Here is a 56296-nt window from a genome sequence, read left to right on the forward strand (position 1 = left end):
TGATGGGCAAGAACGGTGTCGACGGGGTCTATGACTCCGACCCCAACAAGAACCCCGACGCGGTCAAGTTCGACGCTCTCGAATACGGCGAGGTCATCACGCGTGACCTCAAGGTCGCCGACATGACCGCGATCACCCTGTGCCGGGACAACAAGCTGCCGATTCTCGTCTTCGAGCTTCTGACGGCGGGCAATATCGCTCGCGCGGTCAAGGGTGAGAAGATCGGCACGCTCGTGAGCGACCAGGGCACCCGGAGCTGACTGTCTCAACTCCGGGACCGTTCCGTACCGTCCGGTGCTGATGGTTACGGGGATGGACAAAGCCCTGCCGGTCGGACACCGTGCAGGAAAGAGACGGACTTAGCCGGCCGCCCCGTGCATGCCGGGCCACTCAAGACACGCAGGAGCAAGTGGTGATCGAAGAGACCCTCCTCGAGGCCGAGGAGAAGATGGAGAAGGCCGTCCTGGTCGCCAAGGACGACTTCGCCGCGATCCGCACCGGGCGTGCGCACCCGGCGATGTTCAACAAGATCGTGGCCGACTACTACGGCGCCCTCACGCCCATCAACCAGCTGGCGTCGTTCTCGGTGCCGGAGCCGCGTATGGCCGTGGTGACCCCGTTCGACAAGAGCGCGCTGCGCAACATCGAGCAGGCGATCCGCGACTCGGACCTGGGCGTCAACCCGAGCAACGACGGCAACATCATCCGGGTGGTGTTCCCCGAGCTCACCGAGGAGCGCCGCCGCGAGTTCATCAAGGTCGCCAAGAGCAAGGCCGAGGACTCGAAGGTCTCCATCCGCGCGGTGCGCCGCAAGGCCATGGACGCCATCCACAAGGCGGTCAAGGACGGCGAGGTCGGCGAGGACGAGGGCCGTCGCGCCGAGAAGGAGCTCGACGACACCACCTCGAAGTACGTCGCTCAGGTGGACGAGCTGCTCAAGCACAAGGAAGCCGAGCTGCTCGAGGTCTGATGAACGACTCTTCCTGGGGGGCTCCGCCGCAGGCCGGCTATTGGGGACCGCCCGAGATGGGCCCTGTCCAGGGGCGCCCGGAGGCGGGTCCTGCCTACGATGAGCCGGAAGTCCAGCAGACCCGGCCCATGCCTGTCGTACCGGATGTCACTGATGTGCAGACGGCAGCCGGCGCGGACCAGGACCAGTACGGAACGGGGGCCACTCGCCTGAGCGGCCCCCTGTTCCGCGACGAGATGCCACAGGAGCCCATGCCCAGCGCCGCCCCCTCGCCCTCGGGCGAGCCTTCCGAGCCGCCGCGGCACGCGGCGCCGCAGGCCGGGGACCAGGGTGCGCAGCAGGGGTGGCAGGGTGCGCAGCAAGGACATCAGGGCGCGCAGCACAACGGTGCTCCGCGGCCGCCGGCCGAACCTCCCGTTCCGGCCGCTCCCGCGGCTCCGGCCGCTCCGCAGAAGAAGCGGGCCGGCCGGGATCTGCGGGCGGCCATAGGAGTCGGAGTCGGGCTCGGCGCGGTGATCATCGCGTCGCTCTTCGTCGTCAAGGCCGTGTTCGTCGGTGTCATAGCGGTCGCCGTCGTGGTCGGTCTGTGGGAGCTCACGGCGCGGCTGCAGGAGCGCAAGCAGATCAAGGCGCCGCTGGTGCCGCTCGCGGTCGGTGGCGCCGCCATGGTCGTCGCCGGATACGTGCGCGGGGCCGAGGGCGCCTGGGTCGCGATGGCCCTGACCGCGCTCGCGGTCCTGGTCTGGCGGATGACCGAGCCGCCCGAGGGCTACCTCAAGGACGTCACGGCCGGTGTGTTCGCGGCGTTCTACGTGCCGTTCCTGGCGACCTTCGTCGCGCTGATGCTCACGGCGGACGACGGTGCGCAGCGCGTGCTGACGTTCCTGCTCCTGACGGTGGTCAGCGACACGGGGGCGTACGCGGTCGGCTGGCGCTTCGGCAAGACGAAGCTCGCGCCGCGCATCAGCCCCGGCAAGACCCGTGAGGGTCTGCTCGGTGCGGTCTCGTTCGCGATGGTCGCGGGTGCGCTGTGCATGCAGTTCCTGATCGACGACGGGACCTGGTGGCAGGGGCTGCTGCTCGGTCTCGCGGTCGCGGCGAGTGCGACGCTCGGTGACCTCGGCGAGTCGATGATCAAGCGTGATCTCGGTATCAAGGACATGGGCACGCTGCTGCCCGGCCACGGCGGGATCATGGACCGCCTGGACTCCCTGCTGCCGACGGCTCCGGTGGTCTGGCTGCTGTTCGTGGTGTTCGTGGGGTCCGGCTGACCTGCGGTTCTTTTGATACGGAGAAGGGCTCGCCTGATGTCAGGCGGGCCCTTCTCCGTATGATCGCGGGCATGGCGCACCCACATCTGCCGACCACCGAGTCCGCCGTCGCGGCGATCCGGGAGATCGCGCGGGAGTACGCCCGCGAGATGACCGTCGAGGACGCCATCGGCGCGGACCAGACGTCGCGGCGCACGGCGGCCGGGGTGTTCGCCGTCCTGGACGCGGACGGATCGCTGCCGCACGAGGCCTTTGTGGAGCTGAGCGGATCACCGCAGGTCAGCGTGCGGCTCTTCCCTGAGGACGACGCCAGGATCGTCGTCGACGGCGTGGACTTCGACGACGTCCCCCGCGATTCCGTGCCGCCCTTTCTGCGCTCCGTCTACGGCTCGCTCGCGTACGTGAAGGGCAAGTTCTTCCCGCCGGGGGAGTGGCTGGTCGTACCGCTGCCCGGCGACGAGACGTACCGGGAAATGATCCACGTGGCGCTGACGCCTTGGCTGGTGCGCAGCGTGCGGACGTAGCGGCCCTGTTTGGCTGCGCGGATCGGCGGCCGTGTCGGGTTACGGGGCCTCTGGCCGGGGGTCAGACCCGCCGCATCCGGTAGACCCAGGTCCGGTACGGCATGTCGATGGTGTCGCGGTCGGCGAGGGCTGGGTCGGTGGCGGCCAGCTCGGTGATTTCCTGGTCGAGGCGGGCCTGCTCGGCGGCGTCGGCTGTCAGGTAGGAGGAGCGGGACCGCACCAGGTCGGTCAGGCGGTCCGTCGGGACGGTCACGGTGTGCTCGGTCATGCCCCGTTCGGGGTCGGTGAACCACGGCGTCACGGGCCCGTACGGCCAGGCGCTCTCCATGCCGTATCCCTCGCTGCCGACGATGCCGGACAGTGCGGCCACCCGCGGGGTCCGGTCGTCGCGGATGTTCCACATCGCGGCGAGGACGCCGTCCGCGCGCAGCACCGGTGCATCTGCGGCAGGGCGTCCTGATCGCGGTACGGGGTAGGCGGGGCGTATCGAGTCGTAGAGCCGGGCGGCGAAGGACAGCGCGGGGCTGGACATGCTCGTGTACGTACTCGGATCAGGCCGGCGATACCGCGGCGGAGGCGGCGCGGGCCGATGGCTGCGGGGCGCACACTCCGTCCGGTTCCACTACCGATCGTGGCAGGCCCTCATGGTGGGAAGCGGACGAAACCGTCGGACTGGTCCAGGTGGAACGGTGAGCCCGGCCGTGTGGGATGCCAGCCCTGGGCGAGGGCCGATGTGATGGCGGCGCTGACATCGCTGGGCAGTACGGGGGAGCTCGGCGCCCCGAACCAGTTGTTTGCGTGCGGCTGGCTCGTCGTGACGACGAGCGTCGTGCCGGGGGTGGCCTCGTCCTGCACCGCGTATGTACACGGAGTACCGCAAAGTGCCTGGTCGTAGGTCGGACGACGGCGCAGGCGCCAGCGGTAGGCCGTGCCGTCGACGACGAGGCGTCGCGAACCCTTGCGGCCGATGGCCATGATGAGCTCCCTCCCATCCCCCGGACCGGCCACGATGCTAGCTGGTCAGAGCATGGGAGAGCCGAGAGTCTCGGGCCGTCCGAGGTCGTCGGAGGTCGTCCGAGGCCGTCGAGGCCGAGCGGCAGCGGGCCCCCGGCGATCTGTCGTCTCGTCGGCCTGCTGCCGCGTCCGCAGGGCCGGATGTGCAAGGGCTTCCATGAGGTGTCGGTTGCGGGGGCCCCAAGGGGAGACGCGATTTTTGAGCGTGTTCAAATATGGGCGTGCGGTCGAAGGGCCGGACGTCCAGCCCTTGGGGGAGAGGTCTGTGAACATGCGCGCTGGGACCGTGGTGCACAAGAGGACGGGCGTGGGGTGGGTCGTTGTCGTCCTGGCAGCGACCGTGATGCTGCTCTCGGGGTGTCTGGGCTCGATCGACCCCGACGAGGTGCCCGGCGTGTACCGCAACGACAAGATGGGCAGCGAGCTGCGGCTCGAGTCCGACGGGACGTTCGCCGCCGACAACGTCACAACAGATGAGCAGCCCGCCGACTTCCATGGCACGTGGGAACACGTCGACAATGGGGCGATCGGAGACTTCATCTACCTGACGATCGAGGACGACGGACTCGGACTGCTCGCCGGTATCCAGCTCTACCCAAGCGGATCGGACACCGTGGAGTTCCGTCCTGATCCGGACGGACCGCCGACCCCGGAGCTCACCAAAGTGGCGGCACTGTAGAGACTGACGCCGGCGGCAGGCCGTGCCGTCGACGACGATCCGGCGTGAGCCCTTGCGGGCCGGTGCCATGGCGCGCCGGCCCTGCGATCGGGCGCGATCCTCGCTGATCAGAGGGTGGAGGAGCTGAGGATCTCGGGCCGTCCGAGGCCGTCCGGCGGTGGCCGCCAGGACCGGCAGGGGCAGGGGTGCAAGGCGACGACCGCAGGTCACCCCCTTTTGTCTGCGACACTGGTACCGCCATGCCAAAGCCCGGAGAACTCACTTTCGTCGCCCCCCGCGGAGCCAAGAAGCCGCCGCGGCACCTTGCCGATCTCACGCCCGCGGAGCGTAAGGAAGCTGTTGCTGCGATCGGTGAGAAGCCGTTTCGTGCCAAGCAGCTTTCGCAGCACTACTTCGCGCGGTACGCCCATGACCCCGCCGAGTGGACCGACATCCCGGCCGCCGCGCGCGGGAAGCTCCAGGAAGCGCTGCTTCCCGAGCTGATGACCGTCGTGCGGCATCTGTCGACCGACCAGGACACCACGCGCAAGACCCTGTGGCGGATGCACGACGGGACGCTCGTCGAGTCCGTTCTGATGCGGTATCCCGACCGCGTGACGATGTGTATCTCGTCGCAGGCCGGGTGCGGGATGAACTGTCCGTTCTGCGCGACCGGACAGGCCGGGCTCGACCGGAATCTGTCGACCGCCGAGATCGTGCACCAGATCGTCGACGGGATGCGTGCGCTCAGGGACGGAGAAGTGCCGGGCGGTCCCGCGCGGCTTTCCAACATCGTGTTCATGGGCATGGGCGAGCCGCTCGCCAACTACAACCGGGTCGTCGGTGCGATCCGGCGCCTGACCGACCCGGAGCCGGACGGGCTCGGGCTCAGCCAGCGCGGGATCACCGTGTCCACGGTGGGTCTCGTGCCCGCGATGCTGCGGTTCGCCGACGAGGGCTTCAAGTGCCGGCTCGCCGTCTCGCTGCACGCTCCCGACGACGAGCTCCGCGACACCCTCGTACCGGTCAATACGCGGTGGAAGGTGCGGGAGGTGCTCGACGCGGCGTGGGAGTACGCCGAGAAGTCGGGGCGCCGTATCTCCATCGAGTACGCGCTGATCCGGGACATCAACGACCAGGCGTGGCGCGGCGACCGGCTCGGCCGGCTGCTCAAGGGCAAGCGGGTCCATGTGAACCTGATTCCGCTGAACCCGACGCCCGGTTCGAAGTGGACCGCCTCGCGGCCCGAGGACGAGAAGGCCTTCGTCGAGGCGATCGCCGCCCATGGTGTACCGGTCACCGTCCGGGACACCCGTGGCCAGGAGATCGACGGCGCCTGCGGCCAGCTGGCGGCCACCGAGCGCTGACCCGGCCGGCCGCCGGGCCCGTACGGTCGCAAGGGTCGTACGCGCGTACGACCCGCCGGCGGCCACCAGGTAGCCTGGCTGAAAACATCTGCATATTCCGACAGGGGAGCGCCACAGCGCTGAGAGTGCGGACGCCAGGCTCCATGGAGCGAAGGCCGCCGCAGACCCTCTGAACCTTGCCCGGGTCATTCCGGGTAGGAAGTTCGGTCACCACTCGAGCTGTTGCGCCCTGCCCGGAATTCGATCATCGAATTCCGGGCAGGGCCGCGTCTCTTCCTGGTCACTTCCAGGAGGAATCAGTGAGCACCACCAGAAGCATCACGACCACCGCCGTGGCCACCGGCCTCGGGATGGTCGCCCTCGCCGCCTGCGGCAGCGGTTCCGACGGCTCCGGATCGGACACCGGCGGCGGCTCCAAGACCGTCACCCTCGTCAGCCATGACTCCTTCAACGCCTCCAAGGACGTGCTCGCCGCGTTCGAGAAGGAGAGCGGCTACAAGGTCCAGGTCCTGAAGAGCGGCGACGCGGGATCGGCCGTCAACAAGGCCGTGCTCTCCAAGGGCAACCCGCAGGGTGATGTGTTCTTCGGTGTCGACAACACCCTGCTTTCCAGGGCGCTCGACAACGGCATCTTCACCTCGTACGAGGCCAAGGGCCTTGACCGGGTGCCCGCCGGGCTGCAGCTCGACAAGGACGAGCACCGCGTGACGCCCGTCGACACGGGCGAGATATGCGTCAACTACGACAAGGCGTACTTCGCCGAGAAGAAGCTGGCGCCGCCGCAGTCCTTCGACGATCTGATCAAGCCCGAGTACAAGAATCTCCTGGTCACCGAGAACGCCGCGACCTCCTCGCCCGGCCTCGGCTTCCTGCTCGGCACGGCCGCGCAGTACGGCGACGACGGCTGGCAGGACTACTGGTCCAAGCTGAAGGACAACGGCGTCAAGGTCGTGGACAGCTGGGAGCAGGCGTACAACGAGGAGTTCTCCGGCTCGGCCGGCGGCAAGAAGGCCAAGGCCGACCGGCCGCTCGTGGTCTCGTACGCCTCCAGCCCGCCGGTCGAGGTGCTCTATGCCAAGCCGCAGCCGAAGGAGGCGCCGACCGGGGTGTCGACCGGGACCTGCTTCCAGCAGACCGAGTTCGCCGGACTCCTGAAGGGTGCGAAGAACGAGAAGGGCGGCAAGGCCCTCATCGACTTCCTGATCTCGAAGAAGTTCCAGGAGGACATGCCGCTGCAGATGTTCGTCAACCCGGTGGTCGAGGACGCCGCACTGCCCGAGCTGTTCACGCAGCACGGTGCGAAGGTCGACGACCCGAAGACCATGGACCCCAAGAAGATCGCGGACAACCGTGAGGACTGGGTCAAGGCGTGGCAGTCGTCGGTTCTGAAGTAAGGCCCCGCGTAAGGGACCTGAAGGGGAGCGCGATCCGGTTCGGTCTGATGGCCGTGCCGGTCGCGTTCTTCGCGCTGTTCTTCGCCTACCCGGTCGCCGCGATCGTCGGCCGGGGGCTCAAGACCGACGGGACCTGGCAGTTCGGCCGGTTCGGCGAAGTGCTGACCGATCCGGGGATCCAGCACGTCCTGTGGTTCACCACCTGGCAGGCGCTCGCCTCGACCGCGCTCACCCTCCTGATCGCGCTGCCGGGCGCGTATGTCTTCGCACGCTTCGACTTCCCCGGGAAGCAGGTGCTGCGGGCCGTCGTCACCGTGCCGTTCGTGCTGCCCACCGTCGTGGCCGGGTCGGCCTTCCTTGCGCTGCTCGGGCGTGGCGGGCTGCTCGACGAGGCCTGGGGCGTACGGCTCGACACCACGGTGTGGGCGATTCTGCTCGCGCATGTCTTCTTCAACTACGCCGTGGTCGTACGGACCGTCGGCGGCCTGTGGTCGCAGCTCGACCCGCGCCAGGAGGAGGCCGCCCGGATGCTGGGCGCCTCGCGGTTCGCCGCCTGGCGCACGGTGACGCTGCCGGCGCTCGGGCCCGCGGTGGCGGCGGCCGCGCTGATGGTGTTCCTGTTCACCTTCAGCTCGTTCGGGGTGGTCCTGATCCTCGGCGGGCCCGCCTTCTCGACCCTGGAGGTCGAGATCTACCGGCAGACCGCGCAGCTGCTCGCCCTGGACACGGCCGCGGTCCTGACCATGGTGCAGTTCGTGGCGGTCTGCGGGATCCTCGCCGTGCACGCCTGGACCGTGCGGCGCCGTGAGGCCACGCTCAGGCTGGTCGATCCGGCGCGCACCTCCCGCAAGCCGCGGGGAGCAGGTCAATGGGCGCTGCTCGCCGGGGTGTTGGGCACGGTCGCGCTCCTTATCGTGCTGCCGCTCGGGGTGCTCGTGCAGCGCTCCTTCGCCACCGCCGAGGGCTTCGGTCTCGGCTACTTCCGTGCGCTGACCTCAGCGGAGGGCGGGGCCTTCCTCGTACCGCCGATCGACGCCGTGTGGAACTCCCTTGAGTACGCCCTCGTCGCCACCGCCATCGCCGTGGTGATCGGCGGGCTCGCGGCCGTGGCGCTCACCCGGCGAGCGGGTCGTTTCGTACGGGGCTTCGACGCGCTGCTCATGCTGCCGCTCGGGGTCTCGGCGGTGACGGTCGGCTTCGGGTTCCTGATCACCCTGGACAAGCCTCCCCTTGACCTGCGGGCGTCCTGGATCCTCGTGCCGCTGGCGCAGGCGCTGGTCGGGGTGCCTTTCGTCGTACGGACGATGCTGCCCGTCCTGCGGGCGGTGGACGGGCGCCTTCGCGAGGCCGCGGCGGTGCTCGGGGCCTCGCCGTGGCGGGTCTGGCGCGAGGTCGATCTGCCCATGGTGCGCAGGGCGCTCCTGATCGCGGCCGGGTTCGCCTTCGCCGTATCGCTCGGTGAGTTCGGGGCGACCGTGTTCATCGCGCGGCCCGACAATCCGACGCTGCCGGTGGCCGTGGCCACGCTGCTCGGGCGGGCCGGTGAGCTCAACTACGGGCAGGCGATGGCCCTTTCGACCCTTCTGATGCTGGTGTGCGCCGTCTCGCTGCTGCTTCTCGAGCGGATCCGTACGGACAGGACCGGGGAGTTCTGATGACCCTGCACGATGAGTCCCTGCTTGGTTTGGAACAGGCCTCCGTGCGCTTCGACGGGCACGCCGCCCTCGATGCCGTGGACCTGGAGGTCGCCGAGCACGAGATCGTCTGTGTGCTCGGGCCCAGCGGCAGCGGCAAGTCCACGCTGCTGCGGGTGGTGGCCGGGCTGCAGGGCCTCGACTCGGGGCGTGTGCTGCTCGGCGGGCGCGACCAGCGCGGGGTGCCCGCGCACAAGCGGGGTGTGGGCCTGATGTTCCAGGACCACCAGCTGTTCCCGCAGCGGGACGTGGGCGGGAACGTGGCCTTCGGGCTGCGCATGCACGGCGCGTCCAAGGCCGAACAGGCCGCCCGCGTGGCCGAGTTGCTCGAACTCGTCGGGCTGCCCGGCGCGGCGCGGCGCGCGGTCGGCTTGCTGTCCGGTGGCGAACAGCAGCGCGTGGCGCTGGCCCGCGCGCTGGCGCCCCGGCCGCGCCTGCTGATGCTGGACGAGCCGCTGGGGCAGCTCGACCGCTCGCTCAGGGAGCGGCTCGTGGTGGAACTCCGCGAGCTGTTCGGCGAGTTGGGCACGACCGTGCTCGCCGTCACCCACGACCAGGGCGAGGCCTTCGCGCTCGCCGACCGGGTCGTGGTGATGCGCGACGGGCGGATCGCGCAGTCCGGGGCGCCGCTCGATGTGTGGCAGCGGCCCGCGGATGCCTTCGTGGCGCGCTTCCTCGGCTTCGACAACGTGGTCGAGGCCACGGTCTCCGGCGAGGCCGCCGACACGGTATGGGGCAAGGTCCCGGTGCCCGCCGGTACACCGTCCGGGCCCTGTGAACTGCTCGTCCGGCCTGCGGGTGTACGTCTGGTCCCGGCTGCGGAAGCCCAGTTGACCTGTACTGTTGCCGCGCGCACCTTCCGTGGCACGCATGTGGCGCTGCATCTCAAGCCCGCGGACGCGCCCCGGCTCGAAGCGGCCTGTGCGCTGCGGGACGCGCCCGAGCCGGGGAGCGAGGTCGGGGTGGCCTTCGAGGCCGGGGAGATCGTGGTGCTGGGCTGACGCGCTGCGGGCTGACGCGCTGTGGGTTGACGCGCTGCGGGCTGACGCGCGAGGGGCGGTCGCCGTCTTCGGTGGGCTGCCGAAGGCGGGGCAACCTTTCCCGGCCCCGGCGGCAACCACAGGGCGGACCGTGCCGCCCGGCACGGGGGCCCCCACATCTCACGGAGTGCAAGCGCGTATGAGTGACCACCGCAGCAAGGCCCGGCACCGCAGGCGCAGAACCGTACTCGCGGCAGGTGCCCCCCTCGCGGTCGCCGCCGCGGGCGCCCTCGCCTACGGCGGCGGGCTCTTCGGCCTGGACAGCGCCGACAAGGCGTCCGCCGCCTCCGCCGCGCCGGCCTGGGCCGACGACGCCGCCGACGGCTTCGCGTCCGTCAACTCGAAGGGGCAGAACGGTACTTACGGCGGCCGCGGCGGCAAGATCGTCACGGTGCGGACCCTCGCCGACCTCGAGAAGTACGCGACCGCGGCCGAGCCGTATGTCATCGTCGTCGCCGCGGCGATCAAGATGGACCCGGTGGGCAAGGAGATCAAGGTCGCCTCCGACAAGACGATCGTGGGCGCGGGCACCTCCGGCCACATCGTCGGCGGCGGCTTCTTCCTCGGCCAGGGCGTGCACAACGTCATCATCAGGAACCTGACGATCCGCGACTCCTACCAGGGCGTCTGGAACGACAAGGACCACGACTTCGACGCGATCCAGATGGACGGCGCCCACCACGTGTGGATCGACCACAACGATCTGCGGCACATGGCCGACGGTCTGATCGACGTCCGCAAGGACTCCACGAACATCACCGTCTCGTGGAACAAGCTCGGCAACAACAACAAGACGTTCGGCATCGGCTGGACCGAGAACGTCGTCACCGACATCACGATCCACCACAACTGGATCCGCGAGACCGAGCAGCGCAACCCTTCGACGGACAACGCCGCGCACGCGCACCTGTACAACAACTACCTGCAGGACGACCCCGGCACCACCATCACGTCCTCGTACGGGAACTACTCGCGCGGCAGGACCAGGATGGTCCTGGAGAACAGCTACTTCCAGGGCGTCAACAACCCCGTCACCAAGGACGCCACCGCGTCCCTGGTCCAGCGCGGCAGCGTCTTCTCGGGGACGAGCGGGCGCAACGAGAGCGGGGGCACGGCCTTCGACCCGAAGACGTTCTACAGGTACACCCTGGACGCGGCCGCCAAGGTGCCGGAGCTGCTCAAGGCCGGGGCGGGGCCCAGGAGTTCGATCGGGACCACCGTGACCGCGACCGCAACCCCCTCCGCGGGCACGAAGGCCGCCACCACGCTGACCGTCGCCAAGAGCGGCGCCCAGTTCAAGACCGTCCAGGCCGCGGTGAACGCCGTCCCCGCGAACAACCCCGCACGCGTGGTCATCAAGGTCGCGCCCGGCACGTACCGCGAGACCGTGACCGTACCCGCGGACAAGCCGCACGTGACGATCGTCGGCACCGGGTCGAGCCGCAAGGACACGGTGATCGTCGAGGGGCACGCGGCCGGGATGACCAAGCCGGACGGTTCCACGTACGGGACGCCCGGCAGTGCCACGGTCAGCATCAAGGCCGACGACACCCAGCTGCGCAACCTCAGCGTCACCAACGACTTCGACGAGGGTGCCAACCAGCACATCGCCTCGCACCAGGCGGTCGCGCTGCTGACCATGGCCGACAAGGTCTACCTCGACAGCCTGATCGTGAGCGGCGACCAGGACACCCTGGAGATGGAGACCGCGGCCAAGGGCAAGCTGGGCCGGGTCTACGTCAGGAACTCGTACGTCGTCGGCAACGTCGACTTCGTCTTCGGACGCGGCACCGCCGTGCTCGACAAGTCCGTGATCCAGCTCAAGAAGCGCTGGAACGGCCAGTCCGCGGGCTACGTCACCGCGCCCAGCACCGAGGCGAACCGCAAGGGCATCCTCATCGTCAACTCCAGCATCACCGGCGATGTGACCGACCGGACCTTCCACCTCGGCCGCAACTGGCACCCGGGCGGCGACACCACCGTCGACCCGCAGACCACGGTCCGCAACTCCACGCTCAGCGCCGCGATCCGGACCGCGCCGTGGACGGACATGGGCGGGTTCTCCTGGAAGGAGGACCGGTTCGCCGAGTACAGGAACAGCGGTCCCGGCGCCGGTGCGGCGAGCGCGGACCGGCCGCAGCTGACCGACGCCCAGGCCACCGGTCAGGAGATCGGTGACTGGCTGGGCGACTGGACGCCGACCGCTCAGTAGCAGACCGCTCAGTGGCCGTCCGCCCGGCAACGGCACGAGCCGGTCGTACGGGGGGTCGTAGCTTTCCCCCCCCCGTACGGCCGGCTCGGCGCGGGTCGGAGCAAGGTCAGCCGGTCAGTTGTCGGACGAACCCCGCTTGCGCAGCGCGAAGACCACGGCGCCGCCCGCCACGACCAGGGCCGCGGCGATACCGGCGATCAGGCCGGTGTTGGTGCTGGAGCCCGTCTCCGCCAGGTTGGAGTCACCGGCCGGGGAGGGCTCGGCGGTGGGCGGCTCCGAAGGCGTCGACGGCTCGGAAGGCGTCGAGGGCTCCGTCGGCTCGGGAGCCGACGGGGTCGGCGTGGCCGTCTCGGCCGGAGCCGAAGGACTCGGGGTCGGCTTCTCGGTCCTGCAGCCCTTGTCCGGCGTGTTCAGGTGCGGCTTGATGTTCCCGGGTGCCGACGAGCTGCTCCGCACCGCCCGTCCGACGAAGCGGCCGCGGCACCGGCCAGGCGTGCGGCGCGTGCGGATATACGGGGGGATACGGACACGGTCGTCCTTTGTGGGGGTCAAGTGCGGGCATACGTGGGGGAGTCCATGGCTCCGCCACGCGGGCCCCATGGTCCCCAAACGTTTACAAGTGCCCGTGACACAGCGTCAATGCGGGGGAGGAAGCCGGGGTTCAGTCTTGACCGCGGCTTGACCCGCTGCTCCCGCGCAGGTGGCGCAAGCCGGTCAATCCCGGCGCTGCGGTGCGCTGTTGGCCAGGTGGCGCAGCGCTTCGGCGGCCTCCTCGACCGAGTCGACGAGCGCGATACGCGGCTCCATCGCGCGCTCCCGCGCCAGGGCCTGAAGGAGCGGCCAGGCCGGCAGCTTCTCGGTCCAGTGGGAGCGCCCGACCAGGACCATCGGGGTCGGTTCGCCGCGCGACTCGTAGTAGTTGGGCGTCGCGTTGTCGAAGATCTCCTGGACGGTGCCGGCCGCGCCGGGCAGGAAGATCACGCCCGCGTTGGAGCGCGCCAGCAGGCCGTCCTCGCGGGTGGCGTTGGCGAAGTACTTCGCGATGTGGGCGGCGAACGCGTTCGGCGGCTCGTGCCCGTAGAACCAGGTCGGGATGCCGACCGACGTGCCACCGGCCGGCCAGCGCTCGCGCACCGCGAAGGCGGCCTGCGCCCAGTCGGTGATCGAGGGGGTGAACGAGGGGGCCTTGGCGAGGAGTTCGAGCGCCTCGTCGAGCATCGCGTCCTGATGCGCGCTCGCGTACGCGCCGAGGTTCGCCGCCTCCATCGCGCCGGGTCCGCCGCCGGTGGCGACCGTGAAACCGGCACGGGCGAGCGTCCGGCCCAGGCGGGCTGCGCCCGCGTACTCCTCGGTACCGCGGGCCATCGCATGGCCGCCCATGACGCCCACGACCCGGGCGCCGACGAGCAGTTCGTCCAGGGCGTCCGAGATCGAGTCGTCGTGCACCGCGCGCAGCATCGACGCGAAGACGTCACCGTCGGCCTTGGTCTCCTGGAACCACTGGTACGCCCGCGCGTCGGGCGTCGCCTCGTACGAGGAGGCCAGGCCCTCGAACAGGTCCTCGGGCGTGTACAGATGACCCCGGTACGGATCGAAGGGCAGGCCCGGCACCGGCGGGAACACCAACGCGCCTGCCGCCCGCACCTTGGCCGCCGCGTCCGGCTCCATCGGACAGCCGAGGAACACGGCGCCCTCGGTGTCGGCGGTGAGCAGCGCGAAGGTGCGCTGCGTCAGGTCCACGGCCTGGATGCGGTGGTGGGCGAGCGAGCCACGGGCCAGGACCGCGTCGAACTCCTCGAGGGTCTCGATCTCGCGGTCGGTCGTGGGCGGTGTGGGTGTGTGGTGGTCGGGCACGTCCGCCAGCTTACGGGCGGGGGCCGACAGGGGCAGGTCCGTGTCCGTGACGCGGTCCGCGCGGCCTGTGGCCCAGGTCACATCCGAGACCTGTCAGGAATCGGAGGGCTGTCCCGCTCAACCAGTACAGAGCAGGCCAACCGACGGGAGAGCACCCATGAAGCACCGCATCGTCGTCCTCGGCGCCGGCTATGCCGGGGCGTACGCGGCCGGCACCCTGGCCCGCCGGCTGTCCCCCGCGGACACCGAGATCACCGTGGTCAACGCCGAGCCGGACTTCGTCCAGCGACTGCGGCTGCACCAGCTCGCGGCGGGCCGTGACATCGAGGCGCCGCAGCTCACCGACGTGTTCGCCGGTACGGGGGTACGGGTGCGTGTGGCCCGGGTGGCCGCTGTCGACCCCGGGCGCCGAGTGGTGCGCCTGACCCCGGCGTCCTCGTCGTCTTCGGTGTCCTCGGCGGAGGGCGCCGAGGAGATCTCGTACGACACCCTGTTCTACGCGCTCGGCAGCCGCGCCGCCGATCACGGCGTCCCCGGTGTGGCCGAGCACGCCTTCGACGTCGCGGGACGGCCCTCGGCGCTGCGGCTGCGCGAGCGACTCGACGGTCTGGGCGCGGGCGGGCGCGTGCTCGTCGTGGGGGACGGTCTCACCGGAATCGAGACAGCCACCGAGATCGCCGAGTCACGGCCCGGCCTCTCCGTGGCGCTGATCGCCCGTGGCGCGCTGGGCGCCGCCCTGTCGGCCGGGGCTCAGGAGCACCTGCGCCGGGCCTGCGAGCGGCTCGGCATCACGGTCTTGGAGCACACCCGGGTCGAGGCGGTGGAGGCGACGGGAGTGCGGTGCGCCGACGGCACTTCCGTGGCCTCCGACGCCACGGTGTGGACGGCGGGGTTCGCCGTCAACTCTCTTGCCGCCGAAGCAGGGTTGGAGGTCACCGACGACGGCCGGATCGTCGTCGACGCCGAGATGCGCTCGCGCTCGCACCCGGACGTGTACGCCGCGGGCGACGCCGCGTATGCCATCGGCGACAACGGACTGCCGCTGCCGATGTCCTGCGCCTCGGCCGGCTACTCGGGACGGCAGGCCACCGACGCGATCGTCGGCAAGCTGACCGGCCGCGCGATCCCGCACACCAAGCTGACCTACCTGGGCAACCACATCAGCCTCGGCCGCGTGGACGCGATCCTGCAGATGGTCGACGGCGAGGGGCGGGCCAAGCCGAAATACCTGGGCGGCCGCAAGGCGGCACGGGTCAAGGCGGGCATCGTATGGATGTCGCTGTGGGCCACCGAGAACCCGACGTTCGGACTGCCGAAGCGCAAGCGGCGGTTGGTGGAGGCGGCCACCGAGGCCACGGTGGTGACCCCGACGGAGATCGTCGAGGGGGCCGCGCCCGAGAAGATCGCCGAGGGCGCCGCGCCCGAGAAGACCGCCGCCTAGGGTGAGCCTCGTGGACAGCACCACCACCGATCGCTTCGACACCCGTCGTTTCGAGGCCGGCCGGAGCCGGCTGGCCTCGTTGGCGTACCGTCTGCTCGGCTCCGCCGCAGACGCGGAGGACGCCGTACAGGATGCCTTCCTGCAGTGGCAGGCCGCGGACCGGCAGCTGATCAAGGTGCCCGAGGCCTGGCTCACCAAGGTCGTCACCAACCTCTGCCTCGACCGGCTCCGCTCGGCCCAGGCCCGGCGCGAACGCACCGCCGGCGCCTGGCTGCCGGAACCGCTCCTCGACGGCGACCCGATGCTCGGCCCGGCCGACACGTTCGAGCAGCGCGAATCGGTGTCGCTCGCCGTGCTCATGCTGATGGAGCGTCTGTCGCCGGTCGAACGGGCCGTGTACGTGCTGCGGGAGGCGTTCTCGCACAGCCATGCGGAGATCGCCGAGATCCTCGGCATCACGCAGTCCGCCAGCCAGCAGCATCTGCACCGGGCCAGGAGCCGCGTCACCGCCGAACGCCGCCGGGACGAGGTGGACCCCGCCACGGCGCGCAGAATCGTCGAGGAGTTCCTCGCGGCCGCCACCTCGGGCCGCACCGACCGGCTCGTGGCGCTGCTCACCGACGACGCCACGGCGATCTCCGACGGCGCGGGCCTGGCCAAGAAGCTGCTGCTGTTCGACACCCCGGAACGCATCGCATCCCTCGCGCGGGCCGGCTTCAAGTCCACGCCCGCGAAGCAGCAGTTCGTCGGCGGCACATCCGCCCTCCATTACGCGCTCGTCAACGGCGCCCCCGCGATCCTGATCGTCCCCGGCGACCAGGTGGTCGGTGCCGTCACCTTCGACCTTGCCGACGACCGCATCGTCGCCTTGCGCGGCATCGCCTCGCCCGCCCGCCTCGTCCGCCTCACCGAGGCCTGGCGCCGGCACGAGGCGGGGGAGCCGCTGATCGCGGAGTGGTGACGGCCGCGGGCCTCGTTGTCAGTCCCGTCGATTAGGTTCGATGCGTTCGGCCCGATCGGCGGGCTGCCGATCCTGGAGTGTCGCGGTGAGTGTCCATATGCACCTGCGTGCCGTCGCGATGCCCGAGATCCAGGATGATCACAGCTGGCTCGCGGAGTTCATGTCGGACGCCTGGGACAGGCTCCCTGAGGAGTACGAGGCAGGGGTTGCCACCTCGATCGATACGGCCTTCGACTCCGTCAACCGCTTCTACGCCTGGGCCGCGGGACTCCCCGCGAGTGCCGCATTCGCTGCGGGGCCGGATGGCGAGAGCCCCTGGCAGCTGCCGGTCTACGGCGGCCGTGCCGTGCCGCACGCCGCTGGTGCCGACCCTTCCGACCCGCCCATGGGGCTCCTGGAACCGCCCGGCGTCTCGGCAGCCGCCGACTTCCTGTCGAAGGTCTCCTTCGACGAGCTGTGGAATGCGGCCGGAGCCGAGCTGGGCAGCCGTTTCGACGGGGAGGAGCCGGCCAGGAGCCTGTACCGGGAGGAGCACCGGAGCCTGCTGAAGTTCTACGGCCGGGCGGCTGCGGCAGGGCACGCGGTGGTCCGCGTGGTGTGGGCGTGAGCCGAGCCGCACTCGGCCGGGAGTTCCACTGGCTCTGGGCCTCCTACACCGTCAGCATCTTCGGGACCTGGCTCGCCTTCGACGCCTTTGCGTTGATCGCCGTGCTCGTGCTGCACAGCGGGCCCGCCGGGGTCTCCGCGCTGGCCGCCGTGGGGCCCGCGGTCGCCGCCCTGGTGGCGGTGCCGCTCGGACCGTGGATGGAGTTCCGGCGGAAGCGGCTGGTGATGGTCGGGATGGACGCGGTGCGGTGTGCGGCGCTGCTGACCGTTCCCCTCGCGTATGCGCTCGATGTCCTGTCGCTCGCCCAGCTCTTCGTCGTGTCCGTGGTGGTGGGGGCCGCGGACATCGCCTTCACCGCGGCCAGTGGTGCCACCCTGAAGTCCCTTGTGCGCAAGGAGGACTTGCTCGTCGCCAACGGGCGGTTCGAGTCGACCATGTGGACCGCGACCCTGGTCGGACCGCCGCTGGGCGGGGCTGCGGTGGGGATGTTCGGGCCCGTGCTGACCGTGGCCGCCAACGCGGTGAGTTTTCTGCTGTCCGCGGTGGGGATCCGGGCCATCGGCCGGGACGAGGAGCCGCCCGCACACGCGGCGGCCAAGGAACGGGCGCGGCTCGGGGACGGCTTCCGTTTCCTGTGGGCCCATCCGACGCTGCGTCCGCTCTTCCTCAACGCCGTGCTGGTCAACGCCCTGATCATGACCGGCGCTCCGCTCCTCGCGGTGCTGATGCTCGGGCCGCTCGGGTTCGCGCCCTGGCAGTACGGGCTCGCCTTCGCCGTGCCGTGTCTCGGCGGGCTGCTCGGGTCGCGGCTCGCGCGTCGGCTTGTTCCCCGGTACGGGGAGGGGTGGGTGCTGCGGGTGTTCGGTGTGCTGCGGGTGTGCTGGCCGGTCGGGCTCGTGTTCGTCCACTCCGGTACGAGTGGGCTCGTGCTCGTCATGGTCGTCGAGTTCGGGCTGATCACCTGTGCGGCGGTGTTCAGTCCCGTGCTGGCGACGCGGCGGCTGGCGGAGTTGCCGGCGTCGCATGTCACACGGGTTCTGTCGGCGTGGTCGGTGGCTGCGAAGGGGGCGACGGCGGTGCTGGTGGCTGCGTGGGGGGTGTTGGCCTCCCTGATCGGTGCGCGATCGGCGCTTGGTGTGGCGGGGGTGCTGTTGCTTGCCACGCCTCTGCTGCTGGGTGGGTGGGGGCGCCTGCGGCGGGCTTTTCTCCCCGCCCCGCCCCTTTCCGAAACCGGGGCCTCGTCCCGGACTCCGGCATCCGAACTTCGTTCGGATCTGCTCAAGCGCCGCAGGGGCTGAAGTTGCCTCAGTGGCCGATGATGTGTTCCGGGCGTACCGGGACCCTGCGCAGCGGCCTGCCCGTCGCCTCCCTGATCGCCGAGACGATTGCCGGGGTCGACGACAGCGTCGGGGCCTCGCCCGCGCCGCGGAGGCCGTAGGGGGCGTGGGGGTCGGCGAGTTCGAGGATGTCCACCGGCATGGGTGGGGTGTCCAGGATCGTCGGGATCAAGTAGTCCGTGAAGGACGGGTTGCGGACCAGGGAGGTGGCCGGGTCGACAACGATCTCCTCCATCACCGCGAGCCCGAGTCCCTGTGTCGAGCCGCCCTGGATCTGGCCGAGGACCGCCTGGGGGTTCAGTGCCTTGCCGACGTCCTGGGCGCAGGCCAGCTCGACCACCTTCACCAGGCCCAGTTCCCCATCCACCTCGACCACCGCGCGGTGCGCGGCGAAGGAGTACTGGACGTGTCCCTGGCCCTGGCCCGTACGAGGGTCGAAGGGCTCGGTGGGGCGGTGGCGCCACTCCAGTTCCAGGTCGACCACCTCCCCTTCCAGTACGTCGGCGAGGTCCGCCAGTGCCTCGCCGTCCGGCCCGACCACCTTGCCGCCCGCCAGTGCGAGCCCTTCGACCGGCCAGTCGAACTTCCGTTGTGCCAACCTCAGTACGGCCGAACGCACCGCCTCACACGTGTGCTTGATCGCGCCCCCGGTCACATACGTCTGCCGGGACGCCGAGGTCGAGCCCGCGTTGCCCGCCGAGGTGTCGGCCGGGCGCAGGGTCACCTGGGAGACACCCAGTTCCGTACGGACGATCTGCGCGTGCACCGTCACACCGCCCTGGCCGACCTCGGCCATCGCGGTGTGCACGGTCGCGACGGCCTCCCCGGCGACCGCTTCGAGGCGTACGCGTGCGGTGGAGTAGTCGTCGAAGCCCTCCGAGAAGCCGACGTTCTTGATGCCGACCGCGTAGCCCACCCCTCGTACGACGCCTTCGCCGTGCGTGGTGTTGGACAGGCCGCCGGGCAACTCGCGCAGGTCGGCCGCCGTGCCCGCCGCCGCCCACTGAGTCGCTTCAGGCAGCGGCAGTTCCTGCACCCGCCGCAGCAGTTCGGCCACCGGAGCGGGGGAGTCCACCAGCTGTCCCGTCGGCATCACCGATCCCTGCGCCATGGCGTTGCGCTGCCGGAACTCCACCGGATCCAGGCCGAGTTCGGCGGCGAGCCGGTCCATCTGGGACTCGTACGCGAAACAGGCCTGCACCGCACCGAAGCCGCGCATCGCCCCGCAGGGCGGGTTGTTGGTGTAGAGCCCGAGCGCCTCGACGGCGACGGTGTCGCACTCGTACGGGCCGAGGGCCAGCGAGGCCGCGTTGCCGACCACGGCCGGGGTCGAGGAGGCGTAGGCGCCTCCGTCGAGCACGATCCGGGCCGCCACATGCGTCAACTTCCCGTCCCGCGTGGCCCCGTGCTCGTAGTGCAGCCGGGCGGGATGGCGGTGGACATGGCCGAAGAAGGACTCGTAGCGGTTGTAGACCATCTTCACCGGGCGGCCCGTGCGCTGCGCGAGCAGCGCCGCGTGCGCCTGCATCGACAGATCCTCGCGGCCGCCGAAGGCACCGCCCACACCGGAGAGCGTCAGGCGCACCTTCTCCTCGGGCAGCCCGAGTACCGGCGCGATCTGCTTGCGGTCGACATGCAGCCACTGCGTGGAGACATAGAGATCGATACCGCCGTCCTCGGCCGGCACCGCGAGCCCCGACTCCGGGCCGAGGAACGCCTGGTCCTGCATGCCGACTTCGTAGTCCTCGGCCACGATCACCTCGGCACGGGCACGGGCCGCCGCCAGATCGCCGCGCACGACGGGCTGGCGGTGGACGACGTTCGGATGCGGTACGTGCCGGACGTGCGCGTCGGTGCGGCCCGGATGCAGGACGGGGGCGTCGGGCGCGGTCGCGGTGGCCTCGTCGGTGACGGCGGGCAGCACCTCGTAGTCGACGACGATCCGTTCGGCGGCACGGCGAGCGGTCTCCGGGTGATCGGCCGCGACCAGCGCGACCGGCTCCCCGTGGAAGCGGACCCGGCCGTCGCAGAGCACCGGCTGGTCGGCGATCTCCAGGCCGTATGTCTTCGCGTGCGCCAGGTCCTCGTATGTGAGAACCGCCTGGACACCGGCCACTTGAAGGGCCGGACCGATGTCCAGGCGGGTGATGCGGGCATGGGCGTGCGGGGCCCGCAGGGTGTGGCCCCACAGCATGTCCTCGTGCCACAGGTCCGAGGCGAAGGCGAACGCCCCGGTGGTCTTGAGTGTGCCGTCGGGCCGGAGCGTCGACTCCCCGATGCCGCCAGGGGTACGGGTTCCCTGGGTGAGACCGGTCGGGGTGTTCGCCACATTGGTCATGCTTCAGGATCAGCCCTGGACCATGGCCGGGTCCATCCACATGACCTCGAAGTGGTGGCCGTCGGGGTCCTGGAAGGAGCGGCCGTACATCTGACCGAAGTCCTGCGGGTCCTTGGCGTGCGAGCCGCCGGCCGCGAGGGCACGGTCGCAGAGCTCGTCGACCGCGGCGCGGCTCTCGGCGCTCAGACAGATCAGCGCCTCGTTGGCCACCGCCGAGTCGGAGATCGGCTTCGAGGCGAACTCGTTGAACTTCGCCTCCGAGAGCAGCATGATCACAATGCTGTCGCTGATCACGACGGAGGCGGTGTTCTCATCGCTGAACTGCGCGTTGATCGTGTAGCCGAGCTCCGAGTAGAACTTCTTCGCCGCGTCGATGTTCTTGGTGGCGAGGTTGATGAAGACCATCTGCTGGTACGCGTTGTCAGCCATGTCGTCCGCTCCTGGATCGTCGATATTCGTTACGTGGGGTTAGACGAGGGGCCGCACGAGAACTCATCGGTCCCCGGGAAGAATCTTTTCAGCTGGTCATCGGGGCCGCAGCGAGAAGCGCAACTCCGCAGGTCAGCGGTCCGAAGACGGCGAGAAGCGCCACCATTCTGAGCACGACCGCACCGCGCAGGAGCGAGACGGGGGCGCCGAGGCGAAGGAGCGCCGCCGTGGTGTGCGCCCGTGCCTGCCGGGCCTCGACGGCCGCCGTCAGGAGCGCGAGCAGGGTGCAGCCCGCCACGAGGGCCCCGCCCAGTGTGGTCAGCGGGCCGAAGGACGTCGCCGGGCCCGCGTACAGCGAGAAGGCGGCGATGGCGCCGGAGACCACCGCGCACACCACGCCGAGCGGCCGGCCGATCCGTACCGCCTCGTCCTGGAGCACACGGCCGGCGAGCAGCCGCGCGGCGCCCGGCCGCCAGGCCTGGAGCATGCGGCCACTGAGAGAGGTGAGGCCGGGGCCCGCGAACGCGAGGCCGAGGGCCGTGACGGCCCAGCCGGCGAGCACCCCGGCCGGCGTGGACACCAGGCGCCCCGGGAGCGCGAGGGCGCTGCCCTCGGCGCCGGCCGCGTACAGCTCGACGGAGAGGCCGACCGCCATCAGGGCCACGCCCCAGGGCAGGCCGTTCGGGGTGGGCTGGGGCGGTTCGGGGTGCGCGGGGTCGCGTTCGTCGCCGGGGCGCAGCCGGCGCGGGCGCAGCACGACGGCGGCGGCGACCGAGGCGCCGAGCGGCACCAGGGCGAGCAGGGTGAGCACCGCGGCGAGCGGCAACGACTGGCCCGCGCCGAGGAGTTCGGCCGCGTCGCCGTCCATCGGAAGGCCGGTGAGGTCTCCCCGCAGATGCAGGAAGAACAGCAGCGCGAGCATCGAGCCGAGCGTGCAGGAGACCAGGGTGTTCACCGCGGCCAGGAGCATCAGGCGGTTGGGGCCGAGGCCCACCGCGGACAGGCCCTGGTGTGGGCGGGTGCCGGGGTCGGTGCGGGCGACGGCCACCGCGAGCTGGACGGTCGCGGCGAGCGGCGGCAGACACCACAGGAGGCGGAGCACGGAGGCGCGGCCCGCGTCGGGGTGGCCGAGCGCGTAGCCCATCGTGCACAGGAGCAGAAAGCCCGTCCCCCCGGCGGCGGCCGCGACCGCGAGCCTGCGGAGCAGGACGACGGGGTGGGCGCCGCGGGCTAGACGGAGAGCGAGCACGCCGTCCCTTCCGAGGAGGGGTCCGCCGGGGCCTCGAAGAGACCGGACGAAGGCCCGGGCATGCGCAGCGAGTTGACCCTGCGGCCGTCGAGCAGCTGCACCGTGCGGTCGGCGAGATCGGCCACCTCGGCGTCATGCGTGGCCAGCACGACCGTGATCCCGTGCGAGCGCGCCGCCGTGGTGAGCGTACGAAGGACCTGGGCGCGGTCGGCGCGGTGCAGCGGCGCGGTGGGCTCGTCGGCGAAGAGCACCGTCGGCTCGGTGACCAGGGCGCGGGCGATCACGATGCGCTGCCGCTCGGACTGGAGCAGGGCGCCGGGGCGCTTGCGGCCGCAGGCCCCGATGTCGAGCCGCTCCAGCCACTCCGAAGCGGCCTTGCGCGCGGGGCGGTTGGGCACGCCGCGCAGCATCAGCGGCAGCGCGACGTTCTCCCACGCGGTCAGTTCGGGGACGAGCACCGGCTCGGGGTCGATCCAGCCGAAGCGGTCGCGGCGCAGCCGTTCGCGCAGCACGGGTCCCATGGTGTGCACCGGCGCCGAGTTGAACCAGACCTCGCCCTGCTGCGGAAGCAGCTGCCCGGACAGGCACTGCAGCAAGGTGGTCTTGCCGCTGCCGCGCGGACCGCCGACGGCGAGGATCTCGCCGTCGCGCACCTCCACGGACACACCGGTGAGGGCGGGCGAGCCATTGTGCGAGAAGTGCAGGGCGCGGGCCCAGAGCACGTTGTTGTCCGGCGGGGCCACCATGGCTTACACCTCGGTTCTGTCGTCTGCGGCCGGGGTGATAGGCCGCTAAGTCCCGTACCCCATAAGGGGGAACGAGAGCTGCGGCCGATCGGTCACACGAACCGTAGGGACGAACCAGGACAGGGCGGACAACAAACGGCCCGGGCGCCCGCGTTCTCACTCGAACGGGGCACCCGGGCCGTCGGCGCGCTTCTCAGAGCTTGGTCCACGCCTCCGTGAGCACGGTGCGCAGGATCTGCTCGATCTCGTCGAAGGTCGACTGGTCGGCGATCAGCGGCGGCGCGAGCTGGACGACCGGGTCGCCACGGTCGTCGGCGCGGCAGTAAAGACCGTTCTCGTACAGGGCCTTGGAGAGGAACCCGTACAGGACGCGCTCGGTCTCCTCGTCCGTGAAGGACTCCTTGGTGACCTTGTCCTTGACGAGCTCGATGCCGTAGAAGAACCCGTTGCCGCGGACGTCGCCGACGATCGGCAGGTCGTGCAGCTTCTCCAGGGTGGCCTTGAACGCGCCCTCGTTGTCGAGGACGTGCTGGTTCAGCTTCTCCTTCTCGAAGATGTCGAGGTTGGCGAGGCCGACGGCCGCGGAGACCGGGTGGCCGCCGAAGGTGTAGCCGTGCAGGAAGGTGTTCTCACCCTTGTAGAACGGCTCGGCGATACGGTCCGAGATGATGCACGCGCCGATCGGGGAGTAGCCCGAGGTCATGCCCTTGGCGCAGGTGATCATGTCCGGTACGTAGCCGAACTTGTCGCAGGCGAACATCGTGCCCAGGCGGCCGAAGGCGCAGATGACCTCGTCCGAGACGAGCAGCACGTCGTACTGGTCGCAGATCTCGCGCACGCGCTGGAAGTAGCCGGGCGGCGGCGGGAAGCAGCCGCCGGCGTTCTGCACCGGCTCCAGGAAGACGGCCGCGACGGTGTCGGGGCCCTCGAAGAGGATCTGCTGCTCGATCTGGTCGGCGGCCCAGCGGCCGAAGGCCTCGGGGTCGTCGCCGTGGATCGGGGCACGGTAGATGTTGGTGTTCGGCACCTTGTGCGCGCCGGGGACCAGCGGCTCGAACGGGGCCTTCAGGGCCGGGAGTCCGGTGATGGACAGGGCGCCCTGCGGGGTGCCGTGGTAGGCGACCGCGCGCGAGATGACCTTGTACTTGGTGTGCTTGCCCTGCAGCTTGAAGTACTGCTTGGCGAGCTTCCAGGCGGTCTCGACCGCCTCACCGCCACCGGTGGTGAAGAAGACCTTGTTCAGGTCGCCGGGCGCGTGGTGCGCGAGGCGCTCCGCGAGCTCCACGGCCTTGGGGTGGGCGTACGACCAGACCGGGAAGAAGGCGAGCTCCTGCGCCTGCTTGAACGCGGTCTCGGCCAGCTCCACGCGCCCGTGGCCCGCGTTGACCACGAACAGGCCCGCGAGGCCGTCGAGGTAGCGCTTGCCCTTGTCGTCGTAGATGTAGGTGCCCTCGCCGCGCACGATCGTCGGCACGGGCGCGTTCTCGTACGACGACATCCTGGTGAAGTGCATCCACAGGTGGTCGTAGGCGGTCTTGGAGAGGTCCTTGGTGCCTTGGCCCATGGTTATCGGGATCCCCATTGGTAGGTCTGCTTCTTGAGCTTGAGGTAGACGAAGCTCTCGGTGGAGCGCACGCCGGGAAGGGTGCGGATCCGCTTGCTGATGACTTCGAGCAGGTGGTCGTCGTCCTCGCAGACGACTTCCGCGAGCAGGTCGAAGGACCCCGCGGTGAGCACCACGTACTCGACTTCGTCCATGGCCGTCAGTGCTTCGGCGACCGGGTCGAGGTCTCCCTCGACATTGATGCCGAGCATCGCCTGCCGCCGGAAACCCACCGTGAGAGGGTCCGTGACGGCGACGATCTGCATCACGCCTTGGTCGAGCAGTTTCTGCACCCGCTGGCGCACGGCCGCCTCGGAGAGGCCCACGGCCTTGCCGATGGCTGCGTACGGACGGCGTCCGTCCTCCTGGAGCTGCTCGATGATCGCCAGGGAGACGGCGTCCACGCCGTTCGGGGTCGATGCCGACCTGTTTTCTGCGCTGCGACTGGCCACGGCCCCACTGTGCAGGACAGGTCGTCGTTCTTGCAAGGGCTGAGCGATGAAATTCGTTGTTTACGGCTACCGATCTCACGGATTCCGTAGTTGTGACCTAAGAGGTATGTCGAAAGCGTCGGTCGTCGGACTAGGGTGGTGGTCTCACGTACTGGACAGGGAAGCACCACCATGGGAGGCCGGGCAGTGAGCACCGAACTGCGTCGTCTGCGGAACTACATCAACGGCGAATTCCGGGACGCGGCGGACGGCCGCACCACCGAGGTCGTCAACCCGGCCACGGGCGAGGCGTACGCGACGGCCCCGCTGTCGGGCCAGGCCGACGTCGACGCCGCGATGGAGGCGGCCGCGGCCGCGTTCCCCGCGTGGCGCGACCTCGTACCCGGCGAGCGCCAGAAGTACCTCCTGAAGATCGCCGACGCGTTCGAGGAGCGCGCCGAGGACCTGATCGCCGCCGAGGTCGAGAACACCGGCAAGCCGATCGGCCTGACCCGCGACGAAGAGATCCCGCCGATGGTGGACCAGATCCGATTCTTCGCGGGCGCGGCCCGGATGCTCGAAGGCCGCTCGGCCGGCGAGTACATGGAGGGTCTGACCTCCATCGTGCGCCGCGAGCCGATCGGCGTCTGCGCGCAGGTCGCGCCGTGGAACTACCCGATGATGATGGCCGTCTGGAAGTTCGCCCCGGCGCTCGCCGCGGGCAACACCGTGGTCCTCAAGCCCTCGGACACCACCCCCGCGTCCACGGTCCTGATCGCCGACATCATCGGCTCGATCGTGCCGAAGGGCGTCTTCAACGTCGTCACCGGCGACCGTGACACCGGCCGCATGATGGTCGAGCACAAGGTCCCCGCCATGGCCTCGATCACGGGCTCCGTACGCGCCGGCATGCAGGTCGCCGAGTCCGCGTCCAAGGACCTCAAGCGCGTCCACCTGGAGCTCGGCGGCAAGGCGCCCGTCGTGGTCTTCGAGGACACCGACATCGCCAAGGCCGTCGAGGACATCTCGGTCGCGGGCTTCTTCAACGCGGGCCAGGACTGCACCGCCGCGACCCGCGTGCTCGTGCACGAGTCCATCCACGACGAGTTCGTGCAGGCCCTCGCGAAGGCCGCCGCGGACACCAAGACCGGTATGCCGGACGACGAGGACGTGCTCTACGGTCCGCTGAACAACCCCAACCAGCTCGCGCAGGTCACCGGCTTCATCGACCGTCTGCCGGCGCACGCGCGGGTCGAGGCGGGTGGCCACCGGGTCGGCGACAAGGGCTACTTCTACGCGCCGACCGTGGTCTCAGGCCTCAAGCAGGACGACGAGATCATCCAGAACGAGGTGTTCGGACCGGTCATCACCGTCCAGTCCTTCTCCTCCGAGGAGCAGGCCGTCGAGTACGCGAACGGCGTGGACTACGCGCTCGCCTCCTCGGTGTGGACCAAGGACCACGCGCGCGCCATGCGGATGTCCAAGGTGCTCGACTTCGGCTGCGTGTGGATCAACACCCACATTCCGCTGGTCGCCGAGATGCCGCACGGCGGCTTCAAGAAGTCCGGCTACGGCAAGGACCTCTCGGGATACGGGTTCGAGGACTACACCCGTATCAAGCACGTGATGACCTCGCTGGGCTGAACCTGAGGCTGTGACGACGGGCGGTCCCGCAGGAGGGTGCGGGGCCGCCCGTCGGCGTTCTCAGGCGCTTTCGGTGGTGCCGGGCAGTCCGTTGTCGTCCAGTTCCTCGTGCAGCATCGGGCCCTCGTGCTTGCCGGGCTTGCCCGGCTTCCCCGGCGGGACGGGCTCGTCCGGGAGCGGCACGCCCGCCTTCGCCATGATCGGCGCGCAGGCCTTGTAGGCCTTCTTGTACGCGTGCGCGTGCAGGTCCAACTGCTTCCCTGTGCCGTCGAGTTCGAGGCGTACGCCACCGTCTTCGGCGGCCGAGACCTTGAAGTCGGGGAAGTCCTTGAGGCCGTTCTCGCGCATGCACGCCGAGAAGTCCGCCGCGCCCTGCTTCGCCTTGTCGACGTCGCCGCTCTTGAGGACCATCACCATCTTGAAGCCGGCACCGGGCTTCGTCTTCTTCGCGGGCGGGTCCGTGTGTTCCTGCGCCGGCGGGGTCCCGGTGCCGTCGGACGCCGTGGCCTGCACGGAGAACACCGTGCCGAGCGCGGCCGCGGAGAGCAGCGCGCCGACCGCGACAAGCCGCCGCGTCCTTGAGCGCCCTGGGCGGCCGGGCGGGGCCGGTGCGGCCGGCGGGTGCTGGGGCATGGGCGGTACGGGTTCTTGCATGGGGAGCTCCTTCTGGGCTCGTACGGCCGGTGACGCACCCAGCTGACCGCGCGACCGGTTACGGCACGGGAACAGCGCCAACAGGTCGGCCCTGACCAGGAGTTCCTTACGTGGCGCTCACTTACGCCCTCGTAACCGTCGCGCGACGACACTGCGGACATGCGCGTGCTGGTGGTCGACGACCATGTGGAGCTGGCCGAGACGGTCGCCGGGGGACTGCGCCGCGAAGGCCTCGCGGTCGACCTCGCCTTCGACGGACTCACCGCCCTGGAGCGGGCCGAGGTCAACGGGTACGACGTGGTCGTCCTCGACCGCGACCTGCCCGGACTGCACGGCGACGAGGTGTGCGCCACGCTGGTGCGGGGCGGCAGCAGGGCCCGGGTCCTGATGCTCACCGCGTCCGGCCGGGTCGCCGAACGGGTCGAAGGGCTCGCGCTGGGCGCCGACGACTATCTGGCCAAGCCATTCGCGTTCGCCGAACTCGTCGCCCGTATCCGCGCCTTGGCCCGCCGCGCCCAGCCCGCCCTGCCGCCGGTCCTGGTCCACGGCGAGCTGCGCCTGGATCCGGCCCGGCGCACCGCCACGCGCCAAGGGCGGGAACTCGCTCTCAGCCCCAAGGAGTTCGCCGTCCTGGAGCTTCTGATGGCCGCGCAGGGTGCCGTCGTTTCCGCCGAGGAGCTCCTTGAGCGGGCTTGGGACGAGGCCGCCGATCCGTTCAGCCAGACCGTGAAGGTCACGGTCAGCAGGCTGCGCCGCAAACTCGGCGAACCGCAGGTGATCGAGACGGTCGAACGGGCGGGGTACCGGCTGTGAGCATCCCCGGACGCACCGCCTTCCCCCGGACGATCCGCTGGCGGCTCACCCTCCTGTACAGCGGCCTGTTCATCGTGGCGGGCACCCTGCTGCTCGCCATCACCTACGTCCTGGTCTCGCAGGCGGCGCCCGGCGAACCCCCGGGGACCTCGATGCAGACCACGGAAGTTCCGTTCGGCGAGAAGGGGCTGCACAAGGTGATCAATGAGCAGGTCGCCTCCGCCCGCGACGACCAGCTCAACGATCTGCTCGTACGGTCGGGCGTCGCCCTCGCCGTCATGGCCGCCGCATCCCTGCTCCTCGGCCGGCTGGTGGCCGGACGTGTGCTTTCGCCGCTGCGCACGATGGCCGCGGGCGCCCGCCGGATCTCCGCGGACAATCTGCACGAACGGCTCGCGGTGCGCGGCCCGGACGACGAGCTCAAGGCGCTCGCCGACACCTTCGACGATCTGCTCGCCCGTTTGGAGGACTCCTTCGCGGCCCAGCGCCAGTTCGTCGCGAACGCCTCGCACGAGCTGCGCACCCCGCTGACCCTGCAGCAGGCCGTCATCGACATCACCCTCTCGGACCCCGGCGCGGACCCGGCGGCCCTGCGGGACGCGCTCGGCAGGGTGCGCTCGGCGGGGCAGCAGCAGGAGCGCCTGATCGACGCGCTGCTCACCCTGGCCCGCAGTCAACGGGGGCTGCAGCGCGAGGAGTACGTGGATCTGGCGCTGCTGGTACGGAACCTGCTGCCCCCGGGCGGGGTGCTCCGGGTGGTGGCCCAGCTCGACATGGCGCCGGTCCTCGGCGACGCCCAGCTCCTCGAGCGTCTGGTCACCAACCTCAGGGACAATGCGGTACGGCACAACGCGCCCGACCCCGAGGGGAGTTGGGTGCTGTTCCGGACCAACCTGCGGGACGGGCGGCCCACCTTGCTGGTGTCCAACAGCGGGCCGGTCATCGCGCCCGATCAGATCGCGGGACTGTTCCAGCCGTTCCGCCGCCTGGGCCCGGACCGCGTGCGGGGCAACGACGGAGGACAGGGGCTCGGCCTGTCCATCGTGGCCGCGGTGGCGGCGGCGCACGGGGGAGAGGTCAGGGCCTGGCCGCGTCCGGCCGGCGGGCTCGACGTGGAGGTCGGCTTCTCGGCGGCCACGGCGGGGAAGCATCCCGTGCCGGCCGCCGGCCACCTTCCGGCGGCCCGCTGAGCTGCGGCTCGACAGGGTGTCGGGTCCGGGCCGCAGTGCTCGACGCCCCGTCCATTGCCCGGGTCCACGGGCCGGGAGAAGCTGCGGGGGTGCGTACGAACCGAAGCCTCAGCCCGCTGTCCCGTCGGAACCTGCTCCGTGCCCTCGGCGGGGGCGCGGCCCTGGGGGCGCTGGCCGGATGCGGGGTGCCGGCCGCGTACGTCGGTCCGCAGGACAGAGCCGCGGCCGACCGCTCGGCGCGCGAGAAGAAGCTGACCTTCGCCAACTGGCCGCTCTACATCGACACCGACGACGAGGACGAGTCGCTCCGCCCCACGCTCGCGGCCTTCGAGGAGCGGTCCGGGATCTCCGTGCACTACACGGAGGAGATCAACGACAACGACGAGTTCTTCGGAAAGATCAGCCCCGCGCTGCTCAACGGGCAGGAGACCGGCCGCGATCTGATCGTCATCAGCGACTGGATGTGCGCCCGGTTCGTCCGGCTCGGCTGGGTCCAGGAGATGGACCGCGCCCGCCAGCCCAACGTCACCAAGTACCTCGACCCGCTCCTGCGCGACCCGCACTTCGACCGGGGCCGCAAGTCCACCGTGCCCTGGCAGTCCGGCATCACCGGCATCGCGTACAACCGCAAGGCGCTCGGCCGTGAGCTGCGCTCGGTCTCCGATCTGTGGGCGGACGACCTGCGCGGCAAGGTGACGCTCCTGTCCGGTCTGGACGAGGCGTTCGCGCTGCTCATGCAGGGCGACGGGGTGGACATCACGCGCTGGAAGGAGGACGACTTCCACGCCGTCTGCGACCGCGTCCAGAAGCTCGTCGACTCCCGCCACATCCGCCGCTTCACCGGCAACGACTACCTCAAGGACCTGGAGAGCGGCGATGTCCTCGCCTGCCAGGCCTACTCGGGCGATGTGATCCAGCTCCAGGCGGACAAGCCGGAGATCGAGTTCCTCATCCCCGAGGAGGGCGCCGAACTCTGGTCGGAATCCCTGATGATCCCCAACCTGGCCCGCCACAAGGCGAACGCGGAGCTCCTGATCGACCACTACTACGACCCGGAGGTCGCCGCCGAGCTCGCCGCCTGGGTCAACTACGTCTGCCCGGTCCCCGCGGCCCGCGACGTCCTGGCGAACTCCAAGGACGAGGAGACGGCGGCCCTGGCCGAGGACCCGCTCATCTTCCCCGACGACTCCATGCGCTCCCGCCTGGCGATCGCCCGGGACATCACCCCCGAGGAGCGGCCGGGGCTGGCGAAGCGGTGGAACGGGATCGTCGGACTCTGAAGGCCTGGACCCGGCTACGGGATCCCCACTTTTGAACGTGTTCAACAGCGGCGTACGCTCCTGTCATGAGCGACAGAGCCGCCCTGTTGAAGGGCATCCGTGCGTGGCTGGTCTTCTTCGTCGTCTGTCTGGTGCTCAGCGGGGCCACGGCCTTCCCGCTGGTGAACGAACTGCGCTGGGCCGAGGATCTGTTGACCCGGCTGTCCGTCGGCGACCACCTGCCCGCCCTGATGGAGTGGATCACGCGGGTGCGCGAGGGCCTGGACGCGGCCGATGCCGACTATCCGTTCCTGCTCTACGGCACCGACTGGCTGGCGTTCGCCCACCTCGTCATCGCCGTCGCGTTCTACGGTCCGTACCGTGATCCGGTGCGCAACATCTGGGTGATCGAGTTCGGGATGATCGCCTGTGCCGGGATCATTCCCCTCGCGCTGATCTGCGGGCCGATCCGGGGGATCCCCGGCTGGTGGTCGGTGATCGATATGGCCTTCGGGGTGTTCGGGGTGATTCCGTTGTACGTGGTGCGGCGGAAGATCAAGCGGCTCGAAGCGCTGACCGGCGCGGCCGGCAACCCTCGGGTGGCCGTGGCGGGTTGAGCGCGGGCGGAGGGGTGAGGGAGAGGTGGGCGGTGTGGTGCAGACGGCTCAGGTCCGGCTCGACGAGCCGCCCGACCCCGTCGTCGTGGGGATCGGCGTCCATGGTCCGGCCGGGCACGTGGACGACTTCCTGCTGCCCGACTTGTGGCAGTTCCACCTGTACGACTACACGGCCGACCTGACCGTGGACGGAGTCGGCCATGTGCTGCGCCCCGGTTCGGTGAGCCTGGTGCCGCCCGGCACTCCGGTGCGCTACCGCTACCGGGGCCGCTCGGAGCACCTCTACGTCCATCTGCGGCTCGGTACGGCGGGCGAGGCACGCGACGTGCCGACCGTGCAGCACGCGGGGGCCCAGACCGCCGCGCTCGACGGGCAGTTGCGGCAGGCGCTGGCCGCGTGGCCGGGGACGCGCGGGCGGGCCGTGGCCGAGGTGTGGGCCGCGCTGTGGCGCGTGGCCGGACTCGCTCCGCCCCAGGGTCGCGGCCCCCAGGTGCCGCACCCGGCCGTGGCCGCCGCAGTGGCGCTGATCGAGGCACGGCTCGCCCAGCCGCTCACGGTGTCCGGGATCGCCAAGGACGCCGGTGTCTCGCACAACCACCTGACCAGGCTGTTCCGTACGGCCACCGGGCAGACCGTGGTCGGCTACATCCGGGCCCGCCGCATGGAGCGGGCCCGGCATCTGCTGCGGGCCAGCACCCTCTCCATCCCCGCGATCGCCGCGACGGTCGGCGTGCCCGATCTGCAGGCCTTCAACAAGGCCTGCCGCCGCGAGCTCGGTGCGTCACCGCGGTCCATCAGGGACGCCTGACCGTGCGGCCGGGGCAGCAGTGGTGAGAATCGACCACCGCACGGTGAACGCGGCCCACGCGCTCCCCGTAGGCCCGCTCCTAGCGTGTGTGTCATGACGGAAACCGAAGCAGAGCCGGAAACCGCGGCAACCACGGCAAACGGCGAACCGCGCGGCACACTCCTCAGTTCGGTGCAGATGGCGCGGTTCGTGGCGCGCGGCGCGCTGCGGCTCGACGCGGTGGTGCCGGACGGAATGAACGCCGAGGCGCTCGGCGTGCTCGCGGACGGTATGGAGCACGTGCCGTACGGTACGCCGCTCTCCCAGGCGTACAGGGAAGGCTCCTTCGTCCAGCGGCTGCTCGAACTCCCGCAGGTGGCAGGCGCGTTGCGCAGCCTGGTCGGCCCGGAGCCGGCCGTCGACCACCACGCCGTGCACATCCGCGAGCCGCACGGCGGCGAGGCCCAGCCGCTGCACGCGGACTCCATCATCGATGTGCGGCCGGACGCGTTCGACGTCCAGCTGATGTACTACCCGCAGGAAGTGACCCTGGAGATGGGCGGCACGCTCAGCGTGCCCGGCAGCCATCTGCGCCGGACCAACGAGACCGACACCGGCCGCTATCAGAACCTGCGCGGCCAGGACCGGCTCGTCTGCCCGGCGGGCACGGTGGTGTTCCTGCACCACGGCCTGTGGCACGGAGGACGGCGCAACGACAGCGAGACCGTCCGCTACATGTACAAGATCCGCTTCGCTCCCCGTGTACGGCAGCGGCTCCTGTGGGACACCACGGACCTGCACGACCCGCGGGTGAACAGCGAACTCGACGTGCAGTTCCCCTGGTACGAGCAGGCCGCGGGCCGTCTGGAGCGGTACAACCGGGTGCTCCTCTGGCGCGAGCTGACCGGCGACAGCACCTTCGACCTCACCCACCCCTGGGTCACCCGCGTCACCAACCGCCCCACCGCCACAGCCCCCGGGTCCGCCCCCGTACGTTCCGAGGAGGACGCCGCGTGACCACCCTCGACTCCACGACCGCCGCCGCGACCCCCGTACTGCGGCAGCGGGTCCTCGTCCTGTACCTCGACAACTCCGCGCTCGACTCCCGTGTCATCGGCTGGTCGCGCTACGACGGCACCGGCCGTTCGTCCCCGACGGCGGGCGACAGCGACGAACCCCCCTACGAGACGGGCGTGGCCGCGCTTCTCGACGGCTGGCGCCTCATCCAGGCGTCCCAGCTGATCCCGCCGTATCCGGGCGGCGAGTACGACGTCTCGTTCCTCAAGCACGAGTTCGTGTTCGAGCAGTTGGTGGACATCGGGGCCGCCCACGGGGCACCCGCCGCTACCGGCTGAACGCCGCCGCCTGCAGCCGCCCGACCACCGGGTTCACCTGCTCGCCCTTCGCGTCGGTCGAGTTGACCGAGTAGACGAGGGTGCGGGTCAGGTCCTCGGTGGCGGCGATGCCCGTGCTGTAGCCCGGGCGGGAACCGGTCTTCAGCCACACCACCCGCTTGTCGGGCAGGGGGTACCGCTGCAGCCCGGCGCTCATGCTCGCCTCGCCCGTACGGACCTCGGGGACGGTGAACATCTCCTTCAGCTGCGGCTTCGGGACGAGCCGTCCGCGGAACAACGCGTACAGGAAACGCTCCAGATCCCCGGTCGTCGAGATCATGTTCCCGACCGCCCAGCGGTCCGACATGTTCCACTCGGTGGCGTCCACGAGCCGTCCGTCCGCGAGGAGTTGGTAGCCGCGGTGGTGCGGGCCGTGGATGCGCGGGTCGGGGCCGTCGGGGAAGGAGGTGTGCCTCATCCCGGCCGGCCGGAAGATCCGCACGAGGGCCTGATGCTCGTATGCGTCACCGCTGACCTTCTCGATCAGCATCCCGAGCACGGTGTACTCGATGTTCCCGTAGCGCTGCCGCTCGCCGGGAGCCGCGTCCGGTCCCTGCCGCACCGACTCGGCCACGACCTCCTCGGGTGTCAGGGTGCGGAACCGGTTCTCGTAGCCCTCCGCGTCCTCGGGACCCAGCGAGGCACCCGGCCGCAGGCCGCTCGTGAAGGTCAGCAACTGCCGTACGGAGATGGGGTCGAAGGCAGGAGTGAGGAGGTCCGGCAGGTAGCGCTGCACCGGGGCGTCGAGGTCGACCCTGCCCTCGGCCGCGAGTTGCAACACCAGCGCCGCGGTGACGACCTTCGTGGTCGAACCCGCGCGGAATCTCGCCTCCTCGCGCGCGGGCGCCTGGGTGTGCAGATCCCTGACGCCCGCGCTCCCGTGCCAGTCCCTGCCCGTGCCGCCGACCCGTACCAGTGCGGCGGTGGCGTTCGCGTCGGGCAGGCCCTGCAGCGCCTCCGCGAGGGCCTTGGTGTCCGGGCCGGGATCGGCAGGAAGGGCGATGGTCGAGGTGCCGGTCGAGGTGCCGGGGGCGGGTGCGGCTGCCTGCGCGGGGAGCGCGGTCGCGGTGAGTCCGAGGCCGGTGAGCAGTGCGACGGCGAGCAGGCAAGTGCGTTTGCGGTGCGGGGAGTTCATGCGCCGTGCCTCCAGGAGGGCTCTGTCGTGTGTGGCTGACAGGGGCAATCCTGGTGATCCGGCGTACGTACGGGATCGCCGTGCCGGGCGGTCTCCGGCCTCCGGTTCTCTCGCCTGTGCGGGGGTTCCGGGCTGCCGTTCCCTCGCCTGTACGGGGGAGTGCGGAGGTGATCGTTCCCGCGTGCGGGGGAGGCGGTGGGGATGCGGGTGGCTCAGCCGGCCGGTGCGACGAGGCCCGACTCGTAGGCGCAGATCACGGCCTGGATGCGGTCCCTGAGCCCCAACTTCGCCAGCACATTGCCCACATGGGTCTTGACCGTGTGCTCGCTCACCACCAGCTCGGCGGCGATCTCCGCGTTGGAGAGGCCGCGGGCCAGGTGCAGCAGGGTCTCCCGCTCGCGGGCGGTCAGGACGTCGAGGCGGGGTGCGGGCGCCGCGGCCGGCCGTGCGGTGTACTCGGCGATCAGCCGGCGGGCCACGGATGGGGCGAGCAGGGAGTCGCCGGCCGCCACCACCCGTACCGCGTGCACCAAATCGTCCCTGCGGACGTCCTTGAGCAGAAAGCCGCTGGCGCCCGCGTGCAGTGCGTCGTAGACGTACTCCTCCGAGTCGAAGGTCGTCAGCATGACCGAACGGCAGCCGGTCTGCTCGCTGATCGCGCGGCAGGCCTCGATCCCGTCCGTGCCCGGCATCCGGATGTCGAGCAGCGCCACGTCCGCGCCGTGCCGGCGCACGGCGTCCACCGCCTGTGCCCCGTCGCCGACCTCCGCGACGACCTCGATGTCCGGCTGTACGTCGAGGATCAACGCGAAACCGCTGCGGACGAGTTCCTGGTCGTCGGCGACGACTACGCGAATGGTCATGTGACACCCCCGGTGGCGAGGTTATCCGAGGGGTCGCAGGGGTGATCGGGGAGCCGGCCGAGGGGGATGCGGGCCTCGACCCGGAAGCCCGCGCCGTCCGGTCTTGCTCCCGCCCGCACCACGCCTCCGTAGGCGGCGGCCCGTTCCCGCAGCCCGATCAGGCCGTGGCCCCTGCCGCCCTCGGCGCCCGATCCGCTCTGCGGACCGCGGCCGTCGTCCTCGACCGCGAGCTCCAACAGGTCCGCCCCATAAGCGATATGCACCTCGACACGATCGGCCCCCGCATGCTTCACCACATTGGTGAGCGCCTCCTGGACGATCCGGTACGCGGCGGCCTCCAGGTCGAGGGGCAGCGGCCGCGCGGCGCCCTCCGTCACCTGGTCGATGCGGAGGCCGCTCGCGCGTACCTGCTCCATGAGCCGGGGCAGTTCGGCGAGCGAAGGCTGCGGGCTGCGTCCCGCACCCGCCCCGTCCGCCTCCCGCAGCAGGCCGAGCATCCGCCGCAACTGGGTCATCGCGTCCCGGCCCGTCTCGGAGATCGCCTCGAAAGCGGCCTCCGCACGCTCCGGCGCCGCACGGACCGCCACCGGTCCCGCCTCCGCCTGCACGATCATCAGGCTCACGGCGTGCGAGAGAATGTCGTGCATCTCCCGTGCGATCCGGGCCCGTTCGCGCGCGGCCGCCTGCTCGGCCTCGATCCGCGCCGCCCGCTCCAGCTGTGCGGCCCGCTCCTCCAGGGCCTGCGCGTAGGCGCGCCGGGTGTCGGTCAGCCGCCCCAGGGCGTACGCGGCGCAGTACACGAACAGCGAGAACAGCAGCTCACGGACCGAGAACGTGTTGAACGCCGAGGACGGGAACACCACCGCGAGCACCGCCGCCCCGGTGAACTGCCGTACCCGCGGCGGGGATTGAGCCGCCACCGTATAGAGAGCGACGAGGCCCGTGTACGGCAGCGGCTGCCCCGGGCCGTCGGACAGGACGATCAGCGGATGCGCCGCGAACACGGCGAGCAGGACCCGCACCGGAGCGCGCCTTCGCCACACCAGCGGCACCACGGTCAGCGTCGTCGTCAGATAGTCGAGCCAGTCGAGGGCGGACTCCCCGGGCGGCCGTGCCACCACGAACGGGATGGACGCAGCCAGTTGGACGAGCAGAGCGATGCCGAGGTCCACCGTGAGGGGACCGGGTCTGCGCGCGGCGGCCGGATGTGCGCCACTCATTCGAACGTCCCCCCTGCGGCCCTGGTCAGGCACCGTACGGTACCTGCCGGGCCGGGCGCGGCCGGGGTGGGGTGGGCCGGGGTGGAAGTACCTTGCCGTGCCTGCTGGTTGTCGTCGCCGCGTCTGCCGGTTGTCCGTGCCCCGCCTACTTGTTGAACGCCGGGAACGCGAAGCGCATCGCCAGCGGGCCGCCGTCCCGGTGGGCATCGGTGGCGTTGACCGAGTAGACGACCGTACGGGAGAGGTCGCGGGTCGCGGCGACGACCGTGTGGAAGCCGGGGCGGGCGCCGGTCTTGCCCCAGATCACCGTGCCGTCGATCGTGAAGGTCTCCAGGCCGGCCGCCTTCGTGGCGGGCTTCCCCGTCTCCAGGTCGTCCACCTCCGGCAGGGTGAACATCTCCTCGAGCTGCGGCTCGGGGACCACCCGGCCGCGGAACAGCTGCACGAGGAAGCGCTCCAGATCCCGGGCCGAGGAGATCATGTCGCCGGCGGCGAAGCGGTCGGTGACGTTCCACTCGGTGACGTCGACGAGCCGGCCGTTCAGCTCCTGGTAGCCGCGGTGGTGCGGGCCGCGGATGCGGGGGTCGGAGCCCGGGAAGTACGTGTCGCGCATGCCGAGCGGGCGGAAGATCCGCTCGCTCGCCTGATGGGCGTACGTGTCCCCGGTGACCTTCTCGATGATCAGGCCGAGCACGGTGTAGTGGATGTTGGAGTAGCGCTGGTGGGCGCCGGGGGAGTGCAGCGGGCCCTCCGCGATCGAGGCGGCCACGACCTCCTGAGGCGTCAGGGTCTCGAACCGCTTCTCGTACAGCTCCTCGTCGGTGTCGCCGAGAGTGGCACCCGGCCGCAGGCCGCTGGTGTAGTCGAGCAACTGCCGTACGGTGACGGGCTCGAACCGGTCCGCGGGCAGCAGACCCGGCAGATACTCCTGGACCGTGCCGTCCAGGTCGAGCTCGCCGTCCGCGACCAGCTGCAAGGTGAGCGCCGCGGTCACGAGCTTCGTGGTCGACCCGGCCCGGAAACGGACGTCGTCCCTGGCCGACGCACCGGTCTTCAGACTTCTCACGCCCGCGACGCCCTGCCAGTCCCGCCCGTCGCCGCCCACCCGTACGAGCGCCGCGGTCGCCTGCTGATCGGGCAGCCCCTGCAGGGCCTTCTCCAGAGCGACGACGTCGGGGCCCGTCTCCTGGGCGACGGCCGAGTGCCGCCCGTCCGCGAAGGCCGGAGCGGCGAGTGTGCCACCGGCGGCGAGCCCGATGACGAGGGCGGCGGCGACGGTCGTACGGAGGGAAGCGCGCATGCGGGGGGCTCCAAGAGGCCGTGGGTGCACGGGTGTTGTGCACGGACTGGGTGAACGGCTCTCATCCTGCTGATCATGCGCGCGCCGCGGATCATCGCTGCGGAGGGTGTGGGCCCTGGTGTGACCCTGGGGAGAAACGGTCTTCGGGTGGTGGAGCCCCTGGGGGTGGGCCCTAAGGGGCGGGGGTGCGGCGGTCCGCCGTGGAGGGATGCAACTGCCGCAGATCCAGACCGGTCGGCGGAGGCAGCGGCGGTCGTACGGCGTCCGCACGGAAGGAGTCGAGCAGCAGGCCGACCAGGCGCTGCGAGGCGGCCGCCGGGTCGGGTGTCGTGCCGAGCGCGGAGTTGGCGACGAGCACCAGCACCAGGTCCGAGGGGTGGAAGTCCGGGCGCAGCGACCCGGCTTGCTGCGCCCTGCGGACCAGGGCGGCGAAGCCGCGTTCGCCCTGCAACCGGAGCTCGGCGTGGTCGGCGGCCGTGTCGGGGAAGGCGTGCAGGAAGGCAGCGGTGAATCCTCGTTCGGCGGCCTGCAAGGCGCAGATCTTCTCGATCACCCGGCAGAAACCGCGCCACGGGTCGGGGTCCTCCAGGGCCTCGGTGAACGCCCTGGTGCAGGCGTCGAGCTGGTCGGCGAAGACCTCCCGGACCAGGTGGTCGCGCGTGGGGAAGCGCCGGTAGAGCGTGGCGACGCCCACCCCTGCCGCGCGGGCGATCGTGGCCATCGGCACGTCCACACCGTGCTGGGCGTAGGCCTCACGCGCGGCGTCCACGATGCGCCGGCGGTTGCGCCGGGCATCCGCGCGCAACCGAGAAGATTCCTTGTCGATCTCTCTCACCTCCGGCTCAAGTGGACGGTGCCGTCCACTTACCACCGTACGGTCGGACGGAGAGAGAACTGACAGGTGAGGTGCAGGACATGACCGAGACGATGCGAGCCGCGATGTACGACCGCTTCGGCGGACCCGAGGTCCTTTACGTGGGCGCGGTGCCCCGGCCGGTGCCCGGGGCCGGCGAGGTGCTGGTGAAGGTGGCGGCGGTGAGCGTCAACGGTGGGGAGATCATGGCCCGTTCGGGCCGCGTGCGGCTGGTGACCGGCCGGAAGTTCCCCCAGCGCACGGGGATCGACTTCGCCGGGCGGATCGCGGCGCTCGGGCCGGAGGTGTCCGGCCTCGGCGTGGGTGATCCGGTCTGGGGGATCATGCCCCGCACCTCGGGGTTCGGCAGCGCGGCCGAGTTCGTCGTGGTGCGTCCGCGGCAGCTCGCCCGGGTGCCGGAGAAGCTCGGACTCGTCGAGGCCGCCGCGCTGCCCGCGGGCACCACGGCGATCACGGCGCTGCGCGACAAGGCGCGGCTGCGGCCCGGTGAACGTCTTCTCGTACGGGGAGCGGCGGGCGGCGTCGGCTCGGTCGCCGTGCAGCTCGGCAAGGCGATGGGAGCCCATGTCACCGGGCTCGCCCGCGCGGAGAACCTCGGCCTCGTCCGTGACCTCGGGGCCGACGAGGCGCTCGACTACCGGACCACGGGTCAGGCGGACCTCGGCCGCCATGACGTCGTCCTCGACACGGTCGGCAAGGATCTCGCCGCCCACCGCAGGCTGCTCACCCCGACGGGCCGGATGGTGGCCATCTCCTTCGACACCGACCGGATTGCCGCCTCGCTCGCGTACCTCCTGGCGAGCACGGTCCACGGCAGGCGCCGCGTGCGCTTCTTCAGCGGCAACCCGAAGACGGAGCTCTTCGACGACCTCGCGTCGTACGTGGAACGAGGGGCTCTGCGCCCCGTCGTGGACCGCGTCTTCCCGCTGGAGGAAATCGGCGAGGCGCACCAGGCCCTTGAGAGCGGGGGAGTGCGGGGCAAATACGTCGTGGAGATCGGCTGAGCGGCCTCGGGCCGGTCCGGTCCGGTCCGGGGCCGCTCAGCGGTCGCGCGACGTCACACCGCCAGCCACCGCGCCGTGTACGTGTCGATCTCGTCAGTGATGCGGCGCTTGCCCGCCGGGTCCAGGAAGGACGCCTCCACCGCGTTCTTCGCCAGGTCGGCGACCCCGCGCTCGTCGAGGCGGAGGAGGCGGGCCGCCACCGCGTACTCCGTGTTGAGGTCCGTGCCGAACATCGGCGGGTCGTCGGAGTTGATGGTGACGGTCACGCCGGCCGCCACCATCTGCTTGACGGGGTGCTCGTCCAGCGTGGCCACCGCGCGCGTGGCGATGTTGGACGTCGGGCAGACCTCGAGCGGGATGCCGTGGTCGGCCAGGTGCTTGAGCAGGGCCGGGTCCTGCGCGGAGCTGGTGCCGTGGCCGATGCGCTCGGCGCCGAGCTCGTTGAGGGCGTCCCAGACCGTCTGCGGTCCGGTGGTCTCGCCCGCGTGCGGGACCGAGTGCAGACCGGCCGCGATCGCACGGTCGAAGTACGGCTTGAACTGCGGGCGCGGTACGCCGATTTCGGGCCCGCCCAGACCGAAGGAGACCAGGCCCTCCGGGCGCAGCGCGTCATCGGTGGCCAGCCGTGCGGTCACCTCGGCGGATTCGAGCCCCGCCTCGCCGGGGATGTCGAAGCACCAGCGGAGCACCGTGCCGAACTCGGACTCGGCCGCCTTGCGCGCGTCCTCGATCGCCTCCATGAAGGCGCGCTCGTCGATCCCGCGGCGCACCGAGCTGTACGGGGTGACCGTGAGCTCCGCGTACCGGATGTTCTGGCGGGCCATGTCGCGCGCCACCTCGAAGGTGAGCAGCCGGATGTCCTCCGGGGTGCGCACGAGGTCCACGACGGCCAGATAGACCTCGATGAAGTGGGCGAAGTCCGTGAACGTGAAGAAGTCCGCGAGCGCCTCGGGGTCGGTGGGCACCTTCGAGTCCGGGTGCCGGGCGGCGAGGTCCGCGACGATCCGGGGGGATGCGGAGCCGACGTGGTGCACGTGCAGTTCGGCCTTGGGCAGCCCGGTGATGAAGGGGGTCAGGTCCGTCACGGTCACGGCGTCCTCCGGATGCGATGCGGTTGCGGTGGTGTTGCGATGCGGTCCGCAGGGTGTTGGCGGTTTCTCGTCGGAATCATGGTAGGTGCGGGGGTCCGGGCCCTGGCTCGGGCGGCCGGAATCCGGCGTCGGTACGGGTCGTAGCATGACGTGACGTGCGGATCTGAAGGGAACGGCGATGTCCGAGCAAGCAGACCAGACGCCCGGCGAGCGGGAGCAGAAGGACCCGTGGGCGCCCCCTGCGGACCGGACGGGTCCGGACGCGGACCGGCCCGGTGAGCTCGGTGGGCACGCTGCGGGGGCCTCGCCCGACGCGCAGCCCGGTGCCGGGACGCCCGACGCGCAGCCCGGTGCCGGGACCTCACCCGAGGCGGAGACCGTCGGTGTGGGGACCCCGTCCGAGGCGGAGACCGTCGGCGCCACGCCGCCCCCGCCCGGCCCGCACGACGGTGGCACGCTCCTGGACGCGACCGCAGGCGACGCGGGCACGCCGCCTCGGCCCGAGGTCTCCCTGAACAAGGAGACGTCTCCGGCGCAGGCCGCTGCTCCCCGGCCTGCTGCTCCCCAACCCCCCGTTCCCGAGCGCGACATCTGGGCGCCCCCGCCCCACGGCGCCCCCGCCAACCCCTGGCAGAGCCCGGGCGGCGCGGCCGGTCCGGCTCCGTACGCGGGCGGCGGTCAAGCCCCCTACGCGGGCGGCGGCCCGGTCCCCGAGGGCGCCGTGCCGCCCCCGCCCGTCGGGCCGGAGGGTCCGGGCCCGGGCTACGGCTACCCGGGTTACGGCCCTCAGCCGGGCACTCCGTACTACGGGCCGCAGCAGCCCTACGGTGCGGGGCCCGGCTACGGCTGGCCCCATATGCCCATGCAGCCGAGCAACGGCATGGGCACCGCGTCCCTGGTGCTCGGAATCATCGCCACTGTCCTCTTCTGTCTGTGGCCCGTGGCGATCATCGTCGGCATCCTGGCGATCATCTTCGGTGCGATCGGCCGCGGAAAGGCCCGCAAGGGGGAGGCGAACAACGGGGGCCAGGCGCTCGCCGGGCTCATCTGCGGCTGCGTGGGCACGGCGCTGGCCGTGGTCTTCCTGGTCGTCGTCGTGATCAACAACAACGACCCCTACGACAACGACCCGTACGACTTCGGCGACGCGAACATTCACGCCGCGGCCCCGCTGGGTATCCGCACCGGCTGACGGGCTCCGCCGCGGGGGTGTCCCGGGGGCTGCCGCCCCCGGCCCTCACCCCCGCAACCGCCCCCGCGCCTCCATCAACGCGAACCCCAGCAGGTTCAGCCCCCGCCACCGCCCCGGCTCCTCCGCCCGGGCGTCGTCCGCCGCGAGGCCGATGCCCCAGATGCGGTCCAGCGGGCTGGCCTCGACGAGGACGCGGTCACCGGTCCGTATCAAGAAGTCCCGCAGCTCCGGATGCGCGGCGAACTTGTGCACGCTGCCCTCGACCACGATTCCGAAGCGCTCGCGCTCCCAGACCGCGTCGTCGAAGCCGCGCACGAGGCGCCCGGCCTTCTTGGCGGCCGCGGGCGAGGAAGCGGACAGCGCCTTGCGCTCGGCCTCCGCGTCGCCGAAGAGCCGCGCCTTCGCCGCCATCATCCAGTGCTCGGCCGTCGCATACTCCACGCCGTCCACGTCAAACGGAGCCGGCCACCACTGGCTCAGGACGTGCTTGCCGACCGCCCCGCCCGCCGGTGCCGTATGCCCCCAGAAGTGCAGGAACTTGATCCGCTCACCCTTCTCGATGCGCGCGCCGAGCTCCTCGATCAGGTCCTGTCCGGAACCCACTGTCATGGCCACCCCCGTCTGCCGCTGCGAGCCATACACGCGAGTTTCGCAGGCACCACTGACAGTCCGTCCTTGGTTTTCCCCCGTCACTCGACATCTGGTCGACAGATTCCGTCGAGTAACCAAAAGGAAACAACGGAATCCCTTGGCGAGATGGCCTCCCTCTGTCAGGATCAGCACTCAAATCGAGCTGGAGCCACGGAAACCCCGGATCCACGGACGTCCTGGCGCCACGGAGAAGCGCGATGAGCTACGAAGCAGCGCGATGAGCTACGGAGAAGCGCGATGAGCAACGCCGCACACAGCCCGCACCCCCGAGCAGTTGAGTTCCCCGCGCAGCAGCGCCTCGCGTCCGGCGCCCAGTACGTCAACGGCGCCCTGCGTCCCGGCACTTCGGGCCGCACCCACAGCGTGATCGACCCGGCCACGGGCACCGAGGTCTACACGTACGAACTCGCGAGCACGCAGGACGTCGACGACGCGGTCGCAGCCGCCAAGGCCGCGTTCCCCGGCTGGGCGGGCGTGACGCCGGGCGAGCGCTCCGAAACCCTGCACCGTTTCGCCGCCGTCCTCGCCGAGCGCGCGGAGGAGTTCGCGCTGGCCGAGTCGCTGCAGTGCGGCAAGCCGGTCAAGCTGACCCGCGAGTTCGACGTGCCCGGCACGATCGACAACGCCGCGTTCTTCGCGGGCGCCGCCCGCCACCTCCAGGGCCAGAGCGCCGGCGAGTACAGCGGGGACCACACCTCGTACGTACGCCGTGAGCCCATCGGCGTCGTCGGCTCGATCGCCCCCTGGAACTACCCGCTCCAGATGGCCGCCTGGAAGATCCTGCCGGCCGTCGCCGCGGGCAACACCATCGTCCTGAAGCCGGCCGAGATCACCCCGCTGACCTCGCTGCTCTTCGCCGAGGCGGCCACCGCGGCGGGCATCCCCGACGGCGTGATCAACATCGTCACCGGCACCGGCAAGGAGGCCGGCGAGCACCTCGTCGCCCACCCCGATGTCGCGATGACCTCCTTCACCGGTTCGACCGCCGTCGGCAAGCGCGTCGCCGAGGTGGCCACCGCCACCGTCAAGCGGATCCACCTCGAACTCGGCGGCAAGGCCCCCTTCGTGGTCTTCGACGACGCCGACCTGGAGGCCGCCGCCCACGGCGCGGTCGCCGGCTCCCTCATCAACACCGGCCAGGACTGCACCGCCGCCACCCGCGCGTATGTACAAAGGCCCCTGTACGAGGCCTTCGTGGAGCGCACGAAGCAGCTGATGGAGACCGTGCGGCTCGGCGACCCCTTCGCGCCGGACACCGACCTCGGCCCGCTCATCAGCCACGCCCAGCGCGACCGTGTCGCGGGCTTCGTCGAGCGCGCGAAGGGCTACGCCCGGATCGTCACCGGCGGCGAGGCGCCGAAGAACGACGGCGCCTACTTCCAGCCGACGCTCATCGCCGACGCCGCGCAGGACAGCGAGGTCGTCCAGTCCGAGATCTTCGGTCCGGTGCTTGTCGTGCTGCCCTTCGACACCGACGACGAGGGCCTGGCACTCGCCAACGACACCCCGTACGGCCTCGCGGCCTCCGCCTGGACCAGGGACGTCTTCCGCGCGGGCCGCGCCACCCGCGAGATCAAGGCGGGCTGCGTGTGGATCAACGACCACATTCCGATCATCAGCGAGATGCCGCACGGCGGCTACAAGGCCTCCGGCTTCGGCAAGGACATGTCCACGTACTCCTTCGAGGAGTACACGCAGGTCAAGCACGTCATGTACGACAACACCGCGGTCGCCGCGAAGGACTGGCACCGCACGATTTTCGGGGACCGATAACCGCTAGGCCGCCTGACCCGCGGCCGCACCTTCCCACACCACAGGGATCCTCCCGAAAGGGCACCTAGCGCCATGGAGCAGTACGAGCCCGACCGCCCCTCCGCAGTGCAGCTCGCCGCCTGGCGGCGCAGCATGACCAGCGGCCGGGGCGCGATGTCCCGCCGCGCGATGCTGCGCGCCACGAGCGCCGGAGCGCTCACCGTCGGCGGCCTGGGCGCGCTGAGCGCCTGCGGCATCCCCGCGGCGAGCAAGAACCCGGGCGGCGTAGCGGCCGACGACCACTCGAAGAAGGAGAAGCGCGTCGCCTTCTCCAACTGGACCGAGTACATGGACGTCGACGACGAGGACGAGAACCGGCGTCCCACCCTGGAGGCGTTCACCAAACGCACCGGGATATCGGTCAAGTACACCGAGGACATCAACGACAACACCGAGTTCTTCGGCAAGATCAAGCCGCAGCTCTCGGCCGGTCAGGACACCGGCCGCGACCTGATCTGCGTCACGGACTGGCTGGCCGCGCGCCTCATCCGCTTCGGCTGGGTGCAGAAGCTCGACCACGCCAACACCCCGCACGCCTTCGCCAACCTGGCCCCGCAGTTCCGCGATCCCGACTGGGACCCGGGACGCGCGTACTCCTTCCCGTGGACCGGAATCGCCACGGTCATCGCGTACAACGTGAAGGCCACCGGCGGGCGTGAGGTCACCTCGGTCTCGCAGCTGCTCGACGACCCCAAGCTCAAGGGCAAGGTCGGCTTCCTCACCGAGATGCGCGACACCGTCGGCATGACGATGCTCGACATGGGCAAGGACATCGGGTCCTTCAAGGACGACGACTTCGACGCGGCGATCGCGCGCCTGCAGAAGTCCGTGGACAACAAGCAGATCCGCCGCTTCACCGGCAACGACTACACCGGCGACCTCGACAAGGGCGACCTGGCGGCATGCCTGGCCTGGGCGGGCGACGTGGTGCAGCTGCAGGCGGACAACCCGGACATCAGGTTCCACATCCCGGAGAGCGGCTACCACACCTCCTCCGACAACCTCCTGATCCCCAACAAGGCCCGGCACAAGACCAACGCTGAACTCCTGATCGACCACTACTACCAGCTGCCGGTCGCCGCCGAACTGGCCGCGTGGATCAGCTATGTGTGCCCGGTCGAGGGCGTCAAGCCGGAACTCGCCAAGATCGACGAGGCGTTGGCCAACGACCCGCTGATCGTCCCGGACAAGGAGATGGCCGCCCTCTCCAACTCCTTCCGCTCCTTGAGCGACAAAGAGGAGTCGAAGTACGAGGAGAAGTTCGCCAAGCTCACCGGCGCGTGAGCCCCGGGCTCACCCGAGCCCTCGTGCTCGGCGTGGCCCTGCTGCCCACCGCCGCCTGAGCGCCGCCGCCCCCCGCGTGCTCCCGCCCCTCTGAACCCCTTTGTAGGTACGCCATGACTGACACCACCCGCGGAGATGTCCGCCTCTCCGGGATCAGCAAGACCTACGGCTCCTTCACGGCCGTCCACCCGCTCGATCTCACCGTCCCCGAGGGCTCCTTCTTCGCCCTGCTCGGCGCCTCGGGCTGCGGCAAGACCACCACGCTGCGCATGATCGCCGGCCTGGAGGATCCCAGCTCGGGCACCGTGCACCTCGGCGACCAGGACGTGACCGCGCTGCCGCCGTACAAGCGGCCCGTGAACACGGTCTTCCAGTCGTACGCCCTGTTCCCGCACCTCTCCATCACCGAGAACATCGCCTTCGGTCTGCGCCGTCGCGGCATCAAGTCGGTCAAGAAGCAGGTCGACGAGATGCTCGAACTCGTCCAGCTCGGCGACCACGCGCACAAGCGGCCGCACCAGCTCTCCGGCGGCCAGCAGCAGCGCGTCGCCGTGGCCCGCGCCCTGATCAACCACCCCAAGGTGCTGCTCCTCGACGAGCCGCTCGGCGCGCTCGACCTCAAGCTGCGCCGTCAGATGCAGCTCGAACTCAAGCGCATCCAGACCGAGGTGGGCATCACCTTCGTGCACGTCACGCACGACCAGGAGGAGGCCATGACCATGGCCGACCAGGTCGCCGTGATGAACGCGGGCCGCGTCGAGCAGCTCGGCTCGCCCGCCGACCTGTACGAGAACCCGCAGACCACGTTCGTCGCCAACTTCCTCGGCACCTCCAACCTCATCACCGCCGAGGTCGCCGACAAGGGTGCCGACACCCTCGTGGTGAAGGCCGGCGACGCCAAGCTGTCCCTGCCCACCGCCCGCACCAGCGCGGACACCCGCACCGGGGAGAAGGTGCTGCTCGGTATCCGTCCCGAGAAGATCGCGCTCACCCACGCCGACGAGGCGGGCACGATCGCCGAGGGCCGCAACCGCATCACCGGCCGGATCGCGCAGTCCAGCTTCATCGGCGTCTCGACGCAGTACGTGATCGACTCGCCGGCCGGCAACGGCCTCGAGGTCTACGTCCAGAACGTCGAGGCGGACCGGCGGCTCGCCCCCGGCGCCGAGGTCGTCCTGCACTGGAACCCCGAGCACTCCTTCGGCCTCGACGCCGCCCAGGACATCGACGCGGGTACGGAAGAAGAGGTGGCCGCATGACGACGGTCACCGACGCGCCGCCGCCTCTGGCGCCCGCGCAGCCACCCGCCAAGCCCCCGAAGCGGCGCGGCCGTTTCACCCCGTACTGGCTGCTCCTGCCCGGTCTGCTCTGGCTCGTGGTCTTCTTCGCGCTGCCGATGCTGTACCAGGCCTCGACCTCCGTGCAGACCGGCTCCCTGGAGACCGGCTACAAGGTCACCTGGCACTTCCAGACCTATCTGGACGCCCTCGGCGAGTACTGGCCGCAGTTCCTGCGCTCGGTCCTGTACGCGGGCATCGCCACGGTCCTGTGTCTGCTGCTCGGCTATCCGCTCGCGTATCTGATCGCGTTCAAGGCGGGCCGCTGGCGCAACCTGGTCCTGATCCTGGTGATCGCCCCGTTCTTCACCAGCTTCCTGATCCGTACGCTCGCCTGGAAGACGATCCTCGCGGACGGCGGCTGGGTGGTCGGCACCCTCGACACCCTGCATCTGCTCGACGTCACCAGCTGGCTGGGCCTGACCGAAGGCGACCGCGTGCTCGCCACACCGCTCGCGGTGGTCTGCGGTCTCACGTACAACTTCCTGCCGTTCATGATCCTGCCGCTCTACACCTCGCTCGAGCGGATCGACGGCCGGCTGCACGAGGCCTCCGGTGACCTGTACGCGCGGCCGTTCACCACCTTCCGCAAGGTGACCTTCCCGCTGTCGCTGCCCGGTGTCGTCTCCGGCACCCTGCTCACCTTCATCCCGGCCAGCGGTGACTACGTCAACGCCCAGCTCCTCGGCTCCACCAGCGAGAAGATGGTCGGCAACGTGATCCAGTCGCAGTTCCTCACGGTCCTCGACTATCCGACCGCGGCCGCGCTCTCCTTCATCCTGATGGCCGCGATCCTGATCATGGTCACGCTCTACATCCGCCGGGCCGGAACGGAGGACCTGGTCTGATGTCTGCCTTCATACGGTGGGTACGCCGCAATCTCGTGGTCATCGCGGGCCTGCTGACGCTCGCCTTCCTGATCCTGCCGAACGTCGTCGTCATGGTGTTCTCGTTCAACAAGCCCAAGGGCAAGTTCAACTACGCCTGGCAGGAGTTCTCCACGGACGCCTGGTCGGACCCCTGCGGGGTCGCCGACATGTGCGGCTCGCTCTCGCTCAGCCTGCAGATCGCGCTCTGGTCCACCCTGGGCGCCACCGTCCTCGGCACGATGATCGCCTTCGCGCTCGCCCGCTACCGCTTCAAGGCCCGCGGCGCCGTGAACTCGCTGATCTTCCTGCCGATGGCGATGCCCGAGGTCGTCATGGCCGCGTCCCTGCTCACGCTCTTCCTCAACATGGGCGCGCAGCTGGGCTTCTGGACCATCCTCATCGCGCACATCATGTTCTGCCTCAGCTTCGTGGTGACGGCGGTCAAGGCGCGCGTGATGTCGATGGACCCGCGGCTCGAAGAGGCGGCGCGCGACCTGTACGCGGGTCCCGTGCAGACCTTCGTGAGGGTCACGCTGCCGATCGCGGCGCCCGGTATCGCCGCCGGCGCCCTGCTCGCCTTCGCGCTCTCCTTCGACGATTTCATCATCACCAACTTCAACGCCGGCTCGACCGTGACCTTCCCGATGTTCGTCTGGGGTTCGGCGCAGCGCGGCACACCCGTGCAGATCAATGTCATCGGCACGGCGATGTTCGCCATCGCCGTGATCTGCGTCCTGGCCGGGATCCTGGTCGGGAACCGCCGCAAGAAGCACGCATAAGCCCCCGTCTCCTCCGATACGAGGGCTCCGCAAGGGAGTTGGAAATCATGGCCCCACGTGCCATGAGCAGCAAGGACATCCTCGCGTCGCTCGCGGACGCCAAGCCCGTCTCGTACTGGCTCGACGACCCCGGGCGACCCGAGGCCCTCCCGGCCCTGACCGGCGACGAGCGGTGCGAACTGCTCGTCGTCGGCGGCGGGTACAGCGGTCTGTGGACCGCGCTCATCGCCAAGGAACGCCACCCGGACCGCGAGGTCGTCCTGATCGAGGCCCGCGAGATCGCCTGGGCCGCATCGGGACGCAACGGCGGCTTCTGCGCGGCGTCCTTGACCCACGGCCTCGGCAACGGGCTCGCCCGCTGGCCCGGCGAGATCGGTCTGCTCGAACAGCTCGGCGCCCGCAACCTCGACGCCATCGAGGAGGCCGTCAAGCGCTATGGCATCGACTGCGACTTCGAGCGCACCGGCGAGATCGACGTCGCGACCGAGCCGCACCAGGTGGCCGAACTGGCGGAGATGTACGAGGAGCTGAAGACCCTCGGCCTCGAAGGCAACGTCTCCCTCCTGGACGCCGACGCGATGCGCGCCGAGGTGGACTCGCCGACCTTCCTCGGCGGCCTCTACGACCGCGACGGCGTGGCCATGCTCCACCCGGCCCGCCTCGCCTGGGGCCTCAAGCAGGCCTGCCTCGACCTGGGCGTGCGCATCTACGAGCACACCCGCGCCACCGAACTGGCGCGCACCACCGAGGGCATGGCCGTGCGCACCCCGTACGGCCGGATTTTCGCCCGCGACGTGGCGCTCGGCACCAACGTCTTCCCGTCGCTGGTCAAGCGGATGCGCCCGTTCACGGTCCCGGTCTACGACTACGCGCTGATGACCGAGCCGCTGACCGGGGAGCAGCTCGCGTCGATCGGCTGGCGCGGCCGCCAGGGCCTCGGCGACTCGGCCAACCAGTTCCACTACTTCCGGCTCTCCGCCGACAACCGCATCCTGTGGGGCGGTTACGACGCGATCTATCCGTACGGCGGAAAGATCCGCGAGGAGTACGACCAGCGCCCGGAGACCTTCGCGAAGCTCGCCGAGCACTTCTTCACCTGCTTCCCGCAGCTGGCGGGCGTGCGCTTCAGCCACGCCTGGGGCGGCGCGATCGACACCTGCACCCGCTTCTCGGCCTTCTTCGGCACGGCCCACAAGGGCCGCGTCGCGTATGCCGCCGGCTATACGGGACTCGGCGTCGGCGCCACCCGTTTCGGCGCCGAGGTGATGCTGGACCTCCTTGCGGGGGAGCGCACGGAGCGCACGGACCTCGAGATGATCCGCTCCAAGCCGCTGCCGTTCCCGCCCGAGCCCTTCGCATGGACGGGCATCGAGGTCACCAAGCGCTCGCTGGCCCGTGCGGACGCCAACGGCGGCCGCCGCAACGCCTGGCTGAAGGTGATGGACCGCCTCGGCCTCGGCTTCGACAGCTGAGCACGTCACAGGGGGTGTGCGTCGCGTCCCGTACGCAGGCGCACGCCCCTTTCGGCGATGTGACCCGCTTCACTACCAACAAGTAGCGAAACCCGCGTAAGCAAACGCCTCTTGGCCGCTCTCCCTCGTGTCAGGCCCAGCCACGCACACGAAAAGGAGGCCCCGCCATGACCGGCACCGGGACCAAGGCGGCAGTCGAATGGCTCGTTTCGGTCGCACCGGATCCGGAGTCCTGCCGCTGGGAGTGGGAACGCAACCCCCATGGGGTCGCACTGCTCCCGGCGGGCAGGCTCTGGGACGTACTCATCCTGCCGGGCGAACTCGGCTACCCCACGCTCGACATCCTCACCCGCTGCCTCGACCGACCCGGACCCGTCCTCGCCGACTTCGGCGACGCGAGGATGGGTTTTTTCGTGCCCGCGGGCACGGCGGGCCGCTGGGTCGGCACCGGTGTACGCGGCGCGGGCCAGGGCACCTGGATCGTGGTCCCGTACCCCGGCCGCGCCACCGGCGGCGGCGTCCGCTGGCTCATCCCGCCGGACGGCTCGGGCACGCTGATCGACCCGGGCCTGCTCGAACTGGCGATGCACGAGGCGGCGGCGGGGATCGCACGGCAGGGCGAGGAGTGAACGGCTACGCTGGCTGCTGTGGCTGCTGTGGCTGCTGTGGCTGCTGTGGCTGCTGTGGCTGCTGTGGCTGCTGTGGCTGGTTCGGCTGAGGGGTTCTGTCCCTTTCCCGTACGAGGAAGGCGAGCGCGATCAGCAGGAGGCCGCCCAGACACCAGCTCGCGAGGACGTCCAGGGGCCAGTGGTAGCCCTGGCGTACGAGACCGAAGCCGTTGGCCGCCACCAACAGGGCGCAGAAAGCGAACATTTGGCGGCCGAAGCGCGTATGCGGCAGGAGCAGCAGGGCCGTTGCTCCGAACGCCACGACAGTGGTGGCCGCATGGCCTGACGGGTAGAAGCCGCCGGGCCCGTCCATGCCGGGCGGGCCGGGGCGGTCGATCAGCGCCTTGAGCGGGGCGATCAGAGCGGGCACCAGGGCGAGCGCCAGGGCCGCGGCGAGCGGGGGCCGCCGGCGGCGGGTGCGCCCGTACGTCCACACGATCGCCACTGCCAGTACGGGGACGGCCACCGCGACATTGCCGAGGTCGGCGAAGAACTCGGCGAGCCCGCGCGGGAAGCCGCCGTTCCTGAGGGCGCTGCCCACGCGCTCGTCGAGCCGCCGCAGCGGGCCGTCGGCGACGACCTGCCAGGTGAAGAGCGCGAACAGGACGGAAAGCAGCACGCACAGCGAGGCGGCGTGCGGCTTGCGGGAGGACGGCGGCATGGGGAACACATCTACTCCGGCCGCATGGAGATCGCCAAGCCGCCCGCCGACGCGTGGTGGGAAAAGGCCGAAGGGCCGGCGCAAGGGGGGGTATGCGCTGGCCCTTCGGAGTCGACGGGCCCCGTCAGGGACGGCCGACTGGACCGGTGTGCCGCGCGCCCCGGGGGGTTTGGGGCGGGCGGCCGTCCGATCTATGAGGTTCGCCAGAGCCTGGGACTCCGGCTGTGCGCCAGGGCGCGCCCGGAACGGGGCTGGGGAGGCTCCGTGCCGGAATCGCCCGCAGTCCCCTGCGGGCGGGGTGTTTCTCTCATCTGGGAAAAACCTACGCCCGGGGGTGCGGGTGCGACAGGCGGAATGACATCCCGCCATCGCCCCCGCACAGGGTCTTCACAACCTCCGACTGTTACCCCAGGTCCACGGTTCAGCCCCCGGAAACGTCCACACTTGGAAGGGCGCTTCCGGAGGGCGATTCTCCGAGGCTGCCGGACCGATACCGGGTCAGATCCGGGCGAACGCCTGCTCGAGGATGTCGAGGCCCTCGTTCAGGAGGTCCTCGCCGATGACCAGCGGCGGCAGGAAGCGCAGGACATTTCCGTACGTACCGCAGGTCAGGACGAGCAGACCCTCCGCGTGGCAGGCCTTGGCCAGGGCGGCCGTCGCCTCCGGGTTGGGCTCCTTGCCGGCCGGGTCCTTCACCAGCTCGATGGCGATCATGGCGCCGCGGCCGCGGATGTCGCCGACGATCTCGTACTTCTCCTGGATCGCGGTCAGACGGGCCTTCATGATCTGCTCGATCTTCTTCGCCTTGGCGTTGAGGTCGAGCTCCTTCATGGTCTCGATGGCACCGAGCGCACCGGCGCAGGCCACCGGGTTGCCGCCGTACGTGCCGCCGAGGCCGCCCGCGTGCGGGGCGTCCATGATCTCGGCGCGGCCGGTGACGGCGGCGAGCGGCAGACCGCCCGCGATGCCCTTGGCGGTGGTGATCAGGTCCGGGACGACACCCTCGTCGTCACAGGCGAACCACTGGCCCGTACGGCAGAAGCCGGACTGGATCTCGTCGGCGACGAAGACGATCCCGTTGTCCTTGGCGAACTGGGCGATCGCGGGCAGGAAGCCCTTGGCCGGCTCGATGAAGCCGCCCTCGCCGAGCACCGGCTCGATGATGATCGCGGCCACGTTCTCGGCCCCGACCTGCTTGTTGATCATGTCGATGGCCTGGGCGGAGGCCTCGGCGCCGGCGTTCTCGGCACCCGTCGGCCAGCGGTAGCCGTAGGCGACCGGGACGCGGTAGACCTCGGGCGCGAACGGGCCGAAGCCGTTCTTGTACGGCATGTTCTTGGCGGTCAGCGCCATCGTGAGGTTGGTGCGGCCGTGGTAGCCGTGGTCGAAGACGACGACGGCCTGGCGCTTGGTGTACGCACGGGCGATCTTGACCGCGTTCTCGACGGCCTCGGCGCCCGAGTTGAACAGCGCGGACTTCTTGGCGTGGTCACCGGGGGTGAGCTCGGCGAGCGCCTCGCAGACCTCCACGTACCCCTCGTACGGGGTGACCATGAAGCAGGTGTGGGTGAAGTCCTGCAGCTGGGCGGAGGCCTTGCGGACCACGGCCTCGGCGGACGCGCCGACGCTGGTCACGGCGATACCGGAGCCGAAGTCGATCAGACGGTTGCCGTCGACGTCCTCGATGATGCCGCCGCCGGCCCGCGCGGTGAACACGGGAAGCACCGACCCCACACCACCGGCTACGGCGGCGGTGCGCCGGGCCTGCAGCTCCTGCGACTTCGGACCGGGAATGGCGGTGACGACGCGGCGCTCCTGCGGAATTGCGCTCATGAGGGGCTCCTTGGGCGATGTGGGGGTTTCGGACGCGGTTGTTCTTCTTCGCAGGCTAGGGGTGGGGGAGGGGGTGGGGCATGCTCCGTGCTGGAGAAGTGGGTCTGCGTTGTTGTCCGCGGCGGACAGTGGCCGTGTCCGGTTTGCCCCGTGGTCGGCGGTGGGTGCCTGCGGCGGGCCTTTTGGATCTGCTCAAACGCCGCAGGGGCTGAAGCATGGCTCCCGTTTCAGGAGGGGGCGGGATCGGGGAAAACAACACAGGCGCCCGTATCAAGGTGGCGCGGAACCGTGAACTCCCCATGCGGGCCGACTAAATTGAGGCTTCGCACAAGACCGACAGACCGCCAGGTCAGGGGGCAAGGGCCATGGACACCCAGGGACCGCAGCAGCCGCGTGCCACGCGCAACACGCCGGTACCTCCACCGCGCCCCACCCACACGCCCGGCCCGGGCGGTGCCCCCCAGCAGTCCCGCGCCGCCGAATTCCTCGCCTGGCTGCGCGCCCCCCGCCCCACCGCGCTCCCCGGGATCTGGCGCCTGGGACACCGCCCGCGCCCGGCGGAGGAGCCGGAGCTGATCCCCGCCCGGCAGCTCCTGAGCGGGGCGCTGATCGCGTTCCTGTGCGGATGGCTGCTCTGGTCCCTGCTGTGGAACAGCTACCTGGGGGACTTCTGGCTGTGGCCGCTGCTCGCCGTGATCCCTGATCACTGGTTCCGAGGCGCTGCGGACGGGCGCGTCGCCTACTCCGTCTCGTCGAACCTCTACTACCTGCTCGTCGCCGGCGGGATCATGGTCGCCGTCGGCCGCCTCGGCCGCTGGTCCGAGGTCTGGCGCCGCTATCTCGCCCCCCGCTTCCGGCGTTCCGAGCCCCAGCAGGCTCCCGCCGCGGCCCCCCAGGAAGACCCCGCCCACTGGCCCCACCTCCGCGCGGCCGGCGCCGCCGAAGCCGCCGACAAGCTGGCCGCCGAGGCCGGCGCGGGACGGATGCGGGACGTGGACCTCGCCCGGATCGAGCGGGCCTGGCAGTCGGTCGCGTCGGGCCGCCACCCCCTCGACACCTTCACGCGCGCGGTGCTCAGCGACGGGGCCGCCGCCTGTCTGCACCCTTCCGGCGCCCGCGACCTCACCACCCGCACCGCCCGCCACGACCTGCGCACCGGCCAGGTCCGCCTCGGCAAGGCGGCCGACGACCAGCGCAATCCGTACGCGTACCGGGGCACAGGGCTCGCGCTGGGACCCGAGCTGCTCGGGACCAGCTTCCTCGCCGTCGGCCCCTCGGGTTCCGGCAAGACCGGCGCCGTGATCCGCCCGCTCGCCGAGGCCCTCTGTCTGCAGGCCCTCGCGGGCCGTGCGGCCGTGGTCGTCGTGGGCGCGGCGGGCGCGGGCCTGGGGCCCGCGGAGAACTACGACGTGGTGATCCGGATCGGTCACCCCGACTCCGAGTACGACTTCGACCTGTACGGCGGCACGACCGATCCGGACGAGGCCGCTGCGGTGCTCGCCGAGGCCCTCGTCGGCGATCTCGCCGACCCGCACCCGGGCGCCGACAGCCGCCGCTCGTCCACCGTCCTGGCCCAGCTGCTCGGCCCCTACCGGGCCGTGCACGGCCGCTTCCCCTCCGTACCGGAACTGCGGGAGCTCCTCGACGGCGCCCCCGTGCCGCTGGCCGAGCTGCGCAAGGCGCTCGACGAGGCGGGCGACGAACCGATGCTGCGCGAACTCGACGCCCGCGAGCGGCAGTCGGGCGCATCCGGCGACCCCGGTGCCGTGCTCGCCGACCGGGTCGCGCTCCTGGACCGCCCGGCCTTCGCCGGCTTCTTCGATACGACGGGACGCGCCCAGCCCTTCTCGCTGCGCGCCCTCGACCACCCCGTACGCGTACGGATCGATCTGCCCGAACGCGGTCACGCGGATGCCTCGCGGATCCTGGCCCGGCTCGTTCTCGCGCAGTTCACGGCGAGTGCCGCCCACCGCGAGGACCGCTCGCTCTTCGCCTGTCTGATCCTCGACGACGCCGCGCGCACCATCACCCCCGAGGCCGTCCGCGGCATCCAGCGGCTCCGCTCGGCGAACGCGGGCACCGTGCTCACCCTCCGTACCCTCGACGAGGTCGCACCGCCGCTGCGCACCGCGCTGCTCGGCGCCGCGGGCTGCCGGATGGCGCTCAGCGGGGTGACTCCCTGGGACGGGCAGCAGTTCGCGGAGGTCTGGGGCAAGGAGTGGATCGAGGCGCGGGATGTCACCGACCGGCAGATCGTCGCCGACGAACCGCTGACGAAGGTCTCCCATTTCGTACGGAAGGTCATCACGGGCAGGGCGCCGACGGCCCAGTCCGTGACCGTCCGCCAGGTCGAGCGTGAGCGCTGGTCGGCCTCGGAGCTCGCCCACTCCGTGCCGCCGGGGCACGCGGTCCTGTCCCTGACGACAGTGCGCGGCGAGCACGCGCCGCCGCTGCTCGTGGACCTCCGGGGCTAGGAGCCCGACCCTCCCGTACCCAGGTCCGGCCGGCCACCCCTGCGTGGCCCCCGTTTGCGGTTCGCGCAGGAATCTCTCCCGCTCCTCGTGCGGAACCGGCGAATCCCCTTGGCTCCCGCGCCTGCCTATACCGCCCGCAGCTCCTCGTCGGCCCCGCTCCCACCGAGGCAGCACAGAATCGCCACGGGCCGCACAACTTGTCCATACACTGAGGCAGAATTGCGGTGCCCGCTTCATACGTCCCGGCCAAAAGCCGACAAGTCCTCCCACCGGGACCCA

At 70.6% G+C, this 56296-nt stretch carries 52 protein-coding genes (1 of these 52 cut by a window edge); 32 read left to right on the forward strand and 20 right to left on the reverse strand.

The window, feature by feature from the left end:
• The 4 genes from pyrH to H9Y04_RS03730 form a co-directional block, all read left to right on the forward strand.
• Positions 1–260, forward strand: partial view of a UMP kinase gene (gene pyrH / locus H9Y04_RS03715; protein WP_052579761.1) — the 3' portion only. It extends 487 nt beyond the left edge of the window; the window shows 260 of its 747 coding nt (coding positions 488–747); the start codon falls outside the window, past its left edge; its stop codon occupies positions 258–260.
• Positions 261–412: 152 nt separating this feature from the next.
• Entirely contained in the window at positions 413–970 is a 558-nt protein-coding gene (frr, locus tag H9Y04_RS03720; protein ID WP_187812193.1) for a ribosome recycling factor, read from the forward strand.
• Entirely contained in the window at positions 970–2241 is a 1272-nt protein-coding gene (locus tag H9Y04_RS03725; protein WP_187812194.1) for a phosphatidate cytidylyltransferase, read from the forward strand. The genes frr and H9Y04_RS03725 overlap by 1 nt, the downstream gene beginning before the upstream one ends.
• A gap of 71 nt (positions 2242–2312) precedes the next feature.
• Positions 2313–2765, forward strand: coding sequence for a hypothetical protein (locus tag H9Y04_RS03730; protein WP_187812195.1), 453 nt, complete (start codon positions 2313–2315; stop codon positions 2763–2765).
• Positions 2766–2826: 61 nt separating this feature from the next.
• Here H9Y04_RS03730 and H9Y04_RS03735 read toward each other — a convergent pair whose 3' ends face one another.
• The gene (locus tag H9Y04_RS03735) at positions 2827–3297 is read right to left on the reverse strand and encodes a hypothetical protein (RefSeq protein ID WP_187812196.1); all 471 of its coding nucleotides are present in this window, start codon (positions 3295–3297) and stop codon (positions 2827–2829) included.
• Positions 3298–3407: 110 nt separating this feature from the next.
• On the reverse strand, positions 3408–3740 hold the full coding sequence (locus H9Y04_RS03740) for a hypothetical protein (protein ID WP_187812197.1): 333 nt from the start codon (positions 3738–3740) through the stop codon (positions 3408–3410).
• Between the two features lie 310 nt (positions 3741–4050).
• Between H9Y04_RS03740 and H9Y04_RS03745 the strand changes: the two genes are divergently transcribed.
• The 6 genes from H9Y04_RS03745 (at position 4051) to H9Y04_RS03770 (ending at position 12144) form a co-directional block, all read left to right on the forward strand.
• Entirely contained in the window at positions 4051–4458 is a 408-nt protein-coding gene (locus H9Y04_RS03745) for a hypothetical protein (protein WP_214660825.1), read from the forward strand.
• A gap of 239 nt (positions 4459–4697) precedes the next feature.
• A complete protein-coding gene (rlmN, locus tag H9Y04_RS03750; RefSeq protein WP_052579765.1) occupies positions 4698–5804 on the forward strand; it encodes a dual-specificity RNA methyltransferase RlmN in 1107 nt (368 codons plus the stop codon).
• A gap of 299 nt (positions 5805–6103) precedes the next feature.
• On the forward strand, positions 6104–7198 hold the full coding sequence (locus tag H9Y04_RS03755; protein WP_187812198.1) for a thiamine ABC transporter substrate-binding protein: 1095 nt from the start codon (positions 6104–6106) through the stop codon (positions 7196–7198).
• Between the two features lie 47 nt (positions 7199–7245).
• Positions 7246–8853 carry an ABC transporter permease gene (locus H9Y04_RS03760; protein ID WP_214660849.1) on the forward strand — a complete coding sequence of 536 codons (1608 nt, stop codon included), beginning with the start codon at positions 7246–7248 and terminating at the stop codon, positions 8851–8853.
• Positions 8853–9893, forward strand: a complete 1041-nt coding sequence (locus H9Y04_RS03765) for an ABC transporter ATP-binding protein (protein WP_187812199.1) — start codon at positions 8853–8855, stop codon at positions 9891–9893. Before H9Y04_RS03760 ends, H9Y04_RS03765 begins: the two co-directional genes overlap by 1 nt.
• Before the next feature lie 178 nt (positions 9894–10071).
• On the forward strand, positions 10072–12144 hold the full coding sequence (locus tag H9Y04_RS03770; RefSeq protein WP_187812200.1) for a pectinesterase family protein: 2073 nt from the start codon (positions 10072–10074) through the stop codon (positions 12142–12144).
• A gap of 114 nt (positions 12145–12258) precedes the next feature.
• Here H9Y04_RS03770 and H9Y04_RS03775 read toward each other — a convergent pair whose 3' ends face one another.
• Together H9Y04_RS03775 and H9Y04_RS03780 are read right to left on the reverse strand one after the other, a co-directional pair.
• The gene (locus tag H9Y04_RS03775; RefSeq protein ID WP_308800854.1) at positions 12259–12600 is read right to left on the reverse strand and encodes an LAETG motif-containing sortase-dependent surface protein; all 342 of its coding nucleotides are present in this window, start codon (positions 12598–12600) and stop codon (positions 12259–12261) included.
• 258 nt (positions 12601–12858) lie between these two features.
• Complete coding sequence (locus H9Y04_RS03780) at positions 12859–13998, reverse strand: LOG family protein (protein WP_187812296.1); 1140 nt, start codon at positions 13996–13998, stop codon at positions 12859–12861.
• A gap of 157 nt (positions 13999–14155) precedes the next feature.
• Between H9Y04_RS03780 and H9Y04_RS03785 the strand changes: the two genes are divergently transcribed.
• The 4 genes from H9Y04_RS03785 to H9Y04_RS03800 all read left to right on the forward strand — a co-directional run bounded on the left by H9Y04_RS03785 (position 14156) and on the right by H9Y04_RS03800 (position 18305).
• On the forward strand, positions 14156–15439 hold the full coding sequence (locus H9Y04_RS03785) for an NAD(P)/FAD-dependent oxidoreductase (RefSeq protein ID WP_187812202.1): 1284 nt from the start codon (positions 14156–14158) through the stop codon (positions 15437–15439).
• Between the two features lie 10 nt (positions 15440–15449).
• Positions 15450–16400 carry a sigma-70 family RNA polymerase sigma factor gene (locus H9Y04_RS03790; RefSeq protein WP_187812203.1) on the forward strand — a complete coding sequence of 317 codons (951 nt, stop codon included), beginning with the start codon at positions 15450–15452 and terminating at the stop codon, positions 16398–16400.
• Between the two features lie 85 nt (positions 16401–16485).
• The gene (locus tag H9Y04_RS46525; RefSeq protein WP_187812204.1) at positions 16486–17007 is read left to right on the forward strand and encodes a DUF1877 family protein; all 522 of its coding nucleotides are present in this window, start codon (positions 16486–16488) and stop codon (positions 17005–17007) included.
• Complete coding sequence (locus tag H9Y04_RS03800) at positions 16998–18305, forward strand: MFS transporter (protein WP_187812205.1); 1308 nt, start codon at positions 16998–17000, stop codon at positions 18303–18305. The genes H9Y04_RS46525 and H9Y04_RS03800 overlap by 10 nt, the downstream gene beginning before the upstream one ends.
• Before the next feature lie 7 nt (positions 18306–18312).
• On the opposite strand, the gene H9Y04_RS03805 is transcribed toward H9Y04_RS03800, so the two are convergent.
• The 6 genes from H9Y04_RS03805 to H9Y04_RS03830 all read right to left on the reverse strand — a co-directional run bounded on the left by H9Y04_RS03805 (position 18313) and on the right by H9Y04_RS03830 (position 25161).
• Positions 18313–20682: a xanthine dehydrogenase family protein molybdopterin-binding subunit gene (locus H9Y04_RS03805; protein WP_187812206.1), complete on the reverse strand. Its 2370-nt coding sequence runs from the start codon at positions 20680–20682 to the stop codon at positions 18313–18315.
• Positions 20683–20691: 9 nt separating this feature from the next.
• Positions 20692–21111, reverse strand: coding sequence for a VOC family protein (locus H9Y04_RS03810; protein ID WP_187812207.1), 420 nt, complete (start codon positions 21109–21111; stop codon positions 20692–20694).
• A gap of 88 nt (positions 21112–21199) precedes the next feature.
• On the reverse strand, positions 21200–22360 hold the full coding sequence (locus tag H9Y04_RS03815) for a hypothetical protein (RefSeq protein ID WP_187812208.1): 1161 nt from the start codon (positions 22358–22360) through the stop codon (positions 21200–21202).
• On the reverse strand, positions 22342–23106 hold the full coding sequence (locus H9Y04_RS03820) for an ABC transporter ATP-binding protein (RefSeq protein WP_187812209.1): 765 nt from the start codon (positions 23104–23106) through the stop codon (positions 22342–22344). Before H9Y04_RS03820 ends, H9Y04_RS03815 begins: the two co-directional genes overlap by 19 nt.
• 193 nt (positions 23107–23299) lie before the next feature.
• Positions 23300–24670 carry an aspartate aminotransferase family protein gene (locus tag H9Y04_RS03825; protein WP_438818070.1) on the reverse strand — a complete coding sequence of 457 codons (1371 nt, stop codon included), beginning with the start codon at positions 24668–24670 and terminating at the stop codon, positions 23300–23302.
• Between the two features lie 2 nt (positions 24671–24672).
• The gene (locus H9Y04_RS03830) at positions 24673–25161 is read right to left on the reverse strand and encodes an Lrp/AsnC family transcriptional regulator (RefSeq protein ID WP_187812211.1); all 489 of its coding nucleotides are present in this window, start codon (positions 25159–25161) and stop codon (positions 24673–24675) included.
• A gap of 186 nt (positions 25162–25347) precedes the next feature.
• Between H9Y04_RS03830 and H9Y04_RS03835 the strand changes: the two genes are divergently transcribed.
• Positions 25348–26784 carry a gamma-aminobutyraldehyde dehydrogenase gene (locus H9Y04_RS03835; RefSeq protein ID WP_187812212.1) on the forward strand — a complete coding sequence of 479 codons (1437 nt, stop codon included), beginning with the start codon at positions 25348–25350 and terminating at the stop codon, positions 26782–26784.
• 60 nt (positions 26785–26844) lie between these two features.
• Here the strand turns inward: H9Y04_RS03835 and H9Y04_RS03840 are convergent, their stop codons facing one another.
• Positions 26845–27438, reverse strand: a complete 594-nt coding sequence (locus H9Y04_RS03840; RefSeq protein WP_187812213.1) for a hypothetical protein — start codon at positions 27436–27438, stop codon at positions 26845–26847.
• Between the two features lie 159 nt (positions 27439–27597).
• Between H9Y04_RS03840 and H9Y04_RS03845 the strand changes: the two genes are divergently transcribed.
• The 7 genes from H9Y04_RS03845 (at position 27598) to H9Y04_RS03875 (ending at position 33459) form a co-directional block, all read left to right on the forward strand.
• Entirely contained in the window at positions 27598–28251 is a 654-nt protein-coding gene (locus tag H9Y04_RS03845; RefSeq protein WP_187812214.1) for a response regulator transcription factor, read from the forward strand.
• Entirely contained in the window at positions 28248–29441 is a 1194-nt protein-coding gene (locus H9Y04_RS03850) for a sensor histidine kinase (protein ID WP_308800855.1), read from the forward strand. The genes H9Y04_RS03845 and H9Y04_RS03850 overlap by 4 nt, the downstream gene beginning before the upstream one ends.
• A 116-nt stretch (positions 29442–29557) precedes the next feature.
• Entirely contained in the window at positions 29558–30721 is a 1164-nt protein-coding gene (locus H9Y04_RS03855) for an ABC transporter substrate-binding protein (protein ID WP_187812298.1), read from the forward strand.
• Between the two features lie 65 nt (positions 30722–30786).
• Positions 30787–31317, forward strand: coding sequence for a hypothetical protein (locus H9Y04_RS03860; RefSeq protein WP_187812215.1), 531 nt, complete (start codon positions 30787–30789; stop codon positions 31315–31317).
• Between the two features lie 37 nt (positions 31318–31354).
• Positions 31355–32125: a helix-turn-helix transcriptional regulator gene (locus tag H9Y04_RS03865; protein WP_187812299.1), complete on the forward strand. Its 771-nt coding sequence runs from the start codon at positions 31355–31357 to the stop codon at positions 32123–32125.
• A 177-nt stretch (positions 32126–32302) separates the two neighbouring features.
• Positions 32303–33121, forward strand: a complete 819-nt coding sequence (locus H9Y04_RS03870; protein ID WP_236070582.1) for a phytanoyl-CoA dioxygenase family protein — start codon at positions 32303–32305, stop codon at positions 33119–33121.
• A gap of 38 nt (positions 33122–33159) precedes the next feature.
• The gene (locus H9Y04_RS03875; protein ID WP_187812300.1) at positions 33160–33459 is read left to right on the forward strand and encodes a hypothetical protein; all 300 of its coding nucleotides are present in this window, start codon (positions 33160–33162) and stop codon (positions 33457–33459) included.
• On the opposite strand, the gene H9Y04_RS03880 is transcribed toward H9Y04_RS03875, so the two are convergent.
• From H9Y04_RS03880 to H9Y04_RS03900, 5 genes are all read right to left on the reverse strand, one after another.
• A complete protein-coding gene (locus tag H9Y04_RS03880; RefSeq protein ID WP_187812217.1) occupies positions 33449–34633 on the reverse strand; it encodes a serine hydrolase domain-containing protein in 1185 nt (394 codons plus the stop codon). The genes H9Y04_RS03875 and H9Y04_RS03880 overlap by 11 nt on opposite strands.
• Positions 34634–34845: 212 nt before the next feature.
• Complete coding sequence (locus H9Y04_RS03885) at positions 34846–35496, reverse strand: response regulator (protein ID WP_187812218.1); 651 nt, start codon at positions 35494–35496, stop codon at positions 34846–34848.
• Positions 35493–36716, reverse strand: a complete 1224-nt coding sequence (locus H9Y04_RS03890; RefSeq protein ID WP_187812219.1) for a sensor histidine kinase — start codon at positions 36714–36716, stop codon at positions 35493–35495. Before H9Y04_RS03890 ends, H9Y04_RS03885 begins: the two co-directional genes overlap by 4 nt.
• A 145-nt stretch (positions 36717–36861) precedes the next feature.
• On the reverse strand, positions 36862–38016 hold the full coding sequence (locus H9Y04_RS03895) for a serine hydrolase domain-containing protein (RefSeq protein WP_187812220.1): 1155 nt from the start codon (positions 38014–38016) through the stop codon (positions 36862–36864).
• Between the two features lie 172 nt (positions 38017–38188).
• On the reverse strand, positions 38189–38821 hold the full coding sequence (locus H9Y04_RS03900; RefSeq protein ID WP_187812221.1) for a TetR/AcrR family transcriptional regulator: 633 nt from the start codon (positions 38819–38821) through the stop codon (positions 38189–38191).
• A 110-nt stretch (positions 38822–38931) separates the two neighbouring features.
• Here H9Y04_RS03900 and H9Y04_RS03905 point away from each other — a divergent pair, with 110 nt between their 5' ends.
• Positions 38932–39894, forward strand: coding sequence for an NAD(P)-dependent alcohol dehydrogenase (locus H9Y04_RS03905; RefSeq protein ID WP_236070574.1), 963 nt, complete (start codon positions 38932–38934; stop codon positions 39892–39894).
• Between the two features lie 53 nt (positions 39895–39947).
• On the opposite strand, the gene H9Y04_RS03910 is transcribed toward H9Y04_RS03905, so the two are convergent.
• Positions 39948–40979 carry an adenosine deaminase gene (locus H9Y04_RS03910; protein WP_308800857.1) on the reverse strand — a complete coding sequence of 344 codons (1032 nt, stop codon included), beginning with the start codon at positions 40977–40979 and terminating at the stop codon, positions 39948–39950.
• A gap of 184 nt (positions 40980–41163) precedes the next feature.
• Between H9Y04_RS03910 and H9Y04_RS03915 the strand changes: the two genes are divergently transcribed.
• Entirely contained in the window at positions 41164–42177 is a 1014-nt protein-coding gene (locus tag H9Y04_RS03915) for a DUF4190 domain-containing protein (protein ID WP_187812223.1), read from the forward strand.
• A gap of 45 nt (positions 42178–42222) precedes the next feature.
• Here H9Y04_RS03915 and ybiA read toward each other — a convergent pair whose 3' ends face one another.
• Positions 42223–42786, reverse strand: a complete 564-nt coding sequence (gene ybiA, locus H9Y04_RS03920; protein ID WP_187812224.1) for a riboflavin biosynthesis intermediates N-glycosidase — start codon at positions 42784–42786, stop codon at positions 42223–42225.
• A gap of 279 nt (positions 42787–43065) precedes the next feature.
• On the opposite strand from ybiA, the gene H9Y04_RS03925 reads away from it, so the two are divergent.
• The 7 genes from H9Y04_RS03925 (at position 43066) to H9Y04_RS03955 (ending at position 51010) form a co-directional block, all read left to right on the forward strand.
• On the forward strand, positions 43066–44601 hold the full coding sequence (locus tag H9Y04_RS03925; protein WP_187812225.1) for a gamma-aminobutyraldehyde dehydrogenase: 1536 nt from the start codon (positions 43066–43068) through the stop codon (positions 44599–44601).
• Between the two features lie 72 nt (positions 44602–44673).
• Positions 44674–45924, forward strand: a complete 1251-nt coding sequence (locus H9Y04_RS03930) for an ABC transporter substrate-binding protein (protein ID WP_187812226.1) — start codon at positions 44674–44676, stop codon at positions 45922–45924.
• 113 nt (positions 45925–46037) lie between these two features.
• On the forward strand, positions 46038–47183 hold the full coding sequence (locus tag H9Y04_RS03935) for an ABC transporter ATP-binding protein (protein ID WP_187812227.1): 1146 nt from the start codon (positions 46038–46040) through the stop codon (positions 47181–47183).
• Positions 47180–48109, forward strand: coding sequence for an ABC transporter permease (locus tag H9Y04_RS03940; protein ID WP_187812228.1), 930 nt, complete (start codon positions 47180–47182; stop codon positions 48107–48109). The genes H9Y04_RS03935 and H9Y04_RS03940 overlap by 4 nt, the downstream gene beginning before the upstream one ends.
• Positions 48109–48909 (forward strand): ABC transporter permease, encoded by an 801-nt coding sequence (locus H9Y04_RS03945; RefSeq protein ID WP_187812229.1) that lies wholly within the window; start codon positions 48109–48111, stop codon positions 48907–48909. The genes H9Y04_RS03940 and H9Y04_RS03945 overlap by 1 nt, the downstream gene beginning before the upstream one ends.
• A gap of 47 nt (positions 48910–48956) precedes the next feature.
• Positions 48957–50381, forward strand: a complete 1425-nt coding sequence (locus H9Y04_RS03950) for an NAD(P)/FAD-dependent oxidoreductase (protein ID WP_236070575.1) — start codon at positions 48957–48959, stop codon at positions 50379–50381.
• 167 nt (positions 50382–50548) lie between these two features.
• Positions 50549–51010, forward strand: a complete 462-nt coding sequence (locus H9Y04_RS03955) for a hypothetical protein (RefSeq protein ID WP_187812230.1) — start codon at positions 50549–50551, stop codon at positions 51008–51010.
• Positions 51011–51014: 4 nt separating this feature from the next.
• Here H9Y04_RS03955 and H9Y04_RS03960 read toward each other — a convergent pair whose 3' ends face one another.
• Complete coding sequence (locus tag H9Y04_RS03960; protein ID WP_187812231.1) at positions 51015–51710, reverse strand: phosphatase PAP2 family protein; 696 nt, start codon at positions 51708–51710, stop codon at positions 51015–51017.
• Between the two features lie 498 nt (positions 51711–52208).
• Positions 52209–53543, reverse strand: coding sequence for a 4-aminobutyrate--2-oxoglutarate transaminase (gabT, locus tag H9Y04_RS03965; protein ID WP_187812232.1), 1335 nt, complete (start codon positions 53541–53543; stop codon positions 52209–52211).
• A gap of 365 nt (positions 53544–53908) precedes the next feature.
• Here gabT and H9Y04_RS03970 point away from each other — a divergent pair, with 365 nt between their 5' ends.
• A complete protein-coding gene (locus H9Y04_RS03970; RefSeq protein WP_187812233.1) occupies positions 53909–56017 on the forward strand; it encodes a type IV secretory system conjugative DNA transfer family protein in 2109 nt (702 codons plus the stop codon).
• The last annotated feature ends 279 nt before the right edge of the window (positions 56018–56296 follow it).

The organism is Streptomyces polyasparticus, from assembly GCF_014493765.1.
Taxonomy (GTDB): Bacteria; Actinomycetota; Actinomycetes; order Streptomycetales; family Streptomycetaceae; genus Streptomyces; species Streptomyces polyasparticus.

Excerpts from the sequence above, each read along its gene's own strand:
- H9Y04_RS03725 (WP_187812194.1), top strand. The coding sequence starts at position 970 with ATGAACGACTCTTCCTGGGGGGCTCCGCCGCAGGCCGGCTATTGGGGA.
- H9Y04_RS03730 (WP_187812195.1), top strand. The coding sequence starts at position 2,313 with ATGGCGCACCCACATCTGCCGACCACCGAGTCCGCCGTCGCGGCGATC.
- H9Y04_RS03735 (WP_187812196.1), bottom strand. The coding sequence starts at position 3,297 with ATGTCCAGCCCCGCGCTGTCCTTCGCCGCCCGGCTCTACGACTCGATA.
- H9Y04_RS03740 (WP_187812197.1), bottom strand. The coding sequence starts at position 3,740 with ATGGCCATCGGCCGCAAGGGTTCGCGACGCCTCGTCGTCGACGGCACG.
- H9Y04_RS03745 (WP_214660825.1), top strand. The coding sequence starts at position 4,051 with ATGCGCGCTGGGACCGTGGTGCACAAGAGGACGGGCGTGGGGTGGGTC.
- rlmN (WP_052579765.1), top strand. The coding sequence starts at position 4,698 with ATGCCAAAGCCCGGAGAACTCACTTTCGTCGCCCCCCGCGGAGCCAAG.
- H9Y04_RS03760 (WP_214660849.1), top strand. The coding sequence starts at position 7,246 with ATGGCCGTGCCGGTCGCGTTCTTCGCGCTGTTCTTCGCCTACCCGGTC.
- H9Y04_RS03765 (WP_187812199.1), top strand. The coding sequence starts at position 8,853 with ATGACCCTGCACGATGAGTCCCTGCTTGGTTTGGAACAGGCCTCCGTG.
- H9Y04_RS03770 (WP_187812200.1), top strand. The coding sequence starts at position 10,072 with ATGAGTGACCACCGCAGCAAGGCCCGGCACCGCAGGCGCAGAACCGTA.
- H9Y04_RS03785 (WP_187812202.1), top strand. The coding sequence starts at position 14,156 with ATGAAGCACCGCATCGTCGTCCTCGGCGCCGGCTATGCCGGGGCGTAC.
- H9Y04_RS03805 (WP_187812206.1), bottom strand. The coding sequence starts at position 20,682 with ATGACCAATGTGGCGAACACCCCGACCGGTCTCACCCAGGGAACCCGT.
- H9Y04_RS03810 (WP_187812207.1), bottom strand. The coding sequence starts at position 21,111 with ATGGCTGACAACGCGTACCAGCAGATGGTCTTCATCAACCTCGCCACC.
- H9Y04_RS03820 (WP_187812209.1), bottom strand. The coding sequence starts at position 23,106 with ATGGTGGCCCCGCCGGACAACAACGTGCTCTGGGCCCGCGCCCTGCAC.
- H9Y04_RS03825 (WP_438818070.1), bottom strand. The coding sequence starts at position 24,670 with ATGGGCCAAGGCACCAAGGACCTCTCCAAGACCGCCTACGACCACCTG.
- H9Y04_RS03840 (WP_187812213.1), bottom strand. The coding sequence starts at position 27,438 with ATGCAAGAACCCGTACCGCCCATGCCCCAGCACCCGCCGGCCGCACCG.
- H9Y04_RS03845 (WP_187812214.1), top strand. The coding sequence starts at position 27,598 with ATGCGCGTGCTGGTGGTCGACGACCATGTGGAGCTGGCCGAGACGGTC.
- H9Y04_RS03860 (WP_187812215.1), top strand. The coding sequence starts at position 30,787 with ATGAGCGACAGAGCCGCCCTGTTGAAGGGCATCCGTGCGTGGCTGGTC.
- H9Y04_RS03870 (WP_236070582.1), top strand. The coding sequence starts at position 32,303 with ATGGCGCGGTTCGTGGCGCGCGGCGCGCTGCGGCTCGACGCGGTGGTG.
- H9Y04_RS03880 (WP_187812217.1), bottom strand. The coding sequence starts at position 34,633 with ATGAACTCCCCGCACCGCAAACGCACTTGCCTGCTCGCCGTCGCACTG.
- H9Y04_RS03885 (WP_187812218.1), bottom strand. The coding sequence starts at position 35,496 with ATGACCATTCGCGTAGTCGTCGCCGACGACCAGGAACTCGTCCGCAGC.
- H9Y04_RS03890 (WP_187812219.1), bottom strand. The coding sequence starts at position 36,716 with ATGAGTGGCGCACATCCGGCCGCCGCGCGCAGACCCGGTCCCCTCACG.
- H9Y04_RS03895 (WP_187812220.1), bottom strand. The coding sequence starts at position 38,016 with ATGCGCGCTTCCCTCCGTACGACCGTCGCCGCCGCCCTCGTCATCGGG.
- H9Y04_RS03905 (WP_236070574.1), top strand. The coding sequence starts at position 38,932 with ATGACCGAGACGATGCGAGCCGCGATGTACGACCGCTTCGGCGGACCC.
- H9Y04_RS03915 (WP_187812223.1), top strand. The coding sequence starts at position 41,164 with ATGTCCGAGCAAGCAGACCAGACGCCCGGCGAGCGGGAGCAGAAGGAC.
- ybiA (WP_187812224.1), bottom strand. The coding sequence starts at position 42,786 with ATGACAGTGGGTTCCGGACAGGACCTGATCGAGGAGCTCGGCGCGCGC.
- H9Y04_RS03925 (WP_187812225.1), top strand. The coding sequence starts at position 43,066 with ATGAGCAACGCCGCACACAGCCCGCACCCCCGAGCAGTTGAGTTCCCC.
- H9Y04_RS03930 (WP_187812226.1), top strand. The coding sequence starts at position 44,674 with ATGGAGCAGTACGAGCCCGACCGCCCCTCCGCAGTGCAGCTCGCCGCC.
- H9Y04_RS03935 (WP_187812227.1), top strand. The coding sequence starts at position 46,038 with ATGACTGACACCACCCGCGGAGATGTCCGCCTCTCCGGGATCAGCAAG.
- H9Y04_RS03940 (WP_187812228.1), top strand. The coding sequence starts at position 47,180 with ATGACGACGGTCACCGACGCGCCGCCGCCTCTGGCGCCCGCGCAGCCA.
- H9Y04_RS03945 (WP_187812229.1), top strand. The coding sequence starts at position 48,109 with ATGTCTGCCTTCATACGGTGGGTACGCCGCAATCTCGTGGTCATCGCG.
- H9Y04_RS03950 (WP_236070575.1), top strand. The coding sequence starts at position 48,957 with ATGGCCCCACGTGCCATGAGCAGCAAGGACATCCTCGCGTCGCTCGCG.
- H9Y04_RS03955 (WP_187812230.1), top strand. The coding sequence starts at position 50,549 with ATGACCGGCACCGGGACCAAGGCGGCAGTCGAATGGCTCGTTTCGGTC.
- H9Y04_RS03960 (WP_187812231.1), bottom strand. The coding sequence starts at position 51,710 with ATGCCGCCGTCCTCCCGCAAGCCGCACGCCGCCTCGCTGTGCGTGCTG.
- gabT (WP_187812232.1), bottom strand. The coding sequence starts at position 53,543 with ATGAGCGCAATTCCGCAGGAGCGCCGCGTCGTCACCGCCATTCCCGGT.
- H9Y04_RS03970 (WP_187812233.1), top strand. The coding sequence starts at position 53,909 with ATGGACACCCAGGGACCGCAGCAGCCGCGTGCCACGCGCAACACGCCG.